General features: G+C 68.1%; 45 protein-coding genes (1 of these 45 cut by a window edge). 13 read left to right on the forward strand and 32 right to left on the reverse strand.

What is annotated here, in order from left to right; all coding sequences use genetic code 11:
* The 5 genes from QC818_RS08025 to QC818_RS08045 form a co-directional block, all read right to left on the reverse strand.
* Positions 1-177, reverse strand: the start of a protein-coding gene (locus QC818_RS08025) for a hypothetical protein (protein WP_309652318.1). It extends 594 nt beyond the left edge of the window; 177 of the gene's 771 nt are visible here — the first part of the coding sequence; its start codon is at positions 175-177; its stop codon lies off the left edge, out of view.
* 13 nt (positions 178-190) lie between these two features.
* Positions 191-940, reverse strand: a complete 750-nt coding sequence (locus tag QC818_RS08030) for a DUF4336 domain-containing protein (protein ID WP_309652319.1) — start codon at positions 938-940, stop codon at positions 191-193.
* A 59-nt stretch (positions 941-999) separates the two neighbouring features.
* On the reverse strand, positions 1,000-2,244 hold the full coding sequence (locus QC818_RS08035; protein ID WP_309652320.1) for an aspartate aminotransferase family protein: 1,245 nt from the start codon (positions 2,242-2,244) through the stop codon (positions 1,000-1,002).
* Between the two features lie 276 nt (positions 2,245-2,520).
* Positions 2,521-3,222, reverse strand: coding sequence for a glutamine amidotransferase (locus tag QC818_RS08040; protein ID WP_309652321.1), 702 nt, complete (start codon positions 3,220-3,222; stop codon positions 2,521-2,523).
* Positions 3,223-3,257: 35 nt separating this feature from the next.
* Complete coding sequence (locus QC818_RS08045; RefSeq protein ID WP_309652322.1) at positions 3,258-4,040, reverse strand: YggS family pyridoxal phosphate-dependent enzyme; 783 nt, start codon at positions 4,038-4,040, stop codon at positions 3,258-3,260.
* Between the two features lie 99 nt (positions 4,041-4,139).
* Between QC818_RS08045 and ptsJ the strand changes: the two genes are divergently transcribed.
* Complete coding sequence (gene ptsJ / locus QC818_RS08050; protein ID WP_309652323.1) at positions 4,140-5,465, forward strand: MocR-like B6 salvage transcription factor PtsJ; 1,326 nt, start codon at positions 4,140-4,142, stop codon at positions 5,463-5,465.
* Positions 5,466-5,569: 104 nt separating this feature from the next.
* Here ptsJ and QC818_RS08055 read toward each other — a convergent pair whose 3' ends face one another.
* From QC818_RS08055 to guaB, 6 genes are all read right to left on the reverse strand, one after another.
* On the reverse strand, positions 5,570-6,184 hold the full coding sequence (locus tag QC818_RS08055; RefSeq protein ID WP_309652324.1) for a TetR/AcrR family transcriptional regulator: 615 nt from the start codon (positions 6,182-6,184) through the stop codon (positions 5,570-5,572).
* A 3-nt stretch (positions 6,185-6,187) separates the two neighbouring features.
* The gene (locus QC818_RS08060; protein ID WP_309652325.1) at positions 6,188-7,624 is read right to left on the reverse strand and encodes an amidase; all 1,437 of its coding nucleotides are present in this window, start codon (positions 7,622-7,624) and stop codon (positions 6,188-6,190) included.
* A 177-nt stretch (positions 7,625-7,801) separates the two neighbouring features.
* Positions 7,802-8,656 (reverse strand): putative RNA methyltransferase, encoded by an 855-nt coding sequence (locus tag QC818_RS08065; RefSeq protein WP_309652326.1) that lies wholly within the window; start codon positions 8,654-8,656, stop codon positions 7,802-7,804.
* Between the two features lie 288 nt (positions 8,657-8,944).
* Positions 8,945-11,509, reverse strand: coding sequence for an SIR2 family protein (locus QC818_RS08070; protein WP_309652327.1), 2,565 nt, complete (start codon positions 11,507-11,509; stop codon positions 8,945-8,947).
* A gap of 683 nt (positions 11,510-12,192) precedes the next feature.
* Positions 12,193-13,770, reverse strand: a complete 1,578-nt coding sequence (guaA, locus tag QC818_RS08075; RefSeq protein WP_309652328.1) for a glutamine-hydrolyzing GMP synthase — start codon at positions 13,768-13,770, stop codon at positions 12,193-12,195.
* Between the two features lie 119 nt (positions 13,771-13,889).
* Entirely contained in the window at positions 13,890-15,359 is a 1,470-nt protein-coding gene (gene guaB / locus QC818_RS08080) for an IMP dehydrogenase (protein ID WP_309652329.1), read from the reverse strand.
* Positions 15,360-15,554: 195 nt separating this feature from the next.
* Here guaB and QC818_RS08085 point away from each other — a divergent pair, with 195 nt between their 5' ends.
* The 3 genes from QC818_RS08085 (at position 15,555) to QC818_RS08095 (ending at position 19,117) form a co-directional block, all read left to right on the forward strand.
* Positions 15,555-16,610, forward strand: a complete 1,056-nt coding sequence (locus QC818_RS08085) for an AbrB family transcriptional regulator (RefSeq protein WP_309652330.1) — start codon at positions 15,555-15,557, stop codon at positions 16,608-16,610.
* A 620-nt stretch (positions 16,611-17,230) separates the two neighbouring features.
* Complete coding sequence (locus QC818_RS08090; protein WP_309652331.1) at positions 17,231-17,848, forward strand: response regulator transcription factor; 618 nt, start codon at positions 17,231-17,233, stop codon at positions 17,846-17,848.
* Positions 17,849-18,217: 369 nt separating this feature from the next.
* A complete protein-coding gene (locus tag QC818_RS08095; RefSeq protein ID WP_309652332.1) occupies positions 18,218-19,117 on the forward strand; it encodes a hypothetical protein in 900 nt (299 codons plus the stop codon).
* A 214-nt stretch (positions 19,118-19,331) separates the two neighbouring features.
* On the opposite strand, the gene QC818_RS08100 is transcribed toward QC818_RS08095, so the two are convergent.
* The 6 genes from QC818_RS08100 to mapR all read right to left on the reverse strand — a co-directional run bounded on the left by QC818_RS08100 (position 19,332) and on the right by mapR (position 23,972).
* Positions 19,332-19,496: a hypothetical protein gene (locus QC818_RS08100; RefSeq protein ID WP_309652333.1), complete on the reverse strand. Its 165-nt coding sequence runs from the start codon at positions 19,494-19,496 to the stop codon at positions 19,332-19,334.
* Complete coding sequence (locus tag QC818_RS08105) at positions 19,493-19,648, reverse strand: hypothetical protein (protein ID WP_309652334.1); 156 nt, start codon at positions 19,646-19,648, stop codon at positions 19,493-19,495. The genes QC818_RS08100 and QC818_RS08105 overlap by 4 nt, the downstream gene beginning before the upstream one ends.
* Positions 19,649-19,736: 88 nt before the next feature.
* Complete coding sequence (locus QC818_RS08110) at positions 19,737-19,868, reverse strand: DUF2474 family protein (RefSeq protein ID WP_309652335.1); 132 nt, start codon at positions 19,866-19,868, stop codon at positions 19,737-19,739.
* Positions 19,869-19,880: 12 nt separating this feature from the next.
* Positions 19,881-20,888, reverse strand: a complete 1,008-nt coding sequence (gene cydB / locus QC818_RS08115; protein WP_309652336.1) for a cytochrome d ubiquinol oxidase subunit II — start codon at positions 20,886-20,888, stop codon at positions 19,881-19,883.
* Positions 20,889-20,903: 15 nt separating this feature from the next.
* Entirely contained in the window at positions 20,904-22,304 is a 1,401-nt protein-coding gene (locus QC818_RS08120) for a cytochrome ubiquinol oxidase subunit I (RefSeq protein ID WP_309652337.1), read from the reverse strand.
* A gap of 258 nt (positions 22,305-22,562) precedes the next feature.
* The gene (gene mapR, locus QC818_RS08125; protein WP_309652338.1) at positions 22,563-23,972 is read right to left on the reverse strand and encodes a GntR family transcriptional regulator MpaR; all 1,410 of its coding nucleotides are present in this window, start codon (positions 23,970-23,972) and stop codon (positions 22,563-22,565) included.
* A gap of 268 nt (positions 23,973-24,240) precedes the next feature.
* On the opposite strand from mapR, the gene QC818_RS08130 reads away from it, so the two are divergent.
* From QC818_RS08130 to ccoG, 4 genes are read left to right on the forward strand one after another with little or no spacing between them, the layout of a single operon-like run.
* Entirely contained in the window at positions 24,241-24,486 is a 246-nt protein-coding gene (locus QC818_RS08130; RefSeq protein ID WP_309652339.1) for a hypothetical protein, read from the forward strand.
* Positions 24,487-24,496: 10 nt separating this feature from the next.
* Positions 24,497-24,832 (forward strand): CidA/LrgA family protein, encoded by a 336-nt coding sequence (locus QC818_RS08135; protein ID WP_309652340.1) that lies wholly within the window; start codon positions 24,497-24,499, stop codon positions 24,830-24,832.
* Positions 24,832-25,557, forward strand: a complete 726-nt coding sequence (locus QC818_RS08140; protein WP_309652341.1) for an LrgB family protein — start codon at positions 24,832-24,834, stop codon at positions 25,555-25,557. The genes QC818_RS08135 and QC818_RS08140 overlap by 1 nt, the downstream gene beginning before the upstream one ends.
* A 46-nt stretch (positions 25,558-25,603) precedes the next feature.
* The gene (ccoG, locus tag QC818_RS08145; RefSeq protein WP_309652342.1) at positions 25,604-27,049 is read left to right on the forward strand and encodes a cytochrome c oxidase accessory protein CcoG; all 1,446 of its coding nucleotides are present in this window, start codon (positions 25,604-25,606) and stop codon (positions 27,047-27,049) included.
* 53 nt (positions 27,050-27,102) lie between these two features.
* On the opposite strand, the gene QC818_RS08150 is transcribed toward ccoG, so the two are convergent.
* The 4 genes from QC818_RS08150 to QC818_RS08165 all read right to left on the reverse strand — a co-directional run bounded on the left by QC818_RS08150 (position 27,103) and on the right by QC818_RS08165 (position 32,374).
* Positions 27,103-28,203, reverse strand: a complete 1,101-nt coding sequence (locus tag QC818_RS08150; protein WP_309652343.1) for an alpha/beta fold hydrolase — start codon at positions 28,201-28,203, stop codon at positions 27,103-27,105.
* A gap of 96 nt (positions 28,204-28,299) precedes the next feature.
* Positions 28,300-29,874 (reverse strand): GMC oxidoreductase, encoded by a 1,575-nt coding sequence (locus tag QC818_RS08155; RefSeq protein WP_309652344.1) that lies wholly within the window; start codon positions 29,872-29,874, stop codon positions 28,300-28,302.
* A complete protein-coding gene (locus tag QC818_RS08160) occupies positions 29,871-30,473 on the reverse strand; it encodes a hypothetical protein (RefSeq protein ID WP_309652345.1) in 603 nt (200 codons plus the stop codon). The genes QC818_RS08155 and QC818_RS08160 overlap by 4 nt, the downstream gene beginning before the upstream one ends.
* 173 nt (positions 30,474-30,646) lie before the next feature.
* Positions 30,647-32,374, reverse strand: a complete 1,728-nt coding sequence (locus QC818_RS08165) for an alkaline phosphatase D family protein (protein ID WP_309652346.1) — start codon at positions 32,372-32,374, stop codon at positions 30,647-30,649.
* Between the two features lie 131 nt (positions 32,375-32,505).
* Here QC818_RS08165 and xseA point away from each other — a divergent pair, with 131 nt between their 5' ends.
* Complete coding sequence (gene xseA, locus QC818_RS08170) at positions 32,506-33,855, forward strand: exodeoxyribonuclease VII large subunit (RefSeq protein WP_309652347.1); 1,350 nt, start codon at positions 32,506-32,508, stop codon at positions 33,853-33,855.
* A 28-nt stretch (positions 33,856-33,883) separates the two neighbouring features.
* On the opposite strand, the gene glrR is transcribed toward xseA, so the two are convergent.
* The 6 genes from glrR to QC818_RS08200 all read right to left on the reverse strand — a co-directional run bounded on the left by glrR (position 33,884) and on the right by QC818_RS08200 (position 41,710).
* The gene (gene glrR, locus QC818_RS08175; protein WP_309652348.1) at positions 33,884-35,272 is read right to left on the reverse strand and encodes a two-component system response regulator GlrR; all 1,389 of its coding nucleotides are present in this window, start codon (positions 35,270-35,272) and stop codon (positions 33,884-33,886) included.
* 15 nt (positions 35,273-35,287) lie between these two features.
* Positions 35,288-35,836: a hypothetical protein gene (locus QC818_RS08180; RefSeq protein WP_309652349.1), complete on the reverse strand. Its 549-nt coding sequence runs from the start codon at positions 35,834-35,836 to the stop codon at positions 35,288-35,290.
* Between the two features lies 1 nt (position 35,837).
* Positions 35,838-37,325 (reverse strand): sensor histidine kinase, encoded by a 1,488-nt coding sequence (locus QC818_RS08185; protein WP_309652350.1) that lies wholly within the window; start codon positions 37,323-37,325, stop codon positions 35,838-35,840.
* A 791-nt stretch (positions 37,326-38,116) separates the two neighbouring features.
* Entirely contained in the window at positions 38,117-39,430 is a 1,314-nt protein-coding gene (argA, locus tag QC818_RS08190) for an amino-acid N-acetyltransferase (protein WP_309652351.1), read from the reverse strand.
* 275 nt (positions 39,431-39,705) lie between these two features.
* A complete protein-coding gene (locus tag QC818_RS08195; RefSeq protein WP_309652352.1) occupies positions 39,706-40,971 on the reverse strand; it encodes an inorganic phosphate transporter in 1,266 nt (421 codons plus the stop codon).
* A gap of 58 nt (positions 40,972-41,029) precedes the next feature.
* Positions 41,030-41,710 carry a TIGR00153 family protein gene (locus QC818_RS08200; protein ID WP_309652353.1) on the reverse strand — a complete coding sequence of 227 codons (681 nt, stop codon included), beginning with the start codon at positions 41,708-41,710 and terminating at the stop codon, positions 41,030-41,032.
* Positions 41,711-41,818: 108 nt separating this feature from the next.
* Between QC818_RS08200 and QC818_RS08205 the strand changes: the two genes are divergently transcribed.
* Both QC818_RS08205 and QC818_RS08210 read left to right on the forward strand, forming a co-directional pair.
* Positions 41,819-42,688: a CYTH domain-containing protein gene (locus QC818_RS08205; RefSeq protein ID WP_309652354.1), complete on the forward strand. Its 870-nt coding sequence runs from the start codon at positions 41,819-41,821 to the stop codon at positions 42,686-42,688.
* A gap of 25 nt (positions 42,689-42,713) precedes the next feature.
* Positions 42,714-43,595 (forward strand): ion transporter, encoded by an 882-nt coding sequence (locus QC818_RS08210; RefSeq protein WP_309652355.1) that lies wholly within the window; start codon positions 42,714-42,716, stop codon positions 43,593-43,595.
* Between the two features lie 45 nt (positions 43,596-43,640).
* On the opposite strand, the gene QC818_RS08215 is transcribed toward QC818_RS08210, so the two are convergent.
* From QC818_RS08215 to QC818_RS08225, 3 genes are all read right to left on the reverse strand, one after another.
* On the reverse strand, positions 43,641-44,417 hold the full coding sequence (locus tag QC818_RS08215; protein ID WP_309652356.1) for a 5'-nucleotidase, lipoprotein e(P4) family: 777 nt from the start codon (positions 44,415-44,417) through the stop codon (positions 43,641-43,643).
* A 190-nt stretch (positions 44,418-44,607) separates the two neighbouring features.
* Positions 44,608-45,231 (reverse strand): L-threonylcarbamoyladenylate synthase, encoded by a 624-nt coding sequence (locus QC818_RS08220; protein WP_309652357.1) that lies wholly within the window; start codon positions 45,229-45,231, stop codon positions 44,608-44,610.
* A gap of 35 nt (positions 45,232-45,266) precedes the next feature.
* Positions 45,267-46,172, reverse strand: a complete 906-nt coding sequence (locus QC818_RS08225) for a PHP domain-containing protein (RefSeq protein ID WP_309652358.1) — start codon at positions 46,170-46,172, stop codon at positions 45,267-45,269.
* 98 nt (positions 46,173-46,270) lie between these two features.
* Between QC818_RS08225 and QC818_RS08230 the strand changes: the two genes are divergently transcribed.
* Together QC818_RS08230 and mnmC are read left to right on the forward strand one after the other, a co-directional pair.
* Entirely contained in the window at positions 46,271-46,570 is a 300-nt protein-coding gene (locus QC818_RS08230) for a YciI family protein (RefSeq protein ID WP_309652359.1), read from the forward strand.
* A 251-nt stretch (positions 46,571-46,821) separates the two neighbouring features.
* Entirely contained in the window at positions 46,822-48,846 is a 2,025-nt protein-coding gene (gene mnmC, locus QC818_RS08235) for a bifunctional tRNA (5-methylaminomethyl-2-thiouridine)(34)-methyltransferase MnmD/FAD-dependent 5-carboxymethylaminomethyl-2-thiouridine(34) oxidoreductase MnmC (protein WP_374710064.1), read from the forward strand.
* Here mnmC and QC818_RS08240 read toward each other — a convergent pair.
* Together QC818_RS08240 and ligA are read right to left on the reverse strand one after the other, a co-directional pair.
* Positions 48,843-49,109, reverse strand: coding sequence for a YheU family protein (locus tag QC818_RS08240; RefSeq protein WP_309652367.1), 267 nt, complete (start codon positions 49,107-49,109; stop codon positions 48,843-48,845). The two genes, mnmC and QC818_RS08240, sit on opposite strands and share 4 nt — an antisense overlap.
* Positions 49,109-51,187, reverse strand: coding sequence for an NAD-dependent DNA ligase LigA (gene ligA, locus QC818_RS08245; protein WP_309652360.1), 2,079 nt, complete (start codon positions 51,185-51,187; stop codon positions 49,109-49,111). Before ligA ends, QC818_RS08240 begins: the two co-directional genes overlap by 1 nt.
* Positions 51,188-51,324 lie beyond the last annotated feature (137 nt).

A 51,324-nucleotide genomic window follows, 5' to 3' on the forward strand; every position in this document is an offset into this window, starting at 1 on the left:
AAGGCGTCCACACCGGGATGTCTCGACGCCCAGGCAGGAGGCCATCTCCCCCTCCGAACAGGACTGTGTCAACTGTTCCCTGACTCGCTCGAGCCCCTGTTCACGGTCGATCGCATAGGCGGGCACTGCCGTGACCACTCCAAGCGTCAGAAGCAACGCGTATCTGCTCAGCATCATGATTCAACACTCCTTATCGATGCTCCTCACCCAATGCATGGGGAGGTTCTGGTGACAGCCACGAGAACGTCCGCTCCAGGAAGGCACGGCCATGGCCCCGTTGCCAGACACCATGGGCCATGATGACGTTCTCGGGATCGTAGGCGAGCAAGCGGCGGACAGCGGCTCGCGCCTCTCGCCGCCGGAAGGTGGACAACCGCACCTCGAGCGGGGCCTTCGGCGCCGCCTCGGTGATGCTCCACAGGTGGGCAATGAGCCGCTGCCACGGCGCCCAATGGCGCCCCAGGAAGTCACGGCTCAAGGCCTCGCTCAGATCGGCCAACAGGGCCGTACGAGATTGCCGATGGAAGAACATCATCTCGTCAAGCAAGGGGGAACCGCGAAACTGGACGTGCTCGAGGGTGCCGCGCCAGGCAACCGGTGGCGTGTCGTCCAGGACGCCATCGAAGCGCAGGTCACGGCATTTCCGGACCGTTGACGGCATGCCCCAAAGCTTGGCTGCCGGAAAGGCCGCCCGCCAATCCGCCAGGCCGAGATGATGAAGCTTGTTGGGGCTGACCAGATGCGCCACCGCCCCCAGCCCCGACACCTCGGTCATCAGTTCGTCGTCCAAGGGAATGGGCGACCATACCCATAACGTTCCATTCGGCAGGCGCACGAGCACGCTGCGGGTGGGATAGGGAAATCCATAGAAGCTGACTATAGGGCCCTCCACTATCCAGACGTCGCTGTCGACTCGCACCAGCCGGGAAGGTTGAAGCATCTCTGTTCCTCGCCAACGAAGCATCATCCTGCACCAGGGCCGACACCAGGCCGCCTAGTCTACGCCGGCGCTACGCGGAGGAAGCCCCGCACCAGGCGCACGACACGATCCGCGATGTCATCGATCTCGGCCTGCGTGCCTATCAGCGCCGGCAGCAGCCGAATGGTCTTGTCGCGGGTGACGTTGATCAGCAACTGCTGCTCCCTCAATGCCCGCGTGACCAGTTCGGAGCAGGGACGATCCAGCTCGATACCCACCATCAAGCCATGCCCCCGAATGGCCACGACGGCCTGCTGATCGGCCAAGCCCGCCTGCAGTGACTCGAGCAGGCGGCGCCCCAGCACGGCGGCATGGGACACGAGCCGTTCGCGTTCGATGAGATCGAGCACCACACAACCTACCCGGCACGCCAAGGGGTTGCCGCCGAACGTCGAGCCATGCTGGCCCGGCACGAACAGTTCCGCCGCCTGATCGCGCGCCAGGCAGGCCCCAATGGGCAGCCCATTGCCCAGTCCCTTCGCCACCGTAACGACATCCGGCAACGCCTCCGCATGCTGATAGCCGAACCAGGCGCCGGTTCGCCCGAGCCCCGCCTGGACCTCGTCCATCATCAGCAGCCAGTCGTGCTCCCGGCACAGCCGCCGGAGCTCGCGGAGATACGCCGTGGAGGCGACCCGCACGCCCCCCTCGCCCTGCACGGACTCGATCAGGACCGCCACGACGTCGCGGGTCTCGTTCGCGACCCGCCGCAGTGCATCGATATCGTCGTATGGCACCCGCACGAAACCCGGCATCAGGGGCTCGAAGCCTCGATGCACCGCGGGGTTGCCGGTGGCGGCCAGGGTCGCGAGGGTGCGGCCATGGAAGCCGTTCTCCATGACCAGCACCCGAGGCGAGGCCACTCCGCGGCGGTGTCCGTGCAAGCGCGCCAGCTTCAGCGCCGTCTCGTTGGCTTCGGCGCCCGAGTTGCAGAAGAAGGCACGCTGCATGCCGGCGAGCGAGCACAGCCGTCGCCCCAGCCGCTCCTGCCACTCGATGCTGTAGAGGTTGGAGGTATGCACCAGCCGCCGGGCCTGATCGGCGATGGCCTCGGCAACCTCCGGGTGCGCGTGCCCCAGGTTCGTGACGGCCACCCCGGCGATCGCATCCAGGTACGCCCGACCGTCGGCGTCCCAGAGATAGACCCCCTTGCCCCGTTCGAAGACGACGGGTTCCCGCGCATAGGCCTGCATCAGATGCGGCGAGGGCTCGGCGACTCGCGGCGTGGCGCCCAGCTCCACGTCGGGCTCTGCTGTCGAGTTCATGTTAGCGTCCTGAAGATGGGTTCCCTGCCGATGACGCGCATGCCATCGGGTCCCGTTTCCAACCAGCGCCGCCCTTCCTCGGCGGCCTGGAATCCCGGCTCGATACCCTCGCCAGCGGCGAGCCAGTCGGCGGTCGCCCGGACCAGGTGCTGGCGCCAGGCCGGTCCGTATCGACATGCCCCAGCCGCCGAACGACGAGGCAGTGATCGACATGCTCGAAGCTCCGTCACCAGCACGGGCCGAGGCATGGGCCACGGCCTACCCTGCGACGGGTATTCATGCCTCCTCCAGGCCATCCAGCCAGGTCGAGAAGACCGCACGCGCCGCCACCGTCAGCCGTTCGCCCAATTGTCCGGCGTCTCGACGCAAGGTGCGCGGGTCGATGCCGGCCTGCTCCAGTTCACCGGCATGTCCCACCAGCCAACGCTCGATCTCGTTCACATCGGCCTCCAGGTGGAACTGCAGCCCCAGCACGTTGCGCCCGATCGAGAAGGCCTGATGGGCGCCGACCGCGGTACTGGCCAGCCAGGCCGCCCCTTCCGGGATCTCGCACTGGTCGCCGTGCCAGTGCAGCACCGGCGTATCGCCGAGCGGAGCCAGTACCGAGTGCTCTCCCTCGGGCGTCAGGGTGAGCGGGGCGAAGCCGATCTCCTTGACGCCCAGGGGCAACACCTCCGCTCCCCGGGCCCGGGCGATGAGCTGGGCCCCCAGACAGATGCCGAGCAGGGGCCTCCCGGAGGCCAGGCGCCGGCGCACGACGCCCAGCTCGCGCTCGAGGAAGGGATAACGCTCGTCATCGCAGGCGCCGAGGGGGCCACCCAGGACGATGAGCAGGTCGGGCCGTTGCGCCTCGCGGCCGCCGAGGTCATCGCGGGAGGGATCGAGGTATGTCACCGCATAGCCGCGCTCGTGAAGCACGGTCTCCAGGGTGCCGAGATCCTCGAAGTGGATGTGACGGAGGGCTAGCGCTGTCTTCATGCTGGACATCCTTGGCCGGGGAGAAGAGACGTGAGCTAGGGGGAGGGCCAGAAGTGGCTATCGGGCAGGCGCCGGGCGCCATAGATCGCCTGCCCCACGCGGACGACCGTGGCGCCCTCCTCGATGGCGACCTCGAAGTCACCGGACATGCCCATCGACAGCTCGGCCACCCCGTCGCCGTCGGGTACCTCCTGCCGAATCCGGTCCCGCAGCTCCCGTAGCCGAACGAAGCACTGCCGCACCCGCGGGACATCCGGCGAGAACAGCGCCAGCGTCATCAGGCCACGCACGCGAAGGGCGGAATACGCCGGCAGCCGACGCACGAAGGCCTCGACCGCCTCCGGCGGCAGGCCATACTTGCTCGATTCCCCCGAGGTGTTGACCTGGACGAAGACGTCGAGACTGCGGCCCAGTGCCTGCAGGCGCCGGTCCAGCGCCTCGGCCACGCGCAGGCTGTCCAGGGCCTGGAACTCGGAGGCGAAGCGCGCCACTTGCTTGGCCTTGTTCGTCTGAAGGTGTCCGACGAGTGACCACCGCAGATCCTGGTCGGACAGCGCCTGCCACTTGCGATGGGCCTCCTGCACCTTGTTCTCGCCCAGTTCCCGGAAGCCCGCCTCGACGGAGAGCCGGATGCGAGCCTCATCCACGGTCTTGCTGATCGGCAACAGACGCACCTCGGCAGGATCCCGGTCGACACGTCGGCAGGCCCGGGCGATGCGCTCGCGGACGCTGGCCAGGTTGCGGGTGAAGTCCTCGCGCGTCCTGGCTTGCGGATAAGGCGACGGATCGGCGACGCCACAGGGGGATGAAGCGCTCAAGATCGGGACCCTCCCTGGCAGTTCGAAGCGAGACTGTACGGGCTGGCGGGAGCCCTCTAGAATTTCACTATGTCAGATTAAAGTATGTCATAGGACAAAATGCAAATCACCGGAAAATCCGCCGCCGAGATCTTCGACAGCGTTCGCCTGCTGGCCCAGTCGGGCCGGCTGCAACCGGGTCAGGCGCTGCCCCCCGTGCGCGACCTGGCCGCCAGGCTGGACGTCAACCGCAACACGGTGGCGGCCGCCTACAAACGACTGGTCACCGCCGGGATCGCCGTCACACGAGGGCGCCTGGGCACGGTCATCCGCGAGCCGCCCAGGCTGGGCGAACAGGAAGGCGCCGCCCCGGACACGCGCCTCAGCGATGTCGCGAGCGGCAATCCCAATCCCGACTGGCTGCCGGATATCACCGAGGCGGTGGTGCGAGCGGGCTACCGGCCGCGGTTGTACGGCGAGGCCACCGTCGATCCGGGCCTGGTCACCTACGCCCGCCAGTGGTTCGCGGGGGACGTCCCCGAGCGACACGAGTTCGAACTGGCCCACGGCGCCGTGGATGCCATCGAACGGCTCCTCGCCGCGCACCTCGTGGCCGGTGATCGAGTGGTGGTGGAGACCCCCTGCTTCCTGGGCAGCCTCAATGTGTTGCGCGTCGCAGGCCTGGAGCCGGTGGGGGTGCCGGTCGACCGCGAAGGCATGCGCGTCGACGCCCTCGAGCACGCCCTGTCCGCCGGGGCGCAGGCGGTCATCCTGACGCCGCGCGCGCACAACCCGACGGGATGCGGCCTGAGCGCCCGACGCGCCCGGGCGCTGAGGCGGGTCCTCGAGCGCCACCCGCACGTGCTGATCGTGGTGGACGATCATTTCGCCCTGCTGGCAGACACGAGCTACCACTCGGTGATTCCCGAGTCGGCGCAGCGCTGGGCACTGGTGCGCTCCCTCTCCAAGTCCCTCGGACCGGATCTCCGCATCGCGCTCATCGCCAGCGACCCGCAGACGGCCCAGCGCCTGCGGTTGCGTCTCGCGCCGGGATCGACCTGGGTCAGTCACCTCCTGCAGGACATCGCGCATGCCTGCCTGACCGACGACGCCGTGGCATCGCGCATCGCCCTGGCACGGGAGGATTACGCGCGGCGCCGCCGCCGGCTGGTCGCCGCCCTGGCGGATCGGGGCCTCACCGCCGCCACGCCCGCCGATGGCCTGAACCTGTGGATCCCCCTGGCGCGGGATAGTCGCCCCCTCGTCTTCGCCCTGGCCAAACGGGGCTGGCTCGTTCGCGGCGGCGAGGCGTTCGGCGTCGGCGAGCCTGTGCATGGCCTACGGATCACGGTATCGGAACTCGACGAGCCACAGGCCGGGCAGTTGGCCGATGACCTTCGGGATAGCGCCCAGGAAGGCGGAGATGACGGCCCGATGGGTGGATAGGCGACGCCGTCGCCTCGCCCGCGAAGATGCCATGGCCACGGCAGCCGTTCATCGCTTGATCGGACGACTTCCTTCCAGCGACCGAGGCGCTTGCCATCACCCCGCTAGCACCCCGCCAGCAGCGCCTCCAGGCCGGCGAGCTGGTAGCGCCAGAAGGCCGCGAAGGCCGCGCGGATCTCGTCCGCATCGTCATGCGCGCGCAGGATCGCGACGATCATGTCCAGGGTGCTCGAGAACAGCTGCACCAGCACCACCCGCGGCACGGGACCCGAGCCCTCCCCGGCGGTCCGCGAGGCGACATAGGCGTCGGCCAGGCGGGTGAGCTCCCGCACGATCAGCGGCCGCACATGGGCCAGGGCGGAGCCCTCGGCCCCGGCCAGCAGGATCACCACGGGCAGGCGCCGCTCGATCCAGAACGCCAGCAGGGCCTCTGCCCGGGCCGAGCCCGGCGCCGTGGCCGAGCGCCAGTCGGCGAGGGTGCCGAGCTCGCGGACCCGGGCGCGCATCAGGCGCAGCAGCCGGGCGGCGACGTCCCGGGGCACCACGGCGTCGAACAGCGCCGCCTTGTTCGGATAGTAGCGATAGAGGTTACCGGTGGACACCCCGGCCTCGGCGGCGATGTCGGTCAGCCGCGCCGCGGCGAAGCCGTCCCGCGCGAAGGCCTCGGCCGCGGCGGCCAGGATGCGGGTGCGAACGGCGGTCTTGAGGGTCTGGGGCATGGCCTACTCCACCCCCTTCGGCCGGCGGTGGTGCCAGGGCGCCGCCCGCTCGAGCTCCAGGGCCAGGCCCAGCAGCCGCGCCTCCTGGCCCAGCGGGGCGGCGAAGTGCGAGCCGATCGGCAGGCCCCTGGGCGAGACATGCAGCGGCACCGACATGGCCGGCCAGCCGGCGATGGAGGCGATGGCGGTGTAGCCGGCCAGGGCCTCGGTGAAGGCCGCCGCCTCCTCGAAGGGCTGGGTGCCGCCGTGGCGGCCCAGCGGGAAGGCGGGAAAGGCCACGGTGGGGCACAGCAGGACATCGAACCCGGCCATGGCGCGATCCGCCGCGTCGGCGGCTGCCTGCAGCGTCGCCGCCGCCTGTGCGCCCGCCTCGGGCGGCAGGTCCCGGGCGCGCGCGATCAGCTCGCGGGTGTAAGGCTCCAGGCGCGCCTCGTCGAACGCCGGCCCCATCAGGGCGCGCAGCTGCTCGCAGGCGCCACCCAGGGTCAGCGCCGCCGAGGCGAAGAAGGCATCCCCCGCGGCCCGGGCATCAAACCGCGGACCCTCGGTGTCCACCACCTCGTGGCCCAGCGACTCGCAGAGCCGCCGGGTCGCCTCCAGCGCCGCCGCCACCTCCGGCTCGGGCCGGGTGCCGTCGGCGGTGCGCCGGTAGAGGCCGATGCGCAGCCGTCGGCGCAGCGGCTCGGTCACCCGGCCGACCTTCCCGCCCGGCAGGCCCGCCTCGTCGCGTTCCACCACCGACAGCCAGGTGGCGCTGTCGCGCACGCTGCGCGACACGCAGTGCTCGCTGATCAGCCGGGTGAAGGGGGTGTCGGCGGGCTGGCCGGTGGACAGGTGCCGCCCCCGGCTGGGCTTGAAGCCGAACAGCCCGCAGAAGGACGCCGGGCCGCGGATCGAGCCGCCCCCGTCGGAGGCGTGGGCGATGGGCACCATGCCGGAGGCCACGGCGGCCACCGCCCCGCCGGACGACCCGCCGGGCGAGCGTTCGAGATCCCAGGGATTGCGGGTGGCCCCGCAGGCCAGGGTCTCGGTGGTGCCCAGCAGGCCGAACTCCGAGGTGGTGCTCTTGCCCAGCACGATCAGCCCGCTGGCGTCCAGCGCCTCGGTATAGGCCGAGCCGGCCGGCGGCACCTGCCCCCGGAACAGCCGCGAGCCCATCCCGAGCGGCAGGCCGGGATAGGCGACGAGATCCTTCAGCAGCGTCGGCACCCCGGCGAAGGGCCCCGTCGTCCCGCAAGTCCGCGCCTTCTCCCGGGCGAGCTCGGCGTCGCTCGCCGCCACCGCGTTGATCGCCGGGTCCAGCCGCTCGATGCGGCGGAGGGCCGCCTCCACCAGCTCCGGCGGCGTGACCTCGCCTCGCTGGACCAGCCGCGCCTGGGCCGTGGCGTCCAGGCGGTCCAGGTCGTCCTCGTTATGGCTGGCGACGCGATCGGTGGTCATGGTGCCCTCCTCGTCCCTACTACAAGTAAAAAGCGAATGCGTTATTCACTTTAGTCCCGAATCCCGAATTCGCCAGCCCAAACTGGCTGCTTCCAATAGCCTTGGAGATACTTGGCTCGGGCACCGCGCCATTCGGCTCATGGCGCCAACCCCCTCAACGACGCACGGCCATCGAGATCAGCTCGCCCGAGCGAAACGCGCCAGCCGCACGTCCACGGTAAGGGAAAGCGAGGTCAGCGCCGCGGCCCTCTCGCGCCCCTCGGCGCCGGCGCGGTGCAGGTGCGGCGTCATGGCCAGCAGGTCGGCGATGGGCGCGGCGCCCTCGAGCTCGATGGCGTAGCGCAGCGTCTCGCAGGAATGCCGCGTGAAGCCGTCGGGCGCGGCCGCGTCGCCCTCGCGGGGCGGCTTCACGCTCGGGTAGATGATCTCGCGCAGCTCGCGCAGGTGGTCCGGCCCGGCCTCGACCAGCAGCAGCTCGCCGCCGGGCTTCAGCACGCGGGCGAACTCCGGATAGACGGGGAAGCCGAACAGGCACAGCACGCGGTCCAGGCTGCCGGCCTGGACCGGCAGGTGCGCGTTGGTGCCCACCACCCAGGTGGCACCCTGGTGGAGCTTGGCGGCGGCCAGCACCGCCCACTTGGAAATATCCACGCCCAGCAGGGCCAGCGCCGGCGCGTCATTCTGCCCTTCGGCGACCTCGACCAGCTCGCGCAGATAGAAACCCTCGCCGCAGCCGGCATCCAGGCAACTAAGCGTGCCGCAGGCCGGCGCTTCCGCCAGCACGGCGCGGCTCACCGCCTCGGCGATGGGCCGATAGTGGCCGGCCTCGAGGAAGCGCCGGCGCGCCGCCACCATCGCCTTGCTGTCGCCCGGGTCCCGGGAGCGCTTGTTCTGTACCGGCAGCAGGTGCACGTAACCCTGGCGGGCGATATCGAAGCTGTGCCCGGCCGCGCAGCGCCAGGCGCCATCGCTTCTCTCCAGCGGGTCGCCGTCCAGCGGACAGGCCAATGCCTCGAAAGATGAGGTGCTCATGGGTCGCCCATCCCCTTCCTTTGCTGCATTCATTGCGCGAGGCACAACGCGCTCATGCCGCGGCGGTGTTCATGATCGCGTCATCGAACCCTACCCGATGGCGCGCGGTGGGCGACATTATACGCGGGCGGCCAGCCTTCCGACGGCGGCGATGGTCTCGTCGCGCTTGACCAGCCGCGCCTGGGCCGTGGCATCCTGATCTTACCCATCAACCGTGGAAACGTGTCGCTGGACACCAAGTTTTATCACACCTCACCTATATTCCGAGGCATTCTTTCCCCTCCACCTTCAAACAACCAGCTTCAGATCTCGTTCAACCCCTTTATCTTTAACTGAGCTCAAAGCAGGCCAACTTCTTAAACTGCTGATATCAAGCTTATTTTCCAACAACCCTTGCTTAACCATTTCCACACTCTCTTCAAGCTTACCCATCACAGAGTAAACAGCAGCCTTGACAAAGTAATTCCTACTTCCTCCAAGCTGTGCCTCGAGCCTTGCCTTATCAACTTTTCTCCCCATATTCTTGCAAGCCAGCTCGTAGTTCACTATTTCAGCTGTATAAGATTTATCGAAGTTCACTTTCCTCAAAAAACCTTGCAAGACCTCCCTGGCCTCTGAATTCCTATCCAGCTTAATCAAATAGTATGCCTCTGTAGCAACATTGAAGCCACTCCCCCCATGCAAACTCTGCAGAGATTTAACTGCCTCCAAAGCTTTAGCATAGAACCCAAACTCATCATAGTACTTTATCTTAGACTCCAGGCTGGCTACCGCAGTAAACTCTTTATCTACCTTCTCAATAACCTCTTTAGATTTTGACTCATCTTGCAGCGCTATGTAACAGTCCAAAAGGAGGCTAAGGGACTGGTAATCTAAATCCGAATAATGAATCTTCCCTAGCATAGATACGGCACGTTCAAAATCCCCCAGCCTCTTCGCAACTACCGATGCACAACGAAAGATCGCGGAAGGGTTCTTATAAAGGTCTTTCTTCTCACATAGCTCATCGACAATCGCACCAAACTCACACTCGGCCCCCATCACATCCGCAGAATATACCGCTAGCGAGAGGTAACCTGTAAACCGGTAATTTTCAACGCACTCTTTATGCGAAAGAATATCTTCAAAGAACTCTTGAACACTATCTTTACAGCCTTTATCCCCAAGATGCTTAGAGTTTAGAGCTATGTAATTCTTTGTGTACGGCCCCTGTTTTTTCAGATCATTCAGAAGACGCGTTTTTTCAGCGTCTTTTTCTTCTTCGCTAACACTTTTTTTGCTTATTAAAGAAAACTTCTTTGCCCAACTACGATTAGTGTTAGAAGGATTCAACTCCAGACTGCGATCAAGAGCTCTCTGAGCCTCTTCCAATTTCAACTCTTTGTCATCAACATCACCTTTCTCCAAACTTTCAATCAAAGCCCCTGCAAGCAAATCATAGTTACTGAAATCATAACCATCAATATCAATAGCCTTCTTTAATATGGCAGCCTTTTCTGTGAAATTAAACTCCATAGATGCCATTGCAGAGTAAGGAAAAGTATCATTTTTATCATATGATATCAGCTCTTTATAACACCCCCTTGCACTTTCATCTTGATTTGAAGCTCTGTAGGCACGAGCAACAGACTTCAAAAGCAAAGCATACAAATCTGGGCTGGGCGACTTATTCAACTCTTCCTCGCCAAGCTTAACAGCATCATGATACTTGTCATCCCCAATAAGGCTCTCTATTTGTATAAGCATTGAGAACTCATGATCCTCAAGATTCGTAGCCTTATTTTTCTCATTCATCTCCTGAATCAGCTTTGATATATTGTTTTTAGTCTTTTGCTTCTCCAGCCTTTCTATATCATTTCTTATTATATCTGAAGAGCTTTTCAGCAGAGCACTGTTGGATGTATACGACTCAATTATTTTGCTGGTTTTGTTTTTCACCAAACCATCTTCTAAAGAAAGAGGCTCACAAAGATCACTATTCAGCTTGGCAAACAGCTCATCGAACCCATCGATCACAACATAATAAACCCTTTCTTTCCAAAGCAGCTTTCTTAAATCCTCAGAAATATAATCCCCTTTCCTAAAACACCAATACAGGCCGTGCGATAAAAAATCATCGAACCGAAGGATATGGTTAACCACATCCATAATAGATCGATCACTCCCAGAATAGCCTGCAACAATCAAACCCTGACCTTTCAGTAACTCCACAAACTTGTCTTTTATATTCTCCTCTAAAGACTCCGTCTCCCTAAGGGAACTTTTTATATCATCAAAAAGATAATCTCCATGGAGCTTTACGATCTTAGGCCTGCTGGAGGTTTTATTTAAGCTCGAAACAGATGAATCATGCGCACAAAGCATAGGCCTTTTATCGGAATAATGATAAAAAGCCTCATTAACCAAATCATCGAAGTTTGTGGTAAATATAGTATTTATGTAGCTATTTTTAACCAAATTAACTAGGTAAGCATACCCTATCGAAGGTATCTTATCAGCCACCAGCTGCTCAATAAACATTCTCCTTTGACTTGGGAGATCGTATTTTTTCTCAAAAAGAGATGAGTACTCATTACTAGAATTAAACCAACTAGAATGATTCTTAGAAAAATAATCTGTAGCAACCTCCGACGAGTAACCTTCCAGATCACCATTAAACTCAGAATACAGCTCCCTCTTCCACCCCTCTATCAACTCACCTCCAGAAGGTATGCCAGAAGAAACTGAGCATCCCGCGCCTAACAGGACGCAATAATTAGGGGCCAGCTCCACCCTAGTCTTTAAAAACCTAACCAGATCCTCTACTGACCTTGATTTATTAGGGTTTTGCTTAGCAAAATCTTCGATCTTCATGAAAACTTTCCATCTAAGAATTAAATCAACTCTTACAAAATAGCAAAGAACACCACTCCATGGGAATAAAAACATCTCAAAAAAGTAAGCAGTCACTCACCAAAAGCATCACAGCCAGGCTTGCAGCCAACAAGGCTCGGCGGTCTCAATGACCAAGTGCAACACGTGTGATCTTGTCCAGCAGCAGTGGACACTTCGTTAAGACAGTACACTGAGACGAGGTGACCCATGGCAAGGTAAGCGCTTCGATGAAGAAGCCCCGTACCCGCTACTCCCAGGACCACAAGGCCGAATCCTTGGCGCTCGCCGACCGTGTCGGCATCAGTGCTGCCGCCCGAGAGCTAGGCCTCCAATCCAGCCAGCTCTACCAATAGTGGACCAAGGCCCAACAGCAGCAAACCGCTTCAGTCCGCGAGCAAGCCTTGACCGACGAGAATGCCCGGCTCAAGCACTAACTGGCCGAGAAATCGGAACAGCACAAGGTGCCCACCCTTTCCCTGCGACTCCTTTCGCGTTGTGCTCTCCTGCTCCTGCCTATCGGCCGCCACCTTGGGGGCTGAAGCCTAGTTAATCTTAGACAGATCACGTTTGGCAACAAAAAAGCCTGCCGATAACGGCAGGCTTTCGTATGACGCAGGTGATGCTTTGGGGCTAGGCGGCGCTCGTCCGCCCTGCCCTGGCGATCACTCCCACTCGATGGTCGCCGGCGGCTTGCTGCTCACGTCGTAGGTGACGCGGGAGACGCCGCTGAGCTCGTTGATGATGCGGTTGGAGACCTTCTCCAGCAACTCGTAGGGCAGGTGCGCCCAGCGCGCGGTCATGAAGTCGATGGTCTCCACGGCGCGCAGGGCGATGACCCACTCGTAGCGGCGGCCGTCGCCGACCACGCCCACGGACTTCACCGGCAGGAAGACGGCGAAGGCCTGGCTGGTCTTGTGGTACCAGTCGGCGTTGTGCAGCTCCTCGATGAAGATGGCGTCGGCCTCGCGCAGGATGTCGGCGTATTCCTTCTTCACCTCGCCGAGGATGCGCACGCCCAGGCCCGGCCCCGGGAAGGGGTGGCGATAGACCATGTCGTAGGGCAGGCCGAGCTCGACGCCGAGCTTGCGCACCTCGTCCTTGAACAGCTCGCGCAGCGGCTCGACCAGCTGGAGCTTCATGGTCTCGGGCAGGCCGCCGACGTTGTGGTGCGACTTGATGACGTGCGCCTTGCCGGTCTTGGCGGCGGCGGACTCGATCACGTCCGGGTAGATGGTGCCCTGGGCGAGGAAGTCCACGCCCTCGATCTTGGCGGCCTCGGCATCGAAGACGTCGATGAAGGTGTTGCCGATGATCTTGCGCTTCTCTTCGGGGTCGGCCACGCCCTGGAGCTTGCCCAGGAACTGGTCCTCGGCGTCGACGCGGATCACCCGCACGCCCATGTGGCTGGCGAAGGTCTCCATCACCTGGTCGCCCTCGTCCTTGCGCAGCAGGCCGTTGTCGACGAACACGCAGGTCAGCTGGTCGCCGATGGCCTTGTGCAGCAGGGCCGCGACCACAGAGGAGTCCACGCCGCCGGAGAGGCCGAGCAGCACGTGGCGGTCGCCGACCTGCTCGCGCACCCGATTGATCTGGTCCTCGATGATCTGGGCCGGGGTCCAGTTGCGCTCGGCCTGGCAGATGCCGAGCACGAAATGCTCGAGGATGCGCTGACCCTGGAGGGTGTGGGTCACCTCGGGGTGGAACTGCACCCCGTAGAAGCGCTGCTCCTCCCAGGCCATGGCGGCGATCGGGCAGCTCGGGGTGGAGGCGATCACGCTGAAGGCGTCCGGCACCTGGGCGACCTTGTCGCCGTGGCTCATCCAGACGTCGAGCAGGCTACGGCCGGTCTCGTGATCGATGTGGTCGGAGATGTCCTTGAACAGCGCGGTCTCCTCGTCGATGCGCACCTGGGCATAGCCGAACTCGCGCTTGTGGGAGCCCTCCACGGCGCCGCCGAGCTGTTCGGCCATGGTCTGCATGCCGTAGCAGATGCCGAGCACCGGCAGGCCCATCTCGAACACGCACTGTGGGGCGCGCGGCGAGTCCAGCTCGGTGACGGACTCCGGGCCGCCGGCGAGGATGATGCCGTTGGGGGCGTAGGCGCGGATCTCGTCCTCGGTGATGTCGAAGGCGCGGATCTCGGAGTAGACGCCGATCTCGCGCACCCGGCGGGCGATCAGCTGGGTGTACTGGGAGCCGAAGTCGAGGATCAGGATCTTATGGGCGTGAATGTCGGTCATCTGGCCTTTCCTATGCGAGGCGGGCAAAACGGATAGCGAACTCTCGGCGCCGAAAGCAAAAGCTGGAAGCCGCCCGGCGGCGCGCTTCCAGCTCGTCATGCTACGGCGTCAGGCGGGCATCAGCCGGCACGGTAGTTGGGGGCTTCCTTGGTGATCTGCACGTCGTGGACGTGGGACTCGTTGAAGCCGGCGCCGGTGATCTGCACGAACTCCGGCTTGGTGCGCATCTCCTCGATGTCGGCGCAGCCGGTGTAGCCCATGGAGGCGCGCAGGCCGCCCATCAGCTGGTGGACGATGGCGCCCATCACGCCCTTGTAGGGCACGCGGCCTTCGATGCCTTCCGGCACCAGCTTCTCGACGCCGGCCTCCTTGTCCTGGAAGTAGCGGTCGCTGGAGCCCTGGGTCTGGGACATGGCGCCCATCGAGCCCATGCCGCGGTAGGCCTTGTAGGTACGGCCCTGGTAGAGCTCGATCTCGCCCGGGGCCTCCTCGGTGCCGGCCAGCAGGCCGCCCACCATCACCGCGCTGGCGCCGGCGGCCACGGCCTTGGCCAGGTCGCCGGAGAAGCGGATGCCGCCGTCGGCGATCAGCGGGATGTCGTAGGGCTTGAGCGCCGCGGCGACGTTGGAGACCGCGGTGATCTGCGGCACGCCGACGCCGGCCACCACACGGGTGGTGCAGATGGAGCCCGGGCCGATGCCCACCTTGACGCCGTCGGCGCCGGCCTCGGCCAGCGCCTTGGCGGCCTCGGCGGTGGCGATATTGCCGCCGATCACCTGGATCTGCGGGAAGTGCTCCTTCACCCAGGCCACGCGCTCGATCACGCCGCGGGAGTGGCCGTGGGCGGTGTCGACGATGATGGCGTCCACGCCGGCCTCGGCCAGGGCGGCGATGCGGTCCGGCGTCTCGGGGCCGGTGCCCACGGCGGCGCCGACCAGCAGGCGGCCGTCCTCGTCCTTGGCGGCGTTGGGGAAGGTGCGAGCCTTCTCGATGTCCTGGAAGGTGACCAGGCCGCGCAGGCGGAACTCGTCGTCCACCGCCAGCATCTTCTCGACGCGGTGCTCCTGCATCTTGCCCTTGATGACGGGAAGCTCGGTGCCCTCGGCCACGGTGACCAGCTTCTCGCGGGGCGTCATGATGTCGGCCACGCTGTCGCCGTGGTTGGGCTGGAAGCGCATGTCACGCTCGGTGACGATGCCCACCAGGGTCTCCCCCTCCACCACCGGGAAGCCCGAGAAGCCGTATTCCTTGGCCATCGCCAGCAGATCGGCGAGCTTGGCCTTGGGGCCGACGGTGATCGGATCCTTGACGATCACGCTCTCGTGCTTCTTGACCTTGCGCACCTCGGCCGCCTGCTGGGCGATGGTCATGCTCTTGTGGATGATGCCGATGCCGCCTTCCTGGGCCATGGCGATGGCCAGGCGGGCTTCGGTCACGGTATCCATGGCGGCGGAAGCGAGGGGGATGTTGAGGTAGAGGTCGCGGGTCAGGCGTGTCCGGAGGCTGACGTCCTTGGGCAGGACCTCGGAATAGCCGGGTACGAGTAATACGTCATCGAACGTAAGAGCTTCTTGGGCCATACGTAGCATAATCGGCAACACCCCAGTGCGCTGGTGGGAGGAGGGCAGTGAAGTTAATCCACCATTATAACGGGCCCGGCCACATCCCGGCAATCCAGCGTGTGGCGGGCGACTCGGGAGGATGGCGGCATGCTTAGCCGGCTCATGATAGGCTTACGACACCACGCTCGCGGCCGCCGCGCCCCCACAGGAGATGCTCACGCCTTGCCCCCTCCCCTCGCCCCGCTGCTGCGCTTCCTGCCCACCCTGGCGCTGGGCCTCGCCGGCGGGGCGGTGGCCTTCGCCGTGAACCTGCCGCTGCCCTGGCTGCTCGGCGCGATGCTCGCCACCACCGTGGCGAGCCTGGCCGGCGTTCGGCTGCGCTCGCCGGGGCGCGGCCGCCAGGGCGTGCTGGTGGTGATCGGGGTGATGCTGGGCTCGGCCTTCACCCCTGAGATGTCCGGCGCCCCGGGGCCGTGGAGCCTGAGCCTGGCGGTGATGCTGGTGGCCACGGCGGCGATGATGGCCTTCTCGGTGTGGTTCTCGCAGCGCGTCGCCGGCCACTCCCGGGAGACCGCGCTGTACGCGGGGGTGCCGGGCGGGGTGTCCACGGTCACGCTGATGGCGATGGCCTCCGGGGCCGACCTGCGGGTGGTGGGCATGACCCATGCGGTGCGCATCCTGGTGCTGCTGGTGGCGATCCCGCCGGTGCTCGAGGCGATCGGCCACGTCGACCTGGCCGGCGCCCGCCCGGAACCGGCGCGCTGGCTGTGGCTGCCCGGCTCGGCGGATGCGGCCTGGCTCGCCGCCGCGGGCCTGGGCGGCGCCTGGCTGGGGCGGCGATTGCGCCTGCCCAGCGCCCTGCTGTTCGGCCCGGCCCTGGTCTCGGCGGCCCTGCACCTCACCGGCGTCACCCATGCCGCGGTGCCGCCGACGCTGCTGGCCCTGGCCCAGGTGCTCATCGGCGTCTCGGTGGGGGTGCGCTTCGCCGGCACCTCGCTGGCCCGGGTCGGCCAGGCGCTGGTGATGGCCGTCGCCCAGGCGCTGGTGCTGCTGGCCCTCGCCGTGCTCGCCGCCTGGCTCGGCCACCTGCTGACCGGCATCTCGGCCGCCGCGGCGCTGCTCGCCTACATGCCCGGCGGCGCCCCCGAGCTGAGCCTGGTGGCGCTGACGCTGGGCATCGATCCGGCCTTCGTCACCACCCACCACCTGCTGCGCATCAGCGTGCTGGTGCTGCTCCTGCCGGCGCTGCTGCGTCCCATAACACGTTCGCAAAGTTAGAATCGCAGCGCGCTGGGACGTCACACGCCAAGACGCGCGATGAAATGCGCGACTCTCCTCTCCCGACAATTATTCAAAGCCGCCTGATAAACAGCAGCGCAGATCGCCCGGTGATACGATCGCCAGCCCGAGAAGCAACGCCGGCGAAGCATGCCGCCACGCGCCGGCCCTGCTCACGAAACCATTTGCGCATAGCAACTGTGCCCCCTTCGGCCATTCCGTGACCCCCAACTGCGCAACGGTCTTGCCATGACTCGAGATCTCCCGCTCTGCAAGCTCGGCAGCTCATGAGATCGGCCGAGAAATGGCAAGAATGAAGGCAGTCACATGCCCCCTGTTTTCGCTCCAGAAATACACAGTCTCAAAGAGGCTTCTCCTAGAACCGCTTTTGACCATGGTGAGATCGAATCACCGCCTCCGACTCGCACCTGTGGGCGTCGCAACTAACCCCAGATCACTCCCCCCGGTGATACCCAGGACGCTGATCGCCGACCTGACCCTATCGCTTCACCAGCCCCGTCCCTTCTCCTGACCCTGTGCAGTACGGCTGACTCCCTTCCCGAGAAAGGCGTCAACCCGCTCCAAGATAAGACTTCACGGAAGAGCCAAGGAGAATACTGATGACCACATTGATCGTGGTAGATGACCGAACAATGGATAGACAGGGTCTGGTCGCATTATTGGAAGCACACCCCGACAGCCTTGTCATCGCCACTACCGACAACGCCCGCGATGCCTATCGAAAGATCAGCCAGCTCCGCCCCGACATCGCCATCCTGTCGAGCTCGATTAACTATGGTGGCGCACTGAAAGAAATCGTCGATTCTTCCGCCTTGTCCTCGCAAAGCAGGCTCATCTGGCTGACCGTTCATGAATCACCCGATGAGTCCTGGCATGCCAGAAAGCTCGGCATACCGGCCATACTCTCCAGGGAGCATTGTTTCGAGGACCTGTTATCCGCCATTACCGTCGTCCTGCATGGTGGAGAGTTTATCTTTCCGCCTCTGAAAGATCAGCTTCAGCACATGGAAGCAAGAAAAGAGAAAAGCTCACAACTCTCTTCACGTGAAAAGGACGTCCTTAGGGAGGTCGCGAGAGGGCTCACCGCCAAGGAAATTGCACGCGAACTTGCATTGAGCCCAAGGACCATCGAAACCTACAAGACCCGCATCATGTACAAGCTGGATATACGAGGCACTTACGGATTGATCCGATACGCCCTTGAGAATGACCTCTAGCCCGGCTTCGTCCCTTCACGAAAGAATCGCCCTCCCGGCTCTCCATGGGCTCCGTTGACGCTAGACGATCATGCGCCATACGAACGAGGTGTCCCACGGCATTTCGGCCAACAGTCTCTGGAGGACAGGCCACCCCGCCTGTGTCAGTAAAGTTTCTGACAGTGTCGTAGAGAGCTTTACCCACATACAGACTAGAAATCTGGTTATAGGTTAAGGGGGCATAAGCGAGATCGGCATCTGGTCAGGCCCGAATCACGACCATCTGCCGAAAAATGAACCCACTTTAGCATTCTCCTCTTTAGGCTCTGTCGATAACGGCCACACGACAGGGCCTGCTCACCCCCATCGTGGCCATTACAGGAGAAGATCATGAGTAAACTCCACTTCTACCGGAACATTGGCGGTCACGTCACCAAGTTCGCCGACGGCGAGGGAGACTTGAGCCACAACGGTGAGTTCACGGCCTACATCACCCATGGCTACGTTGACAAGGGGAAAGACTACGAAATTCGACAAGGCAAATCCCCTTGCGGAAACTCCTACCGGTGCCTGGCCGGCGCTAGCAAAAGCGAGACTGCGCGATTCGAAAGCACACCCGACTCCAGCCTCGAACAGGCAGACGAGGAGTATCTTGGTGCGGCCCTCGCACTGCGAGCGGCCATGCTCGCGTCACAGAAGTCCGTCAGCATCCAGATTGACCCCGATGAGTTGAAAATCCTCAAGGCGAATGACTACAAGCTATGCTTCGCAAAGAAGGTAGCGGGAGGCGATTACAATGTCGTATGGCAGTCTTACGACAAGTACCTGGCCTCGAACAGTTTCTCATGGACTCCCCAGTACCAGCTCTTCGGAAGCAACAAGTTCGAAGACAGGGTGAAGGTAGAGGTTTCCACGCAGCGGGTGACCATCGGCCTGGGCGAGGAGAGCATACTCGACACCTCGGGCGTGCTGGGCCAGCCGAAATCGGGAGGGTCGGAAACGGCCATCACGATGGTCAACCAGTATGGGCCCATTCACCCTGGCCTTAGTCAGTTATCCACTGGCATCGACGGACAACAGATCAGCACGCCCTTCTATGTTGCCCCGCACCAGGCGGTGAAGGGCGAGACATCGCTGACGCCGGTTGAAAAAGTGCTGGTCTGGTTCGAGCAGGACATCCAGACCAGCTCGATGTTCAGCACTTCCAGGGCGAACTCCATCGAGATCGACCTTACGAACTCCAACTCGGAGACACGACTCTACAAGGATGGAAAATGGACTACCCCGTAAGACATGAAGAAAGTGAGTAACGGATAGTCCAGAGGGCTGTCGGGCAGATGATCGCCTCGGCAGCCCTTCAGTCGTCACGACCCGACTCGATCCGAGACGACCAATGCCACGCAGGCACAAGTCCCGCTCGTGCACACCTGCTCCATCCCCTCCGGATTCATGTATCACGCAGAACGACGTCCGGGAATCGACGCACCAGATCTCGTTTCCCCCTTCAACCCCGCTGCTCGTCGAGGAACTCGATCAGCCGCGGGAAGATATCCTCGTGGACCCGGTTGCCCATGAAGACGTCCTGGTGGCCGTAACCCTCGAAGATCGCCAACCGATGGCGGCCCGGCAGCGAGAGCATGTAGCGGTTGTAGGCATGGCGGTTGCTCATGCGGAAGTCCAGGGTCCAGACATCGGTGAACCCGAGTCCAGCAGGTGGCTGACCAGGTTGTCGTGCTCGGGCTGGATGAACATGCCCGAGGAGGTGGTCAGGCCGTGGACGATCATCACCGCGTCGCGGCACGGCGCCCGCCGGAAGCGCATCAGCGACAGCCCCAGGCCGTCCTCGGTGGTGAAATGGTGGAGCCCGCGGGGATGCGTGACGGCAGTTAGCGAGCCGGCCCCGCCGTCGTCAAGGCGCGACGAGGCCTGCCAGCGCCATGCAGTACCTGAGGCCGAGCGACACCAGGGCCAGCATGCCGACACTGATAAGCCAGATCGCCGCCAGCCAGGCCAGCCGCCTCGGGAAGGACGTCCTGCTCATGCTCGCGCCTCCTCAGTGATAGCCGTCCCCGGGTCGGACCTTGCCCCGGAACACGTAGTAGCTCCAGGCGGTGTAGCCCAGGATGATGGGCAGGATGAACAGCGTCCCCACCAGGGTGAACCCCTGACTCTGGGGAGGGGCCGCCGCCTCCCACAGGGTGACCCGGTCCGGGATGACATGCGGCCACAGGCTGATCCCGAGCCCGCTGTAGCCAAGCAACACCAGGGCCAATGCCAACAGGAACGGCCGGGCCGTCGCGCGACCGTCCAGCAGGCGGATCAGGCCATAGCCGGACGACGCCACCAGCAGCGGGACCGGGAGGAACCAGAAGAGGTTGGGCAGCGAGAACCAGCGCGACGCAATGCCGGGATGGGCCAGGGGCGTCCAGAGGCTGACGATCACGATCATGACCAGCAAGGCCGCCACCAGCGGCCTGGCCAGCCCATACATGCGCTCCTGGAGCGCGCCTTCCGTCTTCATGATCAGCCAGGTACTGCCCAGCAGGGCGTAGGCAAACGGCAGCGCGAAGCCGCAGAAGAGCGAGAACGGCGACAGCCAGTCCAGGGGGCCGCCGCCATACTCGGCGCCATCGAAGGCGATGCCCTGGATATAGGCGCCCAGGGCCACCCCCTGGGCGGAGGTGGCCAGCAAGGAGCCGCCGATGAAGGCCTTGTCCCAGAGGTGCCGATCCTGGTCGGAGGCCTTGAAACGGAACTCGAAGGCGACACCGCGAAAGATCAGCCCGACCAGCATCAGCACCAGGGGGATGGCCAGCGCCTCCAGCACCACGGCATAGGCGAGCGGAAAGGCCGCGAACAGCCCCGCCCCTCCCAGCACCAGCCATGTCTCATTGCCGTCCCAGACCGGGGCGACGGTATTCATCATCACATCGCGATCGCCCTTGGCTGCCACCCAGGGAAATAGCAGGCCAATCCCGAGGTCGAAACCGTCCATGACCACGTACATCGCCACGCCGAACAGGATGATGCCGGCCCACAGTAGCGAAAGATCGATTCCCATCTCGTACTCCCCTCGTCAGAGCGTTGCGTGGTCGGCGGCGGGCAGGCGCCGGGCCGGCGCGTCCGCTTGCCCCGAGTCACCGGAGGGCGAGGCGTCGACGCCCCGCGGCCCCTGGTGCACCAACCTCAGCATGTAGGCGACGCCGCTACCGAACACGGCCAGGTAGACGACCACGAACGCCGCCAGGCTGAGGCTCAGGTGCAGGACGCCATGACTCGAGGCGGCCTCCTGCGTCCTCAGCAGCCCGTAGACCACCCAGGGCTGACGCCCCACCTCCGTCGTGAACCAGCCGGCCAGCAGCGCCACCAGGCCGGCCGGCCCCATCCACAACGCGAATCTCAGGAAGGGGCGGCAGCCGTAGACGCGCCCCCTCCGGCGCAGGTAGCCACCGAGGCCCCCCAGCAGGATCATCAAGATCCCGAGCCCGACCATCAGCCGAAAGCTCCAGAAGACCAGGGTGGCATTGGGGCGGTCCTCGGGCGGGAACTCCTTCAACGCCGGCACCTGCTCCTCCAGGCTGTGCCTCAACAGCAGGCTGCCGAGGGCCGGGATCTCCAGCTTGTGGCGAGTCTCCTCCCGAGCCATGTCCGGCCATCCGAACAGGATCAGGGGCGTGGGCTCGCCCCCACTGTTATCCCAGTGCCCTTCGATGGCGGCGATCTTGGCCGGCTGGTGCTCGAGGGTGTTGAGCCCGTGCAGGTCTCCCACCACGGCCTGCAAGGGCGCGATCACGACCAGCATACCCAGGGCCATGGAGAGCATCTTGCGCACCTCGGGAGCATCCCGCCCCCCGAGCAGAAGCCAGGCCGCGGAGGCGGCCACGAACAGGGCCGTACTCAGGAAGGCCGCGAGCGCCATATGGGCCAGCCGATAGGGGAAGGAGGGATTGAACACCACCCGGAACCAGTCGACGGGCACCACGACCCCCTCGATGATCTCGTGCCCCTGGGGCGTCTGCATCCAGCTGTTGGAGGCGAGGATCCAGAACATCGAGACGATCGTGCCGACGGCCACCATGCAGGTGGCGAAGAAGTGCAGGCCGCGCCCCACCCGATCCCAGCCGAACAGCATGACGCCGAGAAACCCTGCCTCGAGGAAGAAGGCGGTCAGGACCTCATAGGTCAGCAAGGGGCCCGTGATACTGCCGGAAAAGGCGGAGAACCCACTCCAGTGGGTGCCGAACTGGTAGGCCATGACGATGCCCGACACCACGCCCATGCCGAAATTGACGGCGAAGATGCGTGACCAGAAGTGGTAGAGGTTTCGGTAGGTGTCATCGCGGGTCTTCAACCACAGCCCTTCGAGCACGGCCAGGTAGCTCGCCAGGCCGATGGTGATGGCGGGAAAGACGATATGGAAGGAAACGGTGAACGCGAACTGAATCCTGGCCAGATCAATCGCCTCGGTACCGAACATGGCGCTATCTCCGATGATGGGGACGGTGAGCGGGGCACGCCCGGTCTCGTGCCGTGCGCTCACTCTAGGCCGAGGCCCGAGCTTCATAACAGGCTCAGTTTTCGCATCAAAAACCGTATCAGTTGTCCCGGGCGGGCCCGGCACCGCCGGGGCGAGGACGCCACGCTACGCAGGAAGCGGCCAGGTGGCCGCCCCTCGTCGAACACCCCGGCGATGCACCGCGGGGACGCAACAGGCGTGCGGTCTCGGGACGCCGGCTCAGAACGAGGCCAGCAGTTGCCCGAGCGTCTCCATGGCGCGCTCGCTGCGGGCCGTCCACGGGTGGCCATGGCTCAGCCGCGCGCAGTGACGAAAGCCCTGCGTGGCCGAGAAGATGGGCCCCGGGGCCAGGCTGACCCCCTGGTCGAGGGCCATCCGAAACAGGCGCAGGGAGTCGACGCGCTCGGGAAACTCGACCCACAGGAAGTAGCCGCCGCCGGGGCGCGTGAGCCGCGTGCCGGCGGGAAAGTGGCGATCGGCGGCGGCCAGCATGGCAGCCTGCTGGGCTTCCAGGGCATGACGCAGCTTGCGCAGGTGACGGTCATAGCCGCCATGCTGCAGATAGTCGGCGATGGCCGCCTGGGCCGGAATCGACGGGGAGATGGTGGTCATCAACTTGAGGCGCGAGAGGGCCGGCGCGTAGCGCCCTCCCGCCACCCAGCCGACGCGATAGCCCGGCGCCAGGCACTTCGAGAAGGAACCACAGTGCATCACCAGGCCCTCGTCGTCGAACCACTTCACCGGCGTCGGGGGAGTGCTGCCGAAGTAGAGCTCGGCGTAGACATCATCCTCGAGCATGGGCACCCGGTAGCGCTTCAACAGGCCATAGAGGTCGGCCTTGCGTTCCTCGCTCAGGCTGGCCCCCAGCGGGTTCTGCAGGTGGCTCATGAACCAGCAGGCCTTGATGGGCAGTTTCGCCAGGCGCGCCTCGAGGATATCGAGGTCGATGCCCTCGCGGGGATGCACCGGGATCTCCACCGCCTTCAGCTCGAGGCGCTCCAGTACCTGCAGGCTGGCATAGAAGGCCGGCGCCTCGATGGCCACCAGGTCTCCCGGCCGGGTGACGCACTGCAGGCCCAGGTTCAGCGCCTCCATGGCGCCGTTGGTGATGACCAGTTCGTCCATGGGCAGCTGGATGCCGCCGAGCATATAGCGCAGGGCGATCTGGCGGCGCAGGTCGGGATGTCCGGTGGTCATGTCGGCGATGACCTCGCGGGGCGACAGCTCGCGCAGTCCCCGCGCCATGCTGCTGGCCAGTCGCGACAGGGGAAACAGCTCGGGGCTGGGAAAGGCCGAGCCAAAGGGCACCGTGCTGGCGTCCTGGAGGGAGTCGAGCACCGAGAAGACCAGCTCGCTGACCTCCACCTCGGCGGGATCCGCCGGCTGGATGGACACCCCGGGCTCGTCCATCAGGCGACGGGCATGTTCGCGCACGAAATAGCCCGAGCGCGCCCGCGCCCTGATCAGCCCCTGGTTCTCCAGGAGGTAGTAGGCCTGAAACACGGTGGAGGGGCTGATGCCGTAGTGGCGGCTGGCCTGGCGGACCGAGGGGATCCGCTCTCCGGGCGCCAGGACGCCCTGGCGGATCAGCGTTGCGATCTCGTCGGCGAATTGCTCGTAGCGCTTCATCGGGTCCGTCACCGGCGCGTCGGGGGAAGCGCCAGGATAGCGGATCGGCGCCCCTGGCGACACGCCGCGCCTCCTCAGGTGGTTCGCCCCGCCCTCTTTCGCCCACAGCTGTCATGCCGCCAGGCAGCCTCGTCGTGTGCAAGGGCATATCGGCGAACGTCGCGATCCGCCATGGCGGCCACCCGCAACTGATATGCCTTTTTAGTTCACAACTGAGCCTGTTTTACGAACCGCCCGCTCCCCATAGTGAGCCGCCAGGAGGCCGCCCATGACCGCAGCGATGCCGGGGGCGGCGATGGGGCGCGAGCGAACGAGGACAGCCAGCATGTACCAGGATGGGGCCCATGACAGTGCCGCCGGCGACGCGCTGCGCGACCGGCGCCGCCATCTGCGGCGAGGCCGTTTCGAGGCCCTGGCCGCGCCTGTGGTCAAGGCGATGGCGCCCGCGCTCGAGCGCCTCGCCGGACGCCCGACCCCGGAGGCGCGCCCCCTGGTGCGTCGCCGCCTCGGCTAAGGGCCCGCAGATGACGGGCCTGCTGTGGATCCTGCTGTACCAGTGGTTCGGCACCCTGCTGAGCCAGCTGTGCCTGCCCCTGCCCGGCCCCATCGTCGGCATGCTGCTGTTGCTGGGTCACCTCCAGGTGCGCGGCGAGATCGACGCGAGCCTGGACAAGACGGCCTCGTGCCTGCTGCATCACCTTCCCCTGCTGCTGATTCCCCCCGCCGTGGGCATCATGACCCAGCTCGAGGCGTTCCTCACCCATGGCGGGGCCATCCTGGCGGCCTTGCTGGGCTCGCTGCTGATTGGCCTCCCCCTGACCGGCGGGTTGCTGCAATGGCTCATGGGGCGCCGCCATTGATGCCCTCGGCGCTCGAGGCCGGCACCCGGCATCCCCTGTTTGGCCTGCTTCTCACGCTGGGGGCCTACCGGCTCGCGCTCTGGTGGCAACGCCGCAGCGGGTGGTGCATCGCCCAGCCGGTCCTGACGGGCACCCTCTTGGTGGTGGCCGCGCTCTATGCGACGGGGCTGGAGTACGACCATTACCGGCAGACCTCCGGCCCGCTATGGCTGTTGCTCGGCCCGGCCACCGTGGCCCTGGCGGTGCCCCTCTACCTGAATCTCGGGCGTATCCGGCGGCGGCTCTGGCCTCTGCTGATCACCATCGGCGTCGGCGCCACCGCCAATGTGCTCCTGGTGGTGCTGCTGGCGAGCCGACTCGGCGCCGAGACGCCCCTCCTGATCGCCCTGGCCCCCAAGTCGGTCACCTCACCGATCGCTATCTCGCTGGCCGAGGGGCTGGGCGGCTCGGCGGCGCTGGCCGCCGTCTTCGTGATGCTCACCGGGGTCGCCGGGGCCCTGCTGGCCCCCCTGCTGCTGCGCATGGCCCGGGTGGAGAGCCCCGCCGCACGAGGCGTTGCCCTGGGGCTCAACGCCCATGCCGTCGGCACCTCCCAGGCGCTTCAGGAGAGCCGGGAAGCCGGCGGCTTCGCCGCCCTGGCCATGAGCCTGACCGGCGCCATCACCGCCCTGCTCCTGCCGCTGGGCGGGCCCTGGCTGCTCGGCCGACTGAGCGGCGCAGGCTGAGCCACCCCCACGGATTCCACCGATCGCGCCTTGCCTGGATATCGATATGACGCAACACATCCCCCTGCACCCCCTGCCCGCCGATCCCGCGGTGGGTCAGCACGTCCCCGCCGACACCACGCCACGGGCCACGCATGCCAGGCGCCGGCCCATCTATGTCCGTGAGATTCGCGGCCTGTTCCAGCGGCTCCGACGCGGCTCGAACTGGGGGCTGATGGCCCTCTACTTCGGGCTGCCCTGGATCAATTGGGGCGACCGTCCCCTGATCTGGTTCGACCTGCCCACGCGCGAGTTCCATCTCTTCGCCGCCACCTTCTACCCCCAGGACTTCATCCTGCTGGCCTGGCTGCTGATCCTCTGCGCCTTCGGGCTGTTCATGATCACCGTCTTCGCCGGACGCGTCTGGTGCGGCTACAGCTGCCCACAGAGCGTCTGGACCTTCCTGTTCATCTGGTTCGAGCATCGCCTGGAGGGACCTCGACATCGCCGCATCCGTCGCGACCGTTCCCCCCCGAGCCTCGACACCCTGTGGCGCAAGGCCGCCAAGCATGGCGCCTGGCTGGCCATCGCCTTCGCCACCGGCCTGGCCTTCGTCGGCTACTTCACCCCGATCCGCCAACTGGTGCTCGATCTGGCGGCCCTCGACGCCAACCTCTGGGCCTGGTTCTGGATCGGCTTCTTCACCCTCTTCACCTACCTCAATGCGGGCTGGCTGCGCGAGCAGGTATGCCTGCACATGTGCCCCTACGCCCGCTTCCAGTCGGCCATGTTCGACGCCAACACCCTGATCGTGTCCTATGATGCCGCCCGGGGCGAGCCGCGCCGGAGTCGACGCAAGGCCTCGGCACAGCCGGCGGCGTCGGGGGGCGACTGCATCAACTGCGATCTCTGTGTCCAGGTCTGCCCTACCGGCATCGACATCCGCGACGGCCTGCAATACGAGTGCATCGGCTGTGCCGCCTGCATCGACGCCTGCGACAGCGTCATGACGCGCCTCGGCAAGCCCCGGGGGCTGATCCGCTATACCACCGAACGGGCCCTGGCGGGCCGGGCGACGCGGTTCCTGCGTCCTCAGCTGTTGGGCTACACCGCCGCCCTGGTGGTGATGATCGGCCTTCTGGTGAGCTTCATCGGCAACCGCGTCCCCTTGGACTTCCAGGTCGCCAGGGATCGCCAGCAGCTCTACGCGCAGACGGAGGACGGCCGGATCCTCAATCACTACGACCTGACCCTGCGCAATCAGGACGCTCGGGCGCACCGCTACCGCCTCACCGCGGCCGGCTTGCCGGGCCTGACCCTGGTCGGCACCGAGACCCTCGAGGTGGAGGCCGAAGGCACCCGGCGCTGGCGCATCGGGTTGCACGCCGAGGCCGATGCCCTGCCCCGGCCGAGCCAGCCCATCGAGCTGCGGCTGGAGTCGTTGGACGACGCGTCGATCCGACTCGTCCAGGCGACGAGCTTCCTGGGACCGGCCACGAGGCACCGCGACTGACCCGCCGAGGAGCGACGCCCCCTGGCGGCCAGCCTGCCGCGGACCGGGTCCTCTCAGCCCCGCTGCTCGTCAAGGAACGCCACCAGCCGCGGGAAGATGTCCTCGTGGACCCGGTTGCCCATGAAGACGTCCTGGTGGCCGTAACCCTCGAAGATCGCCAGTTGGTGGCGGCCCGGCACCACGTCCTCCAGGGCCCGGTGGCAGTGGATGTTGCTGTCGGTGAAGACGCGGTTGGCGTCGCCGGTCATGAACAGGCAGGGCGTCTCCACGGCCGCGGCGCCGGCGAGGTAGTCGTCGGGCAGGTCCGCGTAGCGCGGGTCGTCCGGCTTCATGCGCACCGTGCGATGGCCGTGGCCCAGCATCTTCAGCACGTGCTTGTGGTAGTTGAGCCCCACCGGGCCGTAGAGGTCGCCGCCGCGGCGATGGGTGATCTCGGCGAGGTTCTCGTGACGGTAGAGCGCCGGCCAGCCGGTGCCCCACATCAGCGACAGCATGTGGCAGGCGGGCACGTCGCACTCGCGGTGGAACAGCGACACCAGCTTCGAGAGCCCCTTGCCGACGGTCAGCCGCGGATCCTCGCTCCAGCGCGGGCTGACATAGGGCTGCTGGAGGATGCGCTCGATGATGAAGGGGAAGACGTGGCCCTTGATCCGCGACCAGGTGGGCACATGGGGCGTCAGCGCCACGCTGTTGGCGATGCAGGAGCGGATGCCGGTCACGGTGCCGGCGAACAGCGCCATGGTGAAGCTCATGGCCCCCAGGCAGTGGCAGATGACGTGGAGGTTGACGTCGGCGCCGGCCACCTCGCGGATCTTGGCCACCGCCGCCGGGTGATCGAAGAGGGCGCAGTCGTCCATCGACCAGTCGCTGGGCTGGAGGTTGTAGGCATGGCGGTTGCTCATGCGGAAGTCCAGGGTCCAGACGTCGGTGAAGCCCGCGTCCAGCAGATGGCTGACCAGGTTCTCGTGCTCGGGCTGGATGAACATGTCCGAGGAGGTGGTCAGGCCGTGGACGATCATCACCACATCGCGGCACGGGGCCCGGTGGAAGCGCAGCAGCGACAGCCCCAGGCCGTCCTCGGTGGTGAAGTGGTGGGTGCTGGTCTCGGCGTCGCGGACGCCTTCCAGGGTGTATAGCGGAATCTCCCGGCGCATGCTGCCCTCCTTGATGGTATGCCTCGCCCCTTACTCCTCGCCCCTCGCTCCTCGCCTCGCTCCTCGCCCCTCGCCCCTCGCCCCTCGCCCCTCGCCTCAGGCCAGGATCTCGGCCATGGCCCGCTCGGCCAGGGCGGCGATGGTCCGCGAGGGGTTGAGCCCCAGGGCGCGGGGGACGATGGCGCCGTCCAGCACGTGCAGCCCCGGGTAGCCGAAGACCTCGCCCTTGTGGTCGACGACGCCGTCCTCGCGGCCGCTGCCCATGTTGCAGCCGCCCAGCGGATGCGGGGTCAGCAGGTAGTCGAACAACGACCAGGACGGCGGCTCCAGCGCCAGCCCGCCGGTGGCCGCGGCGAGGCGCTTGTGGCGCTCGATCAACGCCTGGACGACCGGCCGCGAGCGGCGCACGTCGTAGTCGAGCGTCAGCGCCAGGTCGCGAGCGAAGCCGCCGCGCTCCAGGCGCATCACCCCGTCGCTTTCGTCCACGCCCTGGCCGAACCAGGGCATCAGGTGGGCGTGGGGATCCCGGCCGGCCAGCAGGCCCTCGAGCAGCAGCCGCCAGCCCTCGAGGAGCCGCTCGCCATCGGCCTGGCGCTCGAGGGCGGCGCGCAGGGCGTTGCCGATGACGTCCGGGAAGCCGCCGTCCTCGACGAAGTAGCGCTGGCCGCCGTCGCTGCCGTCCAGGTAGTCGATGGCGCCGGTGATGGTCGGCCCCCGGGTCGGCGAGACCTCGCGGTCGGCGTAGAGCGCCGGGGTCAGGAAGTCGCCGTTGGCGCACCAGCCGTGGCCGAGCCGGGGCGACAGCGCCGGCAGGGTGCGATGCTGGTCGCGGCAGCGCAGCAGCAGCTCGGTGGAGCCCAGCGAGCCCGCGGCCACCACCACCCGGCGGGCGCTTTCGCTGGCCTCGCCGCCGCCGTCCAGGCGCCGGTAGTGCACCCGGTAGCCCTCCCCTTGCGGCTCGATGGCGTGCACCAGGCACAACGGGCGGATCTCGGCGCCGCGGTCCTCGGCCCGGGCCAGGTAATTGAGGTCCAGGGTGTTGCGGGCCCCCACCGGGCAGCCCAGGTCGCAGTCGCCGCAGTGCACGCAGGTGCCCTGGGTACGGCCGAAGGCGTTGCGCTCGGCGCGGCTGTGGGCCGGGTCGTGGGGCGCGTCGAGGCCGTAGTGCCAGGCGTCGTCGAAGCGCACCGCCAGCGGCAGGTCGCGGAAGCGGTCGGCGGCGCCGGTGGCCGCGGCGGCGTCACGCATCAGCCGCTGGCGGGCGGTGCGCTGGCCGGCGGGCAGGGTCCGGACCTCGAGCATGCGTCCGGCGGTGGCGTAGTGCGGCGCCAGCGCCTCGAAGCTGATCTGCTCCGGCCAGCCGCGGTCGAAGACGAAGCGCTCGGCCTCGACGAAGACGTTGGCGTAGACTAGCGAGCCGCCGCCGACCCCCGCGCCCTGGGCCACGCCGATCCGGGGGAAGAGCCGCAGGTCCAGCCAGCCGTGGCGGCGCTCCGGGGCCTCGGCGTCGAAGACCCAGTCGTCCTCGGGGCCCCGGGGCAGGTCCTCGGTGGCCCAGCGCCGGCCGCGCTCCAGCACCAGCACCCGCTGGCCGGCCTCGGCCAGGCGGCAGGCCGCCACCGCGCCGCCGAAGCCGGAGCCGATGACGATGGCGTCGTAGCCGAGGCTCATGGCCGCCCGCCCCGCGCCAGGGGCGCGTAGAGCGACCACAGCTCGCCGAAGAAGAAGCCGCCGAAGGTGGCCAGGGTGCGGGCGTCGCCGTCGCCGGTGGCACGCAGGGTGCCCAGCAGGGCCGTGAGCTGGGGGACGCCGAGCTCGAGGATGCCGGCGCCGACCACCTCGCCGTCGGCGTCCGTGCCGCGGTGCAAGCGGGTGTAGAGGGTGGTGGTGTCGCGCCACAGGTCGGGGCCGGGATCGTCGCGCACGCGCTTCTCGCCGGCCAGGTAGTAGGGAGTCCCGTCGGCGGCGAAGGCCAGCTCGTAGACCATGCGTCGCCCCAGGCCGTCGTCCCCGGCCGCCGAGAACAGCCGGAAGACGCCGCCGGTCGCCGCCAGATCCATGCCCAGCGGCGGGAAGTCGACCCGCCCGCCGAGCGCCCCGGCGTGGTCGGGGTCGGCCAGGAAGGCCGCCAGGTCGTCGATGGTCACTTCGGCATGCATGGCCAGCCGGGTGCCGTCGCGGCGCCCCGCCGCCGCGCCGCGCTCCGGCGCCGTCTCGCCCAGGGCGAAGTCGCCCTGCATGGTCTCCTCGAAGGCGATGCCTGCGGTCATGATGTCGTCCTCCCCAGCAGCCTGTCGGACTTAACACCGATCTACTGCGCCCCCCGGTCCTTCGGCCCACTTCATTCGATCCATTTCGTTAAATAGCGGGCTGTTCGCCTCGATCGATGAGCTTGACTCGAAATCCGTGCTTCCCGTGACGATCGACCAACCCCGACAGGCTGCTAGTCCCAGGGCGCCAGGGGCAGGTCGTTGGCCCGCACCGAGCGGCCCTCGGCGTCGGTCACCGTCACCGGCTCGCCATCCGAGCCCAGCACCCGGACCCGCAGCCGATGCCGCTCCTTGTCGAGCTCCAGGCGGCAGAAGTTGTCCTCCTGGCTGAAGCCCCAGGCGCGGTAGTGCACCACCGGCCCGCCGCGGCCGCCGTCCCCGCCCTCCAGCGGGAAGCCGTCGTACTGCTCGGCCTGGCGGGAGTCGTGGACGAAGCCGTTGGGGTCGCCGTCGGCGAAGGGGAAGGGCCAGTAGAGCGCCGAGGCGGTGACGTCGTAGGCCACCAGGCCCCGGTCGCTCTCCTCGTCCGCGAAGCTCAGCCGGGCGATGTTGGCGCAGTGCACGTCGCCGCTCAGGAAGATCACGTTCTGGATGCCGTGATCGTGGATGTGCTGGAGGATCGCCTGGCGGGTGCGCGGGTAGGCCGGCCAGCTGTCGCTGGCCTCGCGCCGCTCGAGGTTGGCCGCCAGCCGCTGGCGTTCGGGCTCCTCGCGATGCTCGTGGCCGAGGCGCTCGTCGATGGGGCTGGGGGCGAAGACGCTGGAGGTGACCAGGAACTTGGGCACGTTGCCGCGCTCGCGCTGCTGCTCGCCGAGCCAGGCCAGCAGCCGGTCGAGCTGGCCGGGATGGGCCGGGTCGATGGTCGGCCGGCCCAGCAGGTGGTTGTCCTGGAGCCCGGCCCGCTGGCGATAGCGCTGGGTGCGGGTGTCGACCACGAAGAAGGGGTAGCCGCCGCACTCGAAGCGGTAGTAGAGCCGGCGGCCGAAGCTACGCGGGCCGTGGCTCCACTGGTAGCTCATGTAGGCGCCGATGGCGATGTTGAACAGGTGGTGGTTGTCGCGCAGCCGGTCCTGGCTCCAGTTGTCCTCGATCTCGTGGTCGTCGAGGATCATGTAGACCGGCGCCTGGCGCAGCAGCCGGCGCATGTTGGGGGCGCCGAAGGCCTCGTGATAGCGGGCCTGCATCTCCTCGAAGGTGTCGGCGCGCCCCAGGGGCAGATGGCGGTTGAATTTGTCGGCGTAGATCTGGTCGCCCATCATCAGCGTGAAGCGCGCCGGGCGGCGCCCGCCCTGGTGCCGGAAATGCCCGGCCATGGGCGCGAAGATGCGATCCGCCTCCTTGACCTTCCACAGCAGCCCGGGATAGCGGCAGGAGCCGATCAGGAAGTCGAGCGTCTGCGCCGGGCCGGCGGCGGGATCGGGGAAGGTGCGAAAGCGCGCCTCGCAGTCTTGCGGCGCCAGGTCGGCCAGCAGCGCGGCCATGGTGGCGATGGGCGGCAGGCGATCGGCCAGGTCGGCATCCTCGAGCGACTCGGCGTCCGGCAGCGGGTCGTCCACGGTGAGGGTCGCGACCCGCACCCGGTACTCGGTGTCCGCTTCCAGCGGGAAGGGGCCCGGGCCGCCCCGCCCGCCGAGGGCCCCGGACTGGCCGAGCAGGAAGGTGCCGGTGCGGTCGAACTCGCGATGCAGGCGGAAGTAGTAGGCCCAGGGCTCGCCGCTGACGGCGTCGTGCCGCGGCCGGCCGCGCTCGTCGACCACCGCCAGCAGCCCCAGGGTGCGCATCTCGGCGCCGAGACGCGCCCCCTCGTCGCGGGGCGCGTGGCCGCGGATCCAGAGCCGGCAGCGGTCATGGGCGGTGTGGCCGACGATCGGCCCGAGCTGGGGTGCACGCAGTCCCGACATGACGGCCCTCCTTCGCTGGCATGAGGCGCGAGCTGATCCACAGGAATGACGGCGACAGTACCCTGAGCGTAGTCGCGCCCCGCGCGGTCGGCTACAGTACCGGGCGCCGCCCAGCCCCACGAGGAGCTCCCATGCCGACCCGCGACGCCACCGCCCTTTCCGTCAGCGATCTCAATCGCCGTGCCCGCCAGGCGCTGGAGCAGGACCTAGGCGAGGTCTGGGTGGAGGGCGAGCTGTCCGGGGTCTCGCGGCCCGCCTCGGGGCATGTCTACTTCACCCTCAAGGACGAGCGCGCCCAGCTGCGCTGCGCGCTGTTCCGCACCCGGGCGCGCTTCGTCGCCGCGCCGCTGCGCGACGGCGATCGGGTCAAGGTGCGCGGCCGGGTGTCGCTGTTCGAGCCCCGCGGGGACTACCAGCTGATCGCCGAGGCGGTGCAGGCGGCGGGGGAAGGTGAGCTGCTGGCGGCCTTCGAGCGGCTCAAGGCCAGGCTCGACGCCGAGGGGGTGTTCGCCAATGCCCGGGCGCTGCCCTGCCCGCCGCGCCACCTGCTGGTGCTGACCTCGCCCACCGGGGCGGCGATCCGCGACGTGCTGGCCGTGCTCGGTGCGCGCTGGCCGCTCGTCCGGGTGACGCTGATCCCGGTGCCGGTGCAGGGTCGCGAGGCGGCGCCGGCGATGATCGCCGCCCTGGGCCTGCTCAACCGCCAGTCGGCGCTGGACCCGGGGCGCGACGCCATCCTGGTCACCCGCGGCGGCGGCAGCCTGGAGGATCTGTGGGCCTTCAACGACGAGCACCTGGCGCGAGCGATCCTGCATTCCCGGCTGCCGGTGATGTCGGCGGTGGGCCACGAGGTGGACGTGACCCTGGCCGACTTCGCCGCCGACCGCCGGGCGCCGACGCCCTCGGCGGCGGCGGAGCAGCTGGTGCCCGATCGCCGCGAGCTGCTGCAGCGCCTGCGGGACCTGGAGCGGCGGCTGGCCCGCGCCCAGCGCGCCCGGCTCGACACCGAGGCCCAGCGCCTGGATCACCTGCGCGCGCGGCTGCGCCATCCCGGCGAGGTGCTGGCCTTTCGGCGCCGCCAGCTGGAACAGCTGGACGGCCGCCTGCAGCGCGCCATGGCGGCGCGCCTGGCCACCGAGCGACGCCACCAGGACCGGCTCGCCCGGCGCCTGGCGCGGCGCGCCCCCGGCCAGCGCCTGGTCGAGGCCGAGGCGCGCCTGGCCCGGGCCCGCCAGCGGCTGCAGCAGGCCATGCCCCGGGAGCTGACCCGCCACCGCGAGCGCCTGGCCGCCGTGAGCCGCGAGCTGCAGGCGGTCAGCCCGCTGGCGGTGCTGGGTCGCGGCTACGCGATCCTCGAGAACGACGCGGGCCGGGTGGTCCGCCGGGCGGCGGACACCCGACCCGGCGAGCGCCTGGCGGCGCGGCTCGGCGAGGGGCGGCTGGCGCTGGAGGTACTGCCCGACGGGGATGCCGCCGACTGACGGCGGCTCCGCGCGCCCCGGCGCCGCCTCAAGAGGCCTGGCTGGGCGTGGCGTTCGGCTTGAAGGTCGAGGGCTCGAGCTCGTGGCGCGCCAGCAGCTTGTAGAAGTCGGTGCGGTTGCGCCCGGCGATGCGCGCCGCCTGGGTGACGTTGCCCTCGGTGATCTTGAGCACCTTGATCAGGTAGCTGCGCTCGAAGCCGGCCCGGGCGTCGTTGAAGGTCGGCAGGGCATTCTCCTCGGCGGCCAGGGCCTGGGCCACCAGCGCCTCGGGGATCATCGGCGCGCTGGTCAGGGCCACGCACTGCTCCACCACGTTGACCAGCTGGCGCACGTTGCCGGGCCAGGCGCTCGACGCCAGCAGGTTCAGCGCCTCTCGGGAGAAGCCCTTGACGAAGGGCTTGTGGCGCTCCGCGGCCTGGGCCACCAGGTGCTTGGCCAGCAGCGGCACGTCCTCGGCGCGCTCCTTCAGCGGCGGCAGCTTGAGGTTGACCACGTTGAGCCGGTAGAAGAGGTCCTCGCGGAACTCGCCCTCGTGCATGGCCTGGCTCAGGTCGCGGTGGGTGGCCGAGATCAGCCGCACGTCCACCGGGATCGAGGTGGTGGAGCCGAGCGGGCGGATCTGGCGCTCCTGCAGGGCGCGCAGCAGCTTGACCTGCAGCGGCAGCGGCATGTCGCCGATCTCGTCGAGGAACAGGGTGCCGCCGTCGGCGGCCTGGAAGAGCCCGCGATGCTCGCTGACCGCGCCGGTGAAGGCGCCCTTGGCGTGGCCGAACAGCTCGCTCTCCAGCAGCTGCTCGGGCAGCGCGCCGCAGTTGATGGCCACGAAGGGCTTGTCGGCGCGGCGGCTGGCCTTGTGGATGGCCTCGGCCATCAGCTCCTTGCCGGAGCCCGAGGGCCCGGTGACCAGCACGCTGACGTCCGAGGTGGCCACCATCCGGGCCTGCTCGAGGAGGCGCTCCATCTCGGGGCTGCGGGTGATGATCGCCTCGCGCCAGCCGTCGTCGCCATCCCCGGCGGCGGTGGTCTGGGCCAGGGCCTCGTCGATGGTGGCGAACAGTTCCTCGCGGTCCACCGGCTTGGTCAAAAAGCCGAAGACCCCCTGGCGGGTGGCGCTCACGGCATCGGGTATCGAGCCGTGGGCGGTGAGGATGATCACCGGCAGGCCCGGCAGGCGGCGCTGGATCTCCTGGAACAGCGCCAGGCCGTCCATCTCGTCCATGCGCATGTCCGAGAGCACCAGGTCCGGGTGCCCGGCGTCGAGGCGCTTGAGGGCCTCGCGCCCGCTCTCCGCGGTGGTGACGCGATAGCCCCGGCTCTCCAGGCGCATGCCCAGCAGCTTGAGCAGGCTGGGGTCGTCGTCCACCAGCAGGATATGGGCTCCCTGGCCGGCGGCGTGGGGGCGTGCGCTCGAAATCATGTGGTCTCTCCCGCGTTACTCGGTCTGCTGTCGCGAGTTGATGTTGCGCTCGATGTCGGTCAGGGCATCCAGCTTCTCGGCCAGGGCGGCCTTCTCGTCGGCCAGGGCCTGGCGGGCCTGCCGGCTGTCGACCAGCCGCCGGTTCAGTCCCCGGCGCCCTTCCACCTCGTTGAGCCAGTAGCGCAGCAGCGGCTGCAGCCGCGCCGGGGCCGCGTGCAGGTCGGCCTTGAACAGCTCGGAGGCCTGGTCCCACTGGCGCTCGCTGCCCCAGGCCAGGGCTACGGCGCGGGCCAGGCGGCGTTCGGTGGCCTCGCCGGCCAGGCGTTCGAGCATCTCCTGGCGCCAGGCGCGGTCGCCGCGCTGGGACGCCAGGCCGAAGGCCACCCAGTCGGGCAGCAGGCAGGCATCGGCGCCGAAGTCGGGGATCTCGGCGTAGCAGGCGCCGGCCGTGGCCTCCTGCACCACCGGCTCCCGAGGTGCCTGGCCGGTCAGCCGCTCCGGCAGCCACTGGCAGCCGGCCAGCCAGGCCGCGGCCAGGCACAGCATCAGGGGGCGTAGGATCATGTCAGTCCTTCCTTGCGTCGTGTGCCGCCAGGGCGGCAACGGGGTCGGGGGTATCGTCGTCGTCGGCCGGCCGCGGCAGCGCCAGGCGAAAGCACACGGCCAGCCGCGGGTCGTCGACCAGCGCCAGGCTGCCGTGCTGCAGGCGGGCGCAGTCGGCGGCCACGGACAGGCCGATCCCGGAGCCCTTGAGCGCGCCCTTGCGGCGGATGCGGCCCTGGTAGAAGGCCTCGAACAGCCGCGGGCGGTCCTCCTCGGGAATCGGCTCGCCGCTGTTGGCCACCTCGAGCAACAGCCAGTCGTCTTCGACGCGCGCGCGGACCTCGAGTTCGCCGCCGTCTTCCCCGTAGGCGATGGCGTTGGAGATCAGGTTGTCGAGGATATGGCCGGTGGCGGTGCGGTCGGCCCACCAGCTCAGGGGGCCGTCGAAGCAGGTCACCGCCATGCCCTTCTGCTGCAGCGACAGCCGATGCTTGGCCAGCACTTCCTTGACCACGGTGGCGATATCCAGGCGCTCGGTCTCCAGCCGGCGGTTGTGCTGCAGCAGGTTGTAGTCGAGCAGTTGCTCGATGAGCTGCTGCAGCTCGCTGCCGCTGGCGTCGATCAGCTCGAGGATCTCGCGCTGGTGGTCGCTGAGCTCGCCGGCCACCCCGTCGCTCAGCAGGGCCGAGCCCTCGCGCACGCTGGCCAGCGGCGTCTTGAGCTCGTGGGACATGTGGCGCAGGAACTGCTGTTTCTGCTCTTCCAGCTCGTCGAGCCGCGAGGCCAGCCAGTCCAGGCGCTCGTCCAGGCGCACCAGCTCGGCGGGCCCCTGGACCGGCGCCCCCCGCGCCGGCGGGCCGCCGCTGCCGATGCCCAGGATGCGACGCTCGAGCTGGCGCACCGGCCGCACGATCAGCCGGGAGAACAGCAGCATCAGCACCAGGCTCGCCGAGACCAGGGCCGCGGTCTGCCACCACAGGCGATGCTGCACGGCCTCGGCCTGGGCGCGGATGGCGTCCAGTCGCTCGTCGATGCGCCGATTGGTGGCATGTCGCATGGCCTCGGTGTGCCGGGCGAACGGCAGGAAGTCGCCCAGGCGCGCCTCGAACGCCTCCATGGGCAGCTCGGGCAGTTCGGCCAGCCGGTCGAGCAGCCCGGACAACGCCTCGACGTCGGGATCGTCGGGCAGCAGCTCTCGCTGGCGGGCCAGCAGCCGGCGAAACTCGGCCAGGCGATCGTCGAAGATCGCCAGCAGGCTCTCGCGCTCGACCACCGCATACTGGCGCGCGCCGCGCTCCATCTCCAGGGCCAGCGCCCCCAGGGTGCGGGCGCGCCGGGTCTCCTGCACCGCCTCCCGGGCGCTCTGCTCGGCCAGGCGCGAGAGCTCGGAGAGCGCCTGGCCGGCCTGGAACATCAACACCGCCAGCGGCAGCATCACCATCAGGAAGGCCAGCAGCACCAGCTGCAGCAGGGAGCGGGGGCGCCAGCGGCGGGAAACGGCAGAGGTCATGGCCAGCGTTCTGTCGAGGAATGAGTAGGGAACCACCATCGTCTACGCCCGAGGATACCAGAGTTCGCCATGCCACCCCGCTGCGGGGCATGGCGCGACAAGCAAAAAAAAGGGCCGGCAGAGCCGGCCCAATACGCAGGGAACTGAAGGGTGGGCAAGAGCGATCGAGCGTCGGCCTGGTCCGCCGTTCGTGCATCCTTCCCCTGGGCCTCGCGGCCCGCGAAGCGGTGGGCGCCCCGGACGCTGCCAGGCGGGGCACTCCCTCGGGCGGCGAACCGCCCGGCTTCGATCCTGGCGACCCCGCCCGCGGCGTGGTCGCGCGATTCGTCCCCCTGGCGGGGGAGAGGCATCCTTGCCAGGGCATCCTTGCCCTCTCGGTACACGTCCCTGACGTTGGTCGGTACCGTCTCATCGCAACCTAAAGTCACACATCGCTGGAGCAGACGCCGGTCGCCTCGAGGCCAGGGGCACAGGGCAGTGTGTTGTCGAGCCTCCCGGCGACCGGAAAAGCGATTCGAGCCGTTAGAACCGCTTCCGTTTGCTCGCCCTGACTAATGCCAGGAGCGTGCCAAAACCCATATCAATTCAATAAAAACAGATAGTTAAATAATAAGGCGAAGGCCAAGGAGGCGTCGAGGCGCCAACGCCGCCGCCCCACGGCGCCGATTTCGTCGCCGATCGACGACAGCCGCCGCACCCAGATAGAGAAAACGCTTTCATAACAGAAGGTTGGAGCGTCGCCATGCGGCGACAGCCGGCGCGCCGGACGATGCCGAACGGCGACGCCCGGCTCAGGCGATGGGCTTGACCAGGATCTTCGACTGGCGAGCGTGGTTGTAGGTGTCGCGCTTGAGGGGGGGCAGGTCGTCGATCGCGGCCAGGCGAAAGCCGTGTTCGAAGAACCAGTGGGCGGTATGGGTGGTCAGCGCGAACAGGGCCGAGAGCCCCCGCCCCCGGGCACGGCGCTCGACCTCGCCCAGCAGGCGGTCGCCCCGGGCGCCGCCGCGGTAGTCGCCATGCACGGCCACGCAGGCCAGCTCGCCCATGCGGGCCTCGCCGAAGGTGTGCAGGGCGGCGCAGCCGATCACCATGCCGTCCCGCTCGATGACCACATAGTCGTCGATCTCGTACTCCAGGCGCTCCCGGGATCGGGGCACCAGCATGCCGCGGCGCTCCAGGGGCTCGAGCAGCTCCAGCAGCCCGCCCACGTCGCCGATCTCGGCCCGGCGCAGCTGCTCGTAGCGGTGCTGGGTGATCATGGTGCCCACGCCGTCGCGGGTGAACAGCTCCCCCAGCAGGGCGTCATGGTCCTGCCAAGACAGCAGATGGGTGCGCGCCACGCCGTGGCGGGCGGCGGCGCAGGCCGCGCCCAGGTGGCGCGCCAGCTCGCTGCCCGGCTCGGCCTCGGCCAGCCGCGGCTCGGCCTCGGCCGGCGCCAGCTGGCGCTGCAGGCGCCCGGCCTCGTCGAGCAGGCCGCAGGCCTCGCCCAGCAGGATCAGCTTGTCGGCCTCGAGCGCCGTGGCGGTGTGCCGGGCCACCTCGGCGGCGTCCAGGTCGAAGACCTCGCCGGTGCTGGAGTAGCCCAGCGGGGGCAGCAGCACCAGCGAGCCCTGATCCAGCAGGCCGCGAATGGCCGTGTCACGGACGCGGCGCACCTCGCCGCTGCGATCGAAGTCGACGCCGTCGCGCACGCCCAGCGGCTTGGCCATCACCAGGTTGCCGGACACCACCGTCATCTCCACGCCGTGCAGGGGCGTGTTGGGCAGGCCCAGCGACAGCCGCGCCTCCAGCCACAGGCGCTGCTCGGCGGCGATGCGCTCCACGCGGCTCATGATCGCCTCGTCGGCCACCCAGCGCCCCTGATGGCGGCGCGGGGCGATGCCGTCCGCGGCCATGACGCCCTGGACCTGGGGCCGAATGCCCAGCACCACCACCAGGCGCACGCCCAGGGTGTGCAGCAGCGCCAGGTCCTGGATGAGCTGCTCCCCTCGCCCCTCGCTCACGGCGTCGCCCTCGATCAGGATGACGAAGGTGCGTCCCCGATGGGCGTTGATATACGGGGAGGAGTTGCGAAACCAGTCGACGAAGGGAAAACGTGTGTCCAAGGCCGCGCTCCGGCAGCGAGTGGGAAAGGTCGGATGAGATCGACTATATCAGACGGACGAAAACGGCGGCACTCCCGAGGGGGGAAAGGCGTGAGGAAGCGAGGGGCGAGGGGCGAGGGGCGAGGGGCGAGGGGCGGCCACCATTGAATGCCACCCCGACAGTTCGGTTCACGGGAGGGTGTGTGCCAGCCCGTCCAGGCAAGCGGGAGCCTGCCTGGACAGCGAGCACTCGAGGCATCGGGCTTGTTCACCTCGAACCTCGAACCTCGTCCCTCTTATCCGAACATCCCCTTGAACATGAAGAAGAACATGATCGCCAGGCCGGCGCCGGCCGGCAGGGTGATCAGCCAGGACATCACGATGGTGCCGATGACCCGCAGGTTCAGCGCCGCCATGCCCCGGGCCAGGCCCACGCCGAGCACCGCGCCGACCAGGGTCTGGGTGGTGGAGATCGGCAGGCCGGTGCCGGAGGCCAGCACCACCGTGGTGGCGGCGGCCAGGGTGGCGGCGAAGCCGCGGCTCGGCGTCAGCTCGGTGATGCCGGTGCCCACGGTGGCGATGACCTTGTGGCCGTAGGTGACCAGGCCGATGACGATGCCGCCGCCGCCCAGCACCAGCACCCACCAGGACACCAGGGCCTCGCCGCCGATCTCGCCGCCGTTGTTGACCACGTTGATCACCGCGGCCAGCGGGCCCACGGCGTTGGCCACGTCGTTGGAGCCATGGGCGAAGGCCATGGCGCAGGCGGTGAACAGCATCAGCACGCCGAACACCCGCTCCACGCCGCCGAAGCCGAAGGCGTCGTCCTGGCGCTTCTGGGGGTCCACCCGGCGCTCGAGCAGGCCGCCCAGCAGCATCAGGCCCAGGCCCACCAGGATCGAGTAGAGCAGGCTGGCGCCGAAGCCGAGCTCCAGGCCGACATGCTTGAGGCCCTTGGTGAAGGTCACCATGGCGACGATAAAGCCGACCAGGAAGACATACATCGGCACGTAGCGCTTGGCGGCGGCGAAGGGATCCCGGCTCTCGAAGATCAGGTGCTGCACGGACTTGAACAGCATGAAGGCGATGGAGCCGGCCATCAGCGGCGAGACCACCCAGCTGGCGGCGATCTGGCCGACCTTGCTCCAGCCGATGGCCTCGAGGCCCAGGCCGGCCATGGCGAAGCCGACGATGGCGCCGACGATGGAGTGGGTGGTGGAGACCGGCCAGCCGCGCATGGAGGCGATCAGCAGCCAGGTGGCGGCGGCCAGCAGCGCCGCCAGCATGCCGTAGACCAGCAGCTGGGGGTCATCCTGCAGCAGGGCCGGGTCGATGATGCCCTTGCGGATGGTGTTGGTCACCTCGCCGCCGGCCAGCCAGGCGCCGAGGAACTCGAAGACGACGGCGATCAGGATCGCCTGCTTGATGGTGATGGCCTTGGAGCCCACCGAGGTGCCCATGGCGTTGGCCACGTCGTTGGCCCCCACGCCCCAGGCCATGAAGAGGCCGAAGGCACAGGCCAGCAGGATGAAGATGTCGCCGTGTTGCGCGATGATCGACATAGGACGGTGTCCCTTGTAGCGGTCAGAAGGTGGCGGTTGATGGGGCGGGCGATCCCGCTCAGTTGGCCGTCATGATCTGAAGGCGGCTGCCGACGCGCTCGGCGCGATCGGACAGCTCACCGACCCAGTCGATGATCTTGTAGAGGAACATCACCTCGACCGGCGGCAGGCGATCCTCCAGCTCGAAGAGCTGGCGGCGGATGGCGATCTGCTGGTCGTCGGCCTGCTGTTCCAGGACGTGCAGCTCGCGGATCATCTTCTGCATCACGTCGGAGACGTTGCGGCCGAAGCCGGACTCGAGCAGGTCCTTGAGCTCTTCCAGGGCCTCGCGGGCCTGGCCCACGCAGGCCACCGAGGTCCGCATGTAGTCGCGCATGGGCTGCGCCAGCTCCGCCGGCACCTGCATGCTGCGGCCGAGCATGATGCCGGTGATGTCGCGCGCCTTGTTGGCGATCTTGTCCTGGACGCTGATCAGGTCCAGCAGATCGGAGCGCGATACCGGCAGGAACATGGTATTGGGCAGGTTCAGGCGCAGCTCGGTCTTGAGCTCGTCGGCCTCGTGCTCGAGTCGCGTGATGGTCTCGCGATGCTCGCCGGCTTCCTGCCAGTTCCCCTGGAGGGTGGCCTCGAAGAACGGCAGCAGGGCCTCGGCGCAATCGTTGACCTTGACGATATGAGCCAGCAACGGCTGGAATGGCGAGCGACCGAACATCGCCGAGAAGGGATTGGATGTCACCATGGGGCATCTGGGCACTGGGAAATGGCGGCGACAGTATAGAGACTGGCCACGCCGCCGTCATGAAAAAATCACCTAAACGTCACGAAACCGACACGAGGCGGCCACCGAATGGCAAACGAGATCGAGCTCAAGCTGGCCCTGGGCCCCACCGGCCCCGACGCGCTGCGCCGGCACTTCCGGCTCGCCGGCCTGACACCCCGCATCTCCCGGCTGGGCAACACCTACTTCGACACCCCGGGGGGCGACCTGCAGGCCGCCCGCATGGCACTGCGCCTTCGCCACGACGACGGCCGCCTGATCCAGACCCTGAAGACCGGCGGCCAGGGCGGCGGGGGGTTGTCGACCCGCGGCGAGTGGGAGTGGGAGGTCATGGGCCCGGGACTGGACCTCGCCCGCCTGGCCGACCTGCCGCCCGTGCAGGCGCTCGGCGAGGGCGTGCTGGCCCGCCTGGCGCCGCGCTTCACCACCGACTTCGTGCGCGAGCGCTGGTGGCTGGGGGACGACGACGCGGCCATCGAGGTGGCCCTGGACCTGGGCGAGATCCGCGCCGGAGACCGCACGGTGCCGATCCGCGAGCTGGAGCTGGAGCTCAAGGACGGCGCTCCGGCGGCGGTGCAGGCGCTGGCCGAGAGCCTGGCCGCGGACGTGCCGCTGCGCCCCTCCGACACCAGCAAGGCCGCCCGGGCCGGCGCCCTGCTGGCCGACCGCTGGACGCTGCCCGAGGGCGGCCCGGCCAGCGCCTGGCTGCACCGCGCCGTGGTGGCCCTGGACGCCCTGGCCGATACCGACGACGATGGCTTCCGGGACGCCGCCCGGGAGGCCTTCCGGCGGCTGGCCGAGGACCGCGACGACGACCTCGGCGCGACGGCCGGCGAGCTGGCCCGGGCCCTGGAGGACCGTCATTGGCTGACCGAGGCCTTCGGGCGCCGCCTGCTGGCCCTGGCCGGCCGCCTGCCCGGCGCGGTCGACCTGGGCTGACCGCCCGCCTCACAAGGACACTGCCGTGAACCACCTCAAGCCTGCCGGAGAGGGCCTGCGCACCCGGGTCTTCCAGATCATCTTCGAGTCCGACACCCCGCTGGCCAAGGGCTTCGACATCGCGCTGATCGGGGCGATCCTGACCAGCGTGCTGGTGGTGATGCTGGAGAGCATCCCCGGACTGCGCGCCGACCACGGCGCCTGGTTCTACCGGCTCGAGTGGGGCTTCACGCTGCTGTTCACCCTGGAGCTGGCGGTGCGCCTCTACTGCCTGGAGCGCCCCTGGCAGTACCTGCGCAGCTTCTACGGCATCATCGACCTGGTGGCCATCCTGCCCACCTGGCTGGCGCTGGTGCTGCCCGGCGCCCAGTCGCTGGTGGTGGTGCGCCTGCTGCGTACCCTGCGCATCTTCCGGGTGCTGCGGCTGATGGAGTTCGTCGGCGAGGGGCGGCTGCTGATCGGCGCCCTAGTGCGCAGCAGCCACCAGATCTTCCTGTTCCTGTTCACCGTCTTCATGCTGGTGACCATCTTCGCCTCGCTGGTCTACCTGATCGAACCCGCCGAGGCCGGCTTCACCAGCATTCCCACCGCCATCTACTGGGCCGTGGTCACCCTGACCACGGTGGGCTACGGCGACATCACGCCGGTCACGCCGCTGGGCCAGGCCATCTCGGTGATGGTGATGCTGATCGGCTATTCGATCATCGCCGTGCCCACCGGGGTGTTCTCCGCCGAGGTGATCCGCTCGATCCGCGCCGATCGCTACTCCGATGAGGCCTGCCCCGGCTGCGGCTACGACCGCCATGAGAAGAACGCCCGCTACTGCCTGCGCTGCGGCACCTGGCTCGACGAGGACACCCCGGATCCCCGACAGGGGGACGACGACACGACGACGCCCCGGGCCTGACCCGGGGCGTCGCGGAGACGGCGGCCGCCCGGCGGCGGCGACGCCTTACTCGACCTCGAGCGGCGCGGCCCAGGCGTCCAGCTCGGCCTCGCTCCAGTCGCCGTAGGTGGCGTTGGGGAAGACGATCCAGTCCTGGCCGAAGCGCGCGCCCTGCTCCTCGACGAGGCGGCGCTGCTCGGCGAGATCGGCGTCGGCGAAGGCGCCGTCGAAGTCATGCAGCGAGTCGCCGAGCTGCATCACCAGGGTGTGGTCGGCGACCACATCGGCGCGCCGCTCGGCCTTGGCCGGCCCCAGCAGCTTGACGCTTTCCTCCGAGACCTGCGGCAGGCCCAGGGCCTCCAGGGTGGCGATGGTGTCGGCCTCGTTCTCCTGGTAGCGATCGGAGACATAGTAGATGGCCACGCCCTGGGCGTCGGCGTAATCGAGGAAGTCGGCGGCGCCGGGGATCAGCCGCGGCTCGCCCTCGCGCTCCCAGTGCTTCCAGGTATCCCAGGTGGTGTAGTCGTGGCATTCGGCCATGTCGCGCGCCAGCAGGGCGCTGTTGTCCAGCACCGTCTCGTCCAGGTCGGTGATGATGGCCAGGTCGGCATCCGCGCCGTGGGCCTCGAGCTGCTCCTCCAGCCGATAGGTGGCGAGGGCGAAGCCCTGACGCTGCAGCGCGGCGACCTCGGCGGACTGCTGCTGATAGCGCAGGCCCATGGCATAGGCGGCCTGGGCGCAGATCATGCTGTCGTCGGCGACGGCCTGGCCGGCCATCGGCAGGGCGCCGATAGCGGCGAGGACGGCGGCGCCGAGGGCGTGGCGGGAGCGTGACATCGTCATGGGGCGATCTCCTTGAGGGGGCGTTGCCGATCGGCGCGTGCCGATGGATGACGCCTTGTTATCGAAAAGGGACCAAAGGATCATATTTTATTTTTATTGGGCATTCAAATAACGATGCGGCGAGCCCGCGGCCACAAAAAAACCCCGGCCAGGCCTGTGGCCTGCCGGGGCTCGGGAGGGCTGAGGGTCCCTAGCCGGTGAAGGGGGCCGTGTCGCCGCGCCCCTCGCGCAGCAGCCGGGGCGGCAGCTCGCGCAGGTCGACCACGGTGGTGGGCTCGAGCTGGCAGGCCCCGCCGTCGATCACCAGGTCCAGGTGAGCCCCGAAGCGCGCGCGGATCTCGTCGGCGTCGGTCATCGGCAGGCTCTCCTCCACCGGGATCAGGGTCACGCTCATCAGCGGCTCGCCCAGGGCGGCCAGCAGGGCCCGGGTGATGTGGTGATCGGGCACGCGCACGCCGATCGAGCGCCGCTTGGGGTGCAGCAGCAGGCGCGGCACCTCGGTGGTGGCCTGGAGGATGAAGGTGTAGGGGCCCGGGGTGTGGGCCTTGAGCAGGCGGAAGACGTCGTTGTCGACCTTGGCATAGGTGCCGATCTCGGAGAGGTCCGAGCAGACCAGGGTGAAGTTGTGCTTGTCGTCCAGGGCGCGCAGCCACTTGATGCGCTCCACCGCCTTCTTGTCGCCCAGGTGGCAGCCCAGGGCATAGCCGGAATCGGTGGGATAGGCGATCACGCCCCCCTTGTGGATGATCTGCACCGCCCGGTCGATGAGGCGCTTCTGGGGATTCTCGGGGTGGATCTGGAAGAACTGGCTCATGGGCACTCCCTGTTCTGGGTGTTCGAAGGCGGCCCTCAGGCCGCCGGCGCCAGCCCGCACCAGGCGGCCAGGCGCGGATGGGTCCACACCGGGGCCACCGCGGTGCGCGGCACCGGACTCATGCTGCCCGGGGCGAGGTGGCCGCCGGGGAAGTGGAAGTCGCTGCCCAGCGAGGCCAGGAGCTCCCGTTCCTGGAGCTGGCGCGCCAGGTCGCGGGTGACATCGGGATTCTGGAAGCCGCTGATCAGCTCGACGGCCTGGCCGCCGGCCTCCCGGAAGTCGTCGAGCAGCAGGCCGCGCTTGCGCCGGGTCAGCTTGTGGCGCAGCGGGTGCGCCAGCGTCGCCACCCCGCCGGCGTCGAGGATCCAGGCCACCGCCTCGGACAGGTAGGGCCAGTGGGCCTTGATGTCGCCGAGCTTGCCGTTGCCGAGGTACTTGGCGAAGGCCGCGCCCATGTCGGGCACCAGCCCCGCCGCCACCAGCGCCCGGGCGAAGTCGGGGCGCCCCAGGGGGCGATCCGAGCCGGCCTGTTCCCGGGCCCGGGCCAGGGCGTCTTCCAGGCCGACCTTCTCGAGGCGCGCGGCGATGGTCGCCGCCCGGCGCTCCCGGGCCTCGGCCTGGGCGGCCAGGCCGGCCGTCAGCCGGGGGCCGGCGCCGTCGGGCAAAAGCCCCACCACATGGAGATTGATGCCGCGCCACTGGGTGGACAGCTCGGTGGCCGGCAGCACGCGCACCCCCGTCGCCTCGCCGGCCTCCAGGGCCGCCGCCACGCCGTCCATGGTGTCATGGTCGGTGAGCGCCATGTGGGTCAGGCCGCGCTCGGCGCACAGCGCCACCACCGCCTCGGGGGACAGGGCGCCGTCGGAGGCGGTGGAGTGCATGTGCAGGTCGATGGTGAGGGGCTCGCCCTCGAAGCGCACGGGGAGTGCTGTCATTGGCATGACGCCGGCAGGTGACTTTGTCAGAATAGTGACCATGGTGCTCGCCCGCCCCACCCCGGTCAACCGAGCCCACCGCCCCAGCCCGAGGACTTGCCAAGATGCTCTACGCCATCATCAGTGAAGATGTGAACGACAGCCTGGAGCGGCGCCTGGCCGCCCGCCCCGACCACCTGGCCCGACTCGAGCAGCTGCGCGACGAGGGTCGCCTGGTCATGGCCGGCCCGCATCCCGCCGTGGACAGCGAGAACCCGGGCGAGGCCGGCTTCACCGGCAGCCTGGTGATCGCCGAGTTCGACGACCTCGCCAGCGCCCAGGCCTGGGCCGACGCCGACCCCTACGTCATCGCCGGGGTCTACGCCCGGGTGACGGTCAAGCCCTTCAAGAAGGTCCTGCCCTAGGGCCCCGCGAGCGCGGGGCATGCCCCGGCGGCCTGACAGGCCCGCCCTCCTCCGCCGGCCGAACCGGACGCCGACGCGGCTCGGCGCGCGATCCGCATGCGGCCGGCCCCGAGTTATCCACCGCGGGGTTTCCCACAGCATCTGTGGATAACATTGTTGAAACGCCGCGGACCCCTTCCGCCAGCCCAGTGAGGCAGGCCCCGCGGCGCCAGCGATCAAAGATTGACCAACCTGGATTCCCGGAGCCCACCTTGACCGCCGATGACGCCCTGCCCCCGTTGGCCGGACTGGAGCCCGCCCGCCTCGACTGGCGCCCGGACGCGGCCGGCGAGTCCGCGCCCCATTCGACCGCCTTCGACGACGTCTACTTCTCGCGCCACGACGGCCGCGCCGAGACCGAGCACGTCTTCCTGGCGGCCAACCGGCTGCCCGAGCGCTTCCGGGCCTGGACCGAGGCGCGCCCCTTCGTGGTCGGTGAGACCGGCTTCGGCACCGGCCTCAACATGCTCTGCACCTGGGCCTGCTTCGACGCCCAGGCGCCGGCCGGCGCCCGGCTTCACCTGGTGTCCACCGAGAGGTATCCGCTCGCCCACGACGACCTGGCCCGGGCGCTGGCCGCCTGGCCGGACCTGGCCGACCGGGCCGCGGCGCTGCTCGCCCAGTGGCCGGAGCCGGTGGCCGGCGTGCATCGCCTGTGGCTCGACACCCGGGTGACCCTGGACCTGCACTTCGGCGACACCGAGGAACGCCTGCGACGGCTCGACGGCCGGGTCGACGCCTGGCTGCTGGACGGCTTCGCCCCGGCCAGGAACCCCGAGATGTGGCGGCCCGAGCTGTTCCAGGCCATGGCCGCGCGCTCGCGGCCCGGCGCCACCTTCGCCACCTTCACCTGCGCCGGGGTGGTCAAGCGCGGCCTCAAGGCCGCCGGGTTCGCCTGGCGCAAGGTGCCGGGCTTCGGCCGCAAGCGCGAGATGCTGGCCGGCGAGATCGCCGCGCCACCGGCGGACGAGCGCCGCCGGGCCACGCCCTGGTTCACGCCGCCCGCGCCCCGGCCGGCCCGCCGGGTGGCGGTGATCGGCGCGGGGATCGCCGGCGCGGCCACGGCGGCCGCCCTGGCCCGGCGCGGTCTCGAGGTGACGCTGCTCGACCGCCAGGGCCCCGGCGCCGGGGCCTCCGGCAACGCCCAGGGCGCCCTCTACGTCAAGCTCGCCGCCGAGACCAACCTGCAGAGCCGGGCCTACCTGGCGGGGCTGCTGTTCAGCCGCCGCTGGCTGCAGCACCTCGACCCCGAGCGGCGCCTGTGGTCGCCCTGCGGGGTGCTGCAGCTGGCCACCGACGAGCGCGAGGCGCGGCGGCAGGCGCGCTTCCTGGCCAACCACCCGCTGCCGGAGACGCTGGTGCGGCCGGTGACCGCGGAGGCCGCCAGCCGGCTGGCCGGGCTGACGCTGGCACACGGCGGCCTGGACTATCCGCTGGCGGGCTGGGTGCGCCCGGATGCCCTGTGCCGCCGGCTGGCGGAGACCGAGGGCGTGCGCCTGCGCCTCGGCGAGGTCTGCGGGCTGGCGCCCGCCGGGGACGGCTGGCGCCTCGAGGTGGCGGACGAGACCGGCACCCAGGGGCTCGACGTCGACCAGGTGGTGATCGCCGCGGCGACCGGCGCGGCCGACCTCGCCCCGGCCGACGCCCTGCCCCTGCAGGCGGTCCGCGGCCAGGTCTCGCGGCTGGCCCTGCCCGAAGGCGCGCCCGCCCCGGCCCGGGTGGTGTGCGCCGGTGGCTACGTGATGCCGCCGCTGGACGGCACCCTGACCTTCGGCGCCAGCTTCGTGCCCCACGAACGCGACGCCGAGGTGCGCGAGGCGGATCACCGCGCCAACCTGGCGGAGCTCGAGCGCACCCTGCCGGGCTATGCCGCCGCCCTGGCCGAACGGGGCGCGGACCTCGCCCCGTCGCGCCTCGCCGGTCGCGCCGCGGTGCGCGCCGCCAGCCCCGACAAGACGCCCTATGCCGGCCCGGTGCCCGATGCCGAGGCCTGGCGGCGCGACTACGCGGCGCTGGCCAAGGACGCCACCCGGGTGCCGGCGATCCCCGGCCGCCATCATCCCGGGCTGTGGATCAACGCCGCCCACGGTTCCCGGGGGCTGGCCAGCGCGCCGCTGTGCGCCGAGCTGCTGGCCTCGCGGATCTGCGACGAGCCCCTGCCGCTGGAACTGCCGCTGGTCGACCACCTGCATCCCGGGCGCCGGCTGATCCGCGACCTGATCCGCGGCGGCGGCTAGCCTTCCTCGTCGTCGGCCAGGTCGCGGCCGAAGGCCCGCCACTGGGCCAGGGTCATCACCTCGGTGGTCTCGGTGCGCAGGTCATGGGCGATGATCAGCTCGCCGCGCTCCAGCTGGCGCTTGAGCTCGGCGACCCAGCCGCCCATGCCCTCGCCGGTGTCGGTGGTGTCATAGCCCTGGCGGGTGACGAAGGCCTCCAGCAGGCCGTCCAGCGTCTCCCCCGGCAGCATGCGATAGGGCACCTCGATAAAGCGATCGCCCATCATGCGTCGTCCTCCTGCATGGCCTGTGGCGTCTGGCCGCTTTCCCAGCTCGCCAGGCGCTCGATGAAGGTCGCCTCGTCGATGACCTCGACGCCGAGCTGCTCGGCCTTGGTCAGCTTGCTGCCGGCGGCCTCGCCGGCCACCAGGCAGGCGGTCTTCTTCGAGACGCTGCCCGACACCTTGGCGCCCAGCGCCTGCAGGCGCGCCTTGCCCTGGTCCCGGGTCATGCTCTCCAGGGTGCCGGTCAGCACCCAGGTCTGGCCCGCCAGCGGGGTGGGGCCGGCCTCGACCTCGGCCTCCTCCCAGCGAACCCCGGCCTCGATCAGCGCCTGGATCGTCTCGCGGTTGTGCGGCTGGCGGAAGAAGGTGTGCAGGTGGGCGGCGACGATCGGTCCCACGTCGTCCACCGCCTCCAGCGCCTCGCGCTCGGCGCCCATCAGCGCCTCCAGGGTGCCGAAGTGGCGAGCCAGGTTGGCGGCGGTGGCCTCGCCCACCTCGCGGATGCCCAGGGCATAGATGAAGCGCGCCAGGGTCGTCGCCTTGGCCTTCTCCAGGGCCGCCACCAGGTTCTCCGAGGACTTCTGCCCCATGCGCGGCAGCTCGGCGAGGCGCTCGGCCTCGAGGGCGAACAGGTCCGCCGGGGTCTTGACCCAGTCGCGCTCGACGAGCCCGTCGATCAGCTTCTCGCCCAGCCCCTCGATGTCCAGCGCCCGGCGGCTGGCGAAGTGCTTGAGCGCCTCCTTGCGCTGGGCCGCGCAGTAGAGCCCGCCGGAGCAGCGCGCCACGGCCTCGTCCTCCAGACGCTCGATCTGCGAGTCGCAGACCGGACAGCGCTCCGGAAAGACGATCTCCCGGGCATCGTCGGGACGCTCGTCGAGCTGGACGCGCACCACCTGGGGGATGACGTCGCCGGCGCGGCGGATGGCCACGGTGTCGCCGATCTTCACGCCGAGCCGCTCGATCTCGTCGGCGTTGTGCAGGGTGGCGTTGGAGACCGTGACGCCGGCCACCGAGACCGGCTCGAGGCGCGCCACCGGGGTGATGGCGCCGGTGCGGCCGACCTGGAACTCGACGTCATTGAGCCGGGTGACCTGCTCCTGGGCGGGGAACTTGAAGGCGATCGCCCAGCGCGGCGCCCGGGCCACGAAGCCCAGCTCCCGTTGCAGGCGCAGGTCGTCGACCTTGATCACCGCGCCGTCGATGTCATAGCCCAGCGCGTCGCGCTTCTCACCCAGCCGCCGGCAGTAGTCGATCACCCCCTCGGCGCCCGACACCACCTCGAGTTCGGCATTGACCCGGAACCCCCACTCGCGCAGCAACGCCATCTGCTCGCTATGGGTCGGGATATCGATGTCGGCGAGGCTCGCCATGTCCTGGCGGACCAGCTGGTAGGCGGTGAACTCCAGCGGCCGGGTGGCGGTGACGCGCGGATCCAGCTGGCGCAGGCTGCCGGCGGCGGCGTTGCGGGGGTTGGCGAAGACCTTGGTGTCGGCTTCCCGGGCCCGGGCGTTCATGGCCTCGAACTCGGCGTGGCGCATGGTGACCTCGCCGCGCACCTCCAGCCGATCCGGCCATGCCGTCCCGCGCAGGCTCAGGGGAACCGACTTCAGGGTCTTGAGGTTGGAGGTGATGCCCTCGCCGGTGCGGCCGTCGCCCCGGGTCACGCCGGCGGCCAGCCGGCCCCGCTCGTAGACCAGCGACACCGCCGCGCCGTCGAGCTTGGGCTCGCAGCAGAAGGCCAGGCCGTCGGCATCGGCCTCCAGGCGGTCGGCCACCCGCTTGACGAAGGCCGAAAGCTCATCCTCGTCGAAGGCGTTGTCCAGCGACAGCATGGGCACCGCATGGGCCACCTCGGGAAACCCCTCGGCGGGGGCGGCGCCGACCCGCTGGGTCGGCGAGTCGGGGGTCACCAGCTCGGGATGGGCGGCCTCGAGCTCCTGCAGGCGGCGCAGCCGACGATCGTAGTCGGCGTCGGTCATGCGCGGCTCGTCCAGCACGTAGTAGCGGTAGTTGGCGTCCTCGAGTTCGGCGCGCAGACGCGCCGCCTCGTCCTGAATCGATGGGTCGGGCTGGGTCATGGGGAAGTCTGTGTCTCGATCTATAGCGATGGCTTCGAAGCTCGAAGCTCGAAGCTCGAAGCTCGAAGCTCGAAGCTCGAAGCTCGAAGCTCGAAGCTCGAAGCTCGAAGCTCGAAGCTCGAAGCTCGAAGCTCGAA

Source organism: Halomonas koreensis, from assembly GCF_031451675.1.
Classification (GTDB): Bacteria; Pseudomonadota; Gammaproteobacteria; order Pseudomonadales; family Halomonadaceae; genus Halomonas; species Halomonas koreensis.

Coding starts and splice junctions, on each gene's coding strand:
- QC818_RS08240 (WP_309652367.1), bottom strand. CDS start 49,109: ATGGGCGATCGCTTTATCGAGGTGCCCTATCGCATGCTGCCGGGGGAG.
- QC818_RS08195 (WP_309652352.1), bottom strand. CDS start 40,971: ATGTCGATCATCGCGCAACACGGCGACATCTTCATCCTGCTGGCCTGT.
- QC818_RS08110 (WP_309652335.1), bottom strand. CDS start 19,868: ATGAGCAGGACGTCCTTCCCGAGGCGGCTGGCCTGGCTGGCGGCGATC.
- QC818_RS08165 (WP_309652346.1), bottom strand. CDS start 32,374: ATGTCGGGACTGCGTGCACCCCAGCTCGGGCCGATCGTCGGCCACACC.
- QC818_RS08070 (WP_309652327.1), bottom strand. CDS start 11,509: ATGAAGATCGAAGATTTTGCTAAGCAAAACCCTAATAAATCAAGGTCA.
- xseA (WP_309652347.1), top strand. CDS start 32,506: ATGCCGACCCGCGACGCCACCGCCCTTTCCGTCAGCGATCTCAATCGC.
- ligA (WP_309652360.1), bottom strand. CDS start 51,187: ATGACCCAGCCCGACCCATCGATTCAGGACGAGGCGGCGCGTCTGCGC.
- glrR (WP_309652348.1), bottom strand. CDS start 35,272: ATGATTTCGAGCGCACGCCCCCACGCCGCCGGCCAGGGAGCCCATATC.
- cydB (WP_309652336.1), bottom strand. CDS start 20,888: ATGGGAATCGATCTTTCGCTACTGTGGGCCGGCATCATCCTGTTCGGC.
- QC818_RS08065 (WP_309652326.1), bottom strand. CDS start 8,656: ATGAGCACCTCATCTTTCGAGGCATTGGCCTGTCCGCTGGACGGCGAC.
- mapR (WP_309652338.1), bottom strand. CDS start 23,972: ATGAAGCGCTACGAGCAATTCGCCGACGAGATCGCAACGCTGATCCGC.
- QC818_RS08035 (WP_309652320.1), bottom strand. CDS start 2,244: ATGAACTCGACAGCAGAGCCCGACGTGGAGCTGGGCGCCACGCCGCGA.
- QC818_RS08150 (WP_309652343.1), bottom strand. CDS start 28,203: ATGCGCCGGGAGATTCCGCTATACACCCTGGAAGGCGTCCGCGACGCC.
- QC818_RS08100 (WP_309652333.1), bottom strand. CDS start 19,496: ATGAGCAACCGCCATGCCTACAACCGCTACATGCTCTCGCTGCCGGGC.
- QC818_RS08230 (WP_309652359.1), top strand. CDS start 46,271: ATGCTCTACGCCATCATCAGTGAAGATGTGAACGACAGCCTGGAGCGG.
- QC818_RS08185 (WP_309652350.1), bottom strand. CDS start 37,325: ATGACCTCTGCCGTTTCCCGCCGCTGGCGCCCCCGCTCCCTGCTGCAG.
- QC818_RS08105 (WP_309652334.1), bottom strand. CDS start 19,648: ATGCGCTTCCGGCGGGCGCCGTGCCGCGACGCGGTGATGATCGTCCAC.
- QC818_RS08160 (WP_309652345.1), bottom strand. CDS start 30,473: ATGACCGCAGGCATCGCCTTCGAGGAGACCATGCAGGGCGACTTCGCC.
- QC818_RS08155 (WP_309652344.1), bottom strand. CDS start 29,874: ATGAGCCTCGGCTACGACGCCATCGTCATCGGCTCCGGCTTCGGCGGC.
- QC818_RS08205 (WP_309652354.1), top strand. CDS start 41,819: ATGGCAAACGAGATCGAGCTCAAGCTGGCCCTGGGCCCCACCGGCCCC.
- guaA (WP_309652328.1), bottom strand. CDS start 13,770: ATGACCGACATTCACGCCCATAAGATCCTGATCCTCGACTTCGGCTCC.
- QC818_RS08140 (WP_309652341.1), top strand. CDS start 24,832: ATGCCCTCGGCGCTCGAGGCCGGCACCCGGCATCCCCTGTTTGGCCTG.
- QC818_RS08030 (WP_309652319.1), bottom strand. CDS start 940: ATGCTTCAACCTTCCCGGCTGGTGCGAGTCGACAGCGACGTCTGGATA.
- ptsJ (WP_309652323.1), top strand. CDS start 4,140: ATGCAAATCACCGGAAAATCCGCCGCCGAGATCTTCGACAGCGTTCGC.
- QC818_RS08220 (WP_309652357.1), bottom strand. CDS start 45,231: ATGAGCCAGTTCTTCCAGATCCACCCCGAGAATCCCCAGAAGCGCCTC.
- QC818_RS08120 (WP_309652337.1), bottom strand. CDS start 22,304: ATGTTCGGTACCGAGGCGATTGATCTGGCCAGGATTCAGTTCGCGTTC.
- QC818_RS08055 (WP_309652324.1), bottom strand. CDS start 6,184: ATGCCCCAGACCCTCAAGACCGCCGTTCGCACCCGCATCCTGGCCGCC.
- QC818_RS08095 (WP_309652332.1), top strand. CDS start 18,218: ATGAGTAAACTCCACTTCTACCGGAACATTGGCGGTCACGTCACCAAG.
- QC818_RS08180 (WP_309652349.1), bottom strand. CDS start 35,836: ATGATCCTACGCCCCCTGATGCTGTGCCTGGCCGCGGCCTGGCTGGCC.
- QC818_RS08040 (WP_309652321.1), bottom strand. CDS start 3,222: ATGAAGACAGCGCTAGCCCTCCGTCACATCCACTTCGAGGATCTCGGC.
- guaB (WP_309652329.1), bottom strand. CDS start 15,359: ATGCTACGTATGGCCCAAGAAGCTCTTACGTTCGATGACGTATTACTC.
- QC818_RS08060 (WP_309652325.1), bottom strand. CDS start 7,624: ATGACCACCGATCGCGTCGCCAGCCATAACGAGGACGACCTGGACCGC.
- QC818_RS08090 (WP_309652331.1), top strand. CDS start 17,231: ATGACCACATTGATCGTGGTAGATGACCGAACAATGGATAGACAGGGT.
- QC818_RS08200 (WP_309652353.1), bottom strand. CDS start 41,710: ATGGTGACATCCAATCCCTTCTCGGCGATGTTCGGTCGCTCGCCATTC.
- QC818_RS08225 (WP_309652358.1), bottom strand. CDS start 46,172: ATGCCAATGACAGCACTCCCCGTGCGCTTCGAGGGCGAGCCCCTCACC.
- QC818_RS08215 (WP_309652356.1), bottom strand. CDS start 44,417: ATGACGATGTCACGCTCCCGCCACGCCCTCGGCGCCGCCGTCCTCGCC.
- QC818_RS08135 (WP_309652340.1), top strand. CDS start 24,497: ATGACGGGCCTGCTGTGGATCCTGCTGTACCAGTGGTTCGGCACCCTG.
- ccoG (WP_309652342.1), top strand. CDS start 25,604: ATGACGCAACACATCCCCCTGCACCCCCTGCCCGCCGATCCCGCGGTG.
- QC818_RS08130 (WP_309652339.1), top strand. CDS start 24,241: ATGACCGCAGCGATGCCGGGGGCGGCGATGGGGCGCGAGCGAACGAGG.